Here is a 57671-nt window from a genome sequence, read left to right as displayed (position 1 = left end):
TCCCATTCTTTCGGATAGCCAATCCCCGGCTTCGATTCGACGTTGTTGAACCAGGCGTATTCCATACCTTCGCGGCTGGTCCAGACGTTTTTGCAGGTGATCGAGCAGGTGTGGCAACCGATGCATTTGTCCAGGTTCAGAACCATGCCGATTTGTGAGCGAATCTTCATCTCAGTTCTCCTCGATATCGGTCGGCAGGGGACGTGGCAGGTCATCGCCACTTGAACCGTCGAGCCAGTCGACTTTGGCCATCTTGCGCACCACGACGAATTCATCGCGGTTGCAGCCGACCGTGCCGTAATAGTTGAAACCGTAGGCCTGCTGGGCGTAGCCGCCGATCATGTGGGTCGGCTTGAGCACCACCCGGGTGACTGAGTTGTGGTGGCCGCCACGGGTCTTGGTGGTTTCTGAACCTGGCACGTTCACGATCCGTTCCTGGGCGTGGTACATCATCACCATGCCTTCCTTGACCCGCTGGCTGACCACCGCCCGGGCGGTCAGTGCGCCGTTGACGTTGAAGCACTCGATCCAGTCGTTGTCCTCGATGCCGGCGCGTTTCGCGTCGATCTCCGAGAGCCAGACAATCGGCCCGCCGCGGCTGAGGGTCAGCATCAGCAGATTGTCGCTGTAGGTACTGTGAATGCCCCATTTCTGGTGCGGAGTAATCCAGTTCAGGACGATTTCGGTCTCGCCGTTACTGCGCTTGCCTTTCACCCCTTCGATGGTCCGGGTGTTGACCGGCGGCCGATAACTCATCAGTTGCTCGCCGAACGCCTGCATCCACGGGTGATCCTGGTAGAACTGCTGGCGACCGGTGATGGTGCGCCATGGGATGGCTTCGTGAACGTTGGTGTAGCCGGCGTTGTAGCTGACGTGATCGTCTTCGAGACCCGACCAGGTCGGGCTGGAGATGATCTTGCGCGGCTGTGCCTGAATGTCGCGGAAACGAATCGCCTCGTGGGCCTTGGACAACGCCAGGTGACTGTGATCGATGCCGGTAAATTCCGACAACGCGGCCCAGGCCTTGACGGCGACATGGCCGTTGGTTTCCGGCGCCAGAGACAGAATCACTTCCGCAGCATCGATTGCCGTGTCGATTTTCGGGCGACCATGACTGATCCCGGCAGCCCCTTCGCGGTGATTGAGTTCACCGAGGAACTTCACTTCGTCTTCGGTGTTCCAGCTGATGCCCTTGCCGCCGTTGCCATGTTTTTCCAGCAATGGACCCAGCGAGGAGAACTGTTTGTAGATGTTCGGGTAATCACGCTCGACCACATGCAGGTTCGGCGCGTTCTTGCCTGGCACCGGGGCCACGCCGGCGCTTTTCCAGTCGGTACCGCCAAAGGGTTGGGCCAGTTCGCCGACGCTGTCGTGCATCAGCGGGATGGTCACCAGGTCTTTTTCAACGCCCAGGTGCCCTTCGGACATGCTGGAAAACGCCTTGGCGATACCTTTATAGATCTCCCAATCGGAACGCGATTCCCACGCCGGGTCGATGGCGGCCGATAACGGGTGAATGAACGGGTGCATGTCCGAGGTGTTCATGTCGTCTTTTTCGTACCAGGTCGCGGTCGGCAAGACGATGTCGGAATAGACGCAGGTCGAGGACATGCGGAAGTCCAGCGTGGTAACCAGGTCAAGCTTGCCGATGGCACCCTCGTCCACCCATTCGGCTTCTTCGGGTTTGCAATCTCCGACCTGGCCGATGTCTTCGTTCATCACGCCGTTTTTGGTGCCGAGCAGGTACTTGAGCATGTACTCGTGGCCCTTGCCCGAGGAGCCCAGCAAGTTCGAACGCCAGATAAACATGTTGCGCGGGAAGTTCACCGGGCTGTCCGGCTGCTCGCAGGAGAAGCGCAGCGAACCGTCCTGCAGCGACTTGACCACGTAGTCTTTCGGGTCCATGCCGGCTGCGGCGGCATCGCGGCAAATGTGCAGCGGGTTGGTATTGAGTTGCGGTGCGCTGGGCAACCAGCCGGCACGTTCGGCGCGGATGTTGTAGTCCAGCGCATGCTCGGGAAATTGTGATTTATCAGCCAGCGGCGAGAGCACGTCGTGCATGCTCATTTTTTCGTGGCGCCATTGCGAACTGTGGGCGTAGAAGAAGCTGGTACCGTTCATTTGGCGAGGCGGACGGTTCCAGTCCAGGCCGAATGCCAGGGGCAGCCAGCCGCATTGCGGACGGAGTTTTTCCTGGCCGACGTAGTGCGCCCAACCGCCACCGGTCTGACCGACACATCCGCAGAGCATGAGCATGTTGATCAGCCCGCGGTAGTTCATGTCCATGTGGTACCAGTGGTTCATTGCCGCGCCGACGATGATCATCGAGCGGCCCTTGGTCTTGTCGGCGTTGTCGGCGAACTCACGGGCGATCTGGATTGCTTTCTCACGGCTGACGCCAGTGATCTGCTCCTGCCAGGCTGGGGTTCCCGGCACCGAAGCATCGTTGTAATCCTTGGCGACGTTAGCGCCACCGAGACCGCGGTCGATAGCCAGGTTGGCTGCCGACAGATCAAACACGGTGGCAACTTTAGCGACGCTACCGTCTGCCAGCACCACGTTATGCACTGGCACACGGCGGTATTGCACGGCATCGCCAGCAACGTGCTGGAAGTGCTCGTGGGACTCACCGGCAAAATACGGGAACGCCACTTCGGCGACGTCATCACCAATCAGGCTCAGCTTGAGATCGATCTCACGGCCTTCGCCGCCTTCACGAGGGAGGATGTTCCACTTGCCCTTCTCGCCCCAGCGATAACCGATGGAACCTTGAGGGGATACCAGTTCACCGTTGACATCCAGAGCGATGGTTTTCCATTGCGGGTTGTTTTCCTGACCGAGGTTGTCGGTCAGGTCACTGGCGCGCAAGAAGCGGTCCGGCTGGTAACCGGCACCCGGTGCCTTGTCGGGCATTTGCTTGAGCAGCACCAGCACCGGCAAATCGGTGAAGCGCTTGGCGTAGTCAGTGAAATAAGCGCTCGGTTTGTCCAGGTGGAATTCTTTGAAGATCACATGATTGAACGCCTGGGCCAGCGCTGCGTCAGTGCCTTGTTTAGGGTTCAGCCACAGATCGGTGAGCTTGGCCACTTCCGAATAGTCGGGGGTGATGGCGACAGTCTTGGTGCCCTTGTAACGGACTTCGGTGAAGAAGTGTGCGTCCGGAGTGCGCGTCTGCGGGACGTTGGAGCCCCAGGCGATGATGTAGTTGGAGTTGTACCAGTCGGCCGACTCTGGCACGTCGGTCTGCTCACCCCAGACCATCGGCGAAGCCGGTGGCAAGTCGCAGTACCAGTCGTAGAAACTCAGGCAAGCGCCGCCGATCAGCGACAGGTAACGCGAACCGGCCGCATAGCTGACCATCGACATGGCCGGGATCGGCGAGAAGCCGACGATGCGGTCGGGGCCATATTGTTTGATGGTGTAGACATTGGCCGCGGCAATGATCTCGTTGACTTCCTCCCAGTTGGAGCGAATGAAGCCCCCCATACCCCGCTTGCTTTTATAGGACTCGGCCTTGACCTTGTCCTCGACAATGCTGGCCCAGGCTTCCACCGGTGCCAGGGTCTGCCGCGCATCGCGCCACAGCTTGAGCAACGGCTTGCGGATTTTCGGGTACTTGAGCCGGTTGGCGCTGTAGATGTACCAGCTGTAACTGGCGCCACGCGGGCAACCACGGGGTTCATGGTTAGGCAGATCGTTGCGGGTACGCGGGTAGTCGGTCTGCTGGGTTTCCCAAGTGATCAAACCGTTCTTGACGTAGATTTTCCACGAGCAAGACCCGGTGCAGTTCACCCCGTGGGTGGAACGCACGATCTTGTCGTACTGCCAGCGTGAACGGTAGACGTTCTCCCAGTCGCGAGACTCTTTGCGGGTCTCGCCGTGACCGTCGGAAAACTCGTTTTGCTTGCGATTGAAAAACCGCAGTTGATCCAGTAAATGACTCACGGTGTGTCCTCTCAGGCTTGCTGCGGGGTTCTGTGCCCCGCCCACGCAGGTTGGATTCGGATCGTCTCAGCAGGGTGTCGCGGCGCCTTTGCGGGCGTACCACCACCAGGTCACCACGATGCAGCTCAGGTAAAAGCCGACGAACATGTAGAAGGCCATCTCCGGGCCGCCGGTCTGGGCCATCGAAGTGCCGAAGGATTTTGGAATGAAGAACGCACCGAAGGCGCCGATGGCCGAACTGAAACCGAGGACGGCAGCCGACTCTTTGCCGGCATCCTTGAGCGCTTGTTCGCGCACGGCGGGCGGTTTTCCGGCGGAGGCTTTTTCATGCAGGGTGCGGAAGATCACCGGGATCATCCGGAAGGTGGAGCCATTGCCGATACCGGTGGTGATGAACAGCAGCATGAACATGCCAAGGAAGCCGTAGAAGTTACCGCCCGAACCGTTCTGAGGGAGGAAGTGCAATACGCCGAAGACCATCACGATCATCAGCATGAAGTTCCACAGGGTCACTTTCGCGCCACCGAGCTTGTCCGCCAGCCAGCCGCCCAACGGGCGTACCAGTGCGCCGACCAATGGGCCGAGGAAGGCGAATTTCAAGGCGATGACGTCAGGAAAGGAGGTCTTGATCAGCAGTGGAAACGCCGCGGAAAAACCGATGAACGAACCGAAAGTCGCCAGGTACAACCAGCACATCAGCCAGTTGTGCTTGCGTTTGAAGATAACGGCCTGCTCGCTGAACGAGGCTCTGGCACTGGACAAGTCATTCATGCCAAACCAGGCAATCAGCGTCACCGCGACAATGAACGGCACCCAGATGAGCCCGGCGTTTTGCAGCCACAACTGGCCGCCGTCCGGCAGGGCTTGCGGCTTGCCGCCCAGGAAACCGAAGACACCGAAAGTAATCACCAGCGGCACACAGAACTGCATCACCGAAACACCCAGGTTGCCCAACCCGGCGTTGAGGCCAAGGGCTGTGCCCTGCTGAGACTTGGGATAGAAGAAGCTGATGTTGGACATGCTCGATGCAAAGTTGCCGCCACCAAAACCGCAGAGCAAGGCGATCAATACGAACACGCTGTAAGAGGTGCTTGGGTTCTGCACGGCGAAACCCATCCAGATCGAGGGCAACAACAGCGATGCGGTACTCAGGGCGGTCCAGCGCCGGCCACCGAAAATCGGCACCATGAACGAGTAGAAGACGCGCAAGGTCGCACCAGACAATCCCGGCAACGCCGCCAGCCAAAACAACTGGTCGGTGGTGAAGCTGAAGCCGATGGCGTTCAAACGCACAATTACCGTGCTCCAGACCATCCACACCGCAAAGGCCAGCAGCAGCGCAGGAATGGAAATCCACAGGTTGCGGGTGGCGGTCTGTTTGCCGCTACTCCCCCAGAATGCGGGGTCCTCGGGGCGCCAGTCATGAATGACCGGGCCTTTGTCAGGCTTTTGCAGAACGGACATGTTCTTCTCCTTGGGCAATGCTGGAAAACGGGGAAGTGGTCACCGGCAGCTCTTTACCGAACACCGGGGTCTTGCGTATTTCGCTGAAGTACATCCAGGTGAGAGAGACCCAGACCACGCCGTACATCAACATGAAGCAGGAAGAGCGCACCCCGGTGAGGTCCACCAGGGCGCCGAACAGAATCGGCAGCACGAAACCGCCCAGGCCGCCCGCCAGGCCAACGATGCCGGACACGGCCCCCATGTTTTTCGGGTAGTCATTGGCGATGTATTTGAAAACCGAGGCTTTGCCGAACGCGAAGGCGATGCCCATGACGAATAGCAGCACGGTAAACAGCGCGGGATTCAGGCCGATGTGAAAATCCATCGGACCGTTGAGGGTCTGCACTTGCAGTTGGGTCTGTGGGTACGAGAGCAGGAACAGGCAGATCCAGCTGACCCACAACACCCACCAGGTCACGCTTTGCGCGCCCCAGCGATCCGACATCCAGCCGCCGACGGCACGCAGCACCCCGCCAGGCAGGGAAAAACAGGCCGCCAGCAGCGCTGCACTTTGCAGGCTGAAACCGTATTCCTGTACGTAGTACTTGGTCATCCACAAGGCCAGGGCGACGTAGCCGCCGAAGACGATCGAGTAGTACTGGCAGTAGCGCCACACCGCCGGATCTTTCAGCGAATGCAATTGTTCACGCAAGCTGGCGCCGGCGGCACTACGGTGGTCCTTGTTTTCGGTGCTGACGAACCAGAACAACAGCGCGGTAATGAACAGGATCGCGCTGAAAACCTTTGGCACTAATTGCCAACTGCCGGCAGCGATCAGTGCCGGGGCGAGAAACTTGGTCACTGCGGCCCCTGCATTGCCGGCACCAAAGATGCCCATGGCGAAGCCCTGGTTCTCCTTGTCGAACCATTTGGCGACGTAGGCAATGCCCACTGAAAACGAGCCACCGGCCAGGCCGACAAACAAGCCCAATACCAGGAATTGCCAGTAGGCGGTGGCATGACTGATCAGGTACAGCGGTGCGACGCAGGACAGCATCAGCAGGAAGAACACGCTGCGCCCACCAAAGCGGTCAGTCAGCAGGCCCAGCGGTAAACGCACCAGCGAGCCGGTCAGCACCGGGGTTGCGGCCAAGAGGCCGAACTGGGTTTCGTTGAGCTGGAGCAGTTCCTTGATCGGCACCCCGAGCACCGCAAACATCATCCAGACCATGAAACACACAGTGAAGGCCAACGTGCTCATGCCCAGCACCAAGCCTTGTCGTACACGCGGTCGGGTCACAATGCTCTCCAGTCAGTTAGCCGTGGCCGCAGACTAGAGAGACCAACCCCGCAAAAACTTGATCCACATCAACGAAGCCCATGAGGGCAAGGGGCTATCCTTGCCCGGCCTACCTCCAAGGAGGTAGTTCAAGAAGACCTTTAAACCCTTTATTTATCAGCCTCTTAAGGTTTTCCAGTAACGCCATTGCCGACAGGGAGACGTCGACAACTCTTTAGAGGTAGCGCGCCCTGGATTGGCTGCAAAACCGCACTCCGGGACACCGTATGCTCAGTTTCCGTGTCTTTCCCCAGGATCAGCGCCGATGATGCGCTGGTTGCGCAGCTCCCTGCCCGCTCGCGCCGGGTTGGCGGTGATCCTCATCGCCATACTCGCCCTTGCCAGTTCATTGAGCGCCGGATTGATCGCCTGGTTCAGTCAGGGCGATGCCGCAGCGATCAACACCGCAGGCTCGGTGCGCATGGAGACTTACCACCTGAGCTGGAAACTGGCCGCCGGCGCAACCGGCGAAGAAATCGCCAGCATCACTGACAGCCTGCAAACTCGCCTCAACAGCCAGTCACTCAAAGCGGTACTGGAAGATGGCCCGCCCACCGCTCTGCAAATCAGCTATGGGCAAATCCAGCAGCACTGGAACGAGGATTTGCGCCCGGCACTCGAACGTGGCGATGCGGCCTCTTTTCAGGCTATGACCCAGCCTTTCGTTGAACAACTGAACCAGTTTGTCAGCCTGTTGCAGCGCCAAAGCGAACAAAAGCAAGGCTGGCAACAGGCGATTCAGGGCCTGGCCTTGTTCACCACCATGATCATCCTGCTGGTTGGGTTATATGAACTGCAGTACGGCGTTGTCACGCCCTTGAAAGAACTGGTGGACGCCACCCAGCGCTTTCGTCGTGGCGATTTCAAGGTGCGGGTCAACCATCAGTCCCAGGACGAACTGGGCCAGTTGGCCACGAGTTTCAACGCCATGGCGGAAACGATCGAAGAATCGCATCGCACGCTTGAGAGCCAGGTCCAGCAAAAAACCCTCAACCTGCAGCAAGCCAATGCCGCCCTGGAATTGCTCTATCAAAGCAGCCGAAGCCTGGCCACGCGCCTGGCCAACGCCGAAGGCCTGGATGAGTTGATCCGGCGCTTCCAGCAACGCCTGCCCGGTTTGCGTCTGTCGCTGTGTCTACAAGGACACTTGCAGGCACCCGCCCAGCAATTACTCGCCCTGCATGGGGCAAACAGTCGGGATGTCTGCGCCAGCAGCGATTGCGCCACGTGCCAGAAGCACCACAAAACCAACCCGCAGACTTTCAGCATCAGCAACCAGGGCAGCGAACTGGGGGAGCTCAAGGCGCATTTTGTCGACGGGCATCCGGCGCAAGCCTGGGAAACCCAGTTGATCCAGGCCCTGGCCAACCTGATTGGCACCTCGCTTTCACTCAAACGCCAACGGGAACAGGATCATCGCCTGCTGTTGCTCGAAGAGCGCACGATCATCGCCCGCGAACTGCACGATTCACTGGCCCAGGCCCTGTCCTACATGAAACTGCAAGTCAGCCGCATGCAGACCCTGATGCGCCGTGGCGAACCGGTCGAAACCCTGGAAACCGTCACCGCCGAATTGCGCGAGGGGCTGAACAATGCCTACCGCCAGTTACGCGAACTGCTGACCACCTTTCGTTTGCAGATTCACGATGCGGGACTGGTGCAGGAGCTCAAGGACACCGCCGAGGAGTTCTCCCGTCGCGGAGAATTCCAGGTGCACCTGCACGTCGATGCGCTGGCCTTTCAGCTCTCCGCCAGCGAGCAAATCCATATTTTGCAGATCACCCGCGAGGCACTCTCCAACTGCCTGCGCCACGCCCACGCGCAAAACGCCTGGTTACAACTGCGCCAGGACGGCGAAACCGTCAGGCTCATCGTCGAAGACGACGGGCGTGGCTTCAGCGGCAACGTCGACCAGCGCGAACACCACGGCCTGAACATCATGGATGAACGAGCTCGCAGCTTGCGCGGCCAACTGCAGATATTTTCCAGGGAGCCGCAAGGCACCCGCGTCCAACTGGAATTCCAGCCGGAGTTTCTCGGGCAGCAAACAGAAGGTAGCGTCACATGAACCCGTCACAACAACACACCATCCTGCTGGTAGATGACCATCCGATGATGCGTCACGGCATCCGCCAGATGCTCGAACTTGAAGATGATTTCAAGATCGTCGGCGAAGCCGGCAACGGCGAAGAAGCACTCAGCCTCATTGAGCCGTTGCAACCGGATCTGGTTTTGCTCGATAACAACATGCCGCAGATGAATGGCATTGAAACCCTGCGCCGATTGCGCGCGATGCATTACACCGGCAAGGTGCTGCTGTTCACTGTCTCCGATGCTGAAGACGATATTCGCGATGCACTGCGCCTGGATGCCGACGGCTATCTGCTCAAGGACATGGAGCCCGAACTGTTGATTCAGTACATCCGTGATGCCCTGAACGGCGCGTTGGTGGTCAGCCCGGGGCTGACCCAAGTCATGGCCCAGGCGCTGCGTGCTCCTGCGCGTCAGGCCGTGGTGGAACTGACCGAACGTGAGCGACAGGTGCTGAAAATCATCGCCAGCGGCTTCAGCAACAAAGTCATCGGGCACAAGCTGGGCATCACCGAAGGGACGGTCAAGGTTCACGTCAAGAACCTGCTGCATAAACTCGGCTTGCGTTCGCGGGTCGAGGCGGCGGTGTGGGCCATGGAGCATCTGCGCAACGCCGGCTGACGGGTATTCCTCTTTGGAGGTAGGCCTGCAGAGGCATAGGTCATCCGGGGCCCCGCCCTCTACTATGACCGTCAGCGGAGGTACGCCATGCTGACCCACCCTTCCATCACTTTAACGTTGCGCCGTCATCATCTGTTCAGCCAATTGCCGGAGAAAGTCTTCGAGGAAGTCTGCAGCCTGGCCATGCTCAAGCGCCTGAGTTGTCACTGCACACTCATGCACCAGGGGGATCCTGCCACGCGTTTTTTCCTGCTGGTCGGCGGTCAGATCAAGTTGTACCGGCTCACCGGCGAAGGTCAGGAAAACCTCGTGGAGATCATCCAGCCCGGCCAGACTTTTGCCGAAGCCTTGCTGTTCAGCCAGACCCGACTCTATCCAGTAAGCGCCACCGCGCTGAAAGACAGCGTGCTGGTCAGTATCGAGGGCAACCATTACCGCAACGCCCTGGAGGACCAGCCGAAGGTTTGCCTGGCGATTCTGGCCAGCATGAGCGTTCACTTGCACCTGCGTTTGCGGGACATAGACACTTTGACGCTGGTGAGCGCAAGCCGTCGGGTCATCAATTTCCTGCTCCAGGAACGCCATCCCGTCACCGGTCAGATCGTCTTGCAAGTATCCAAACGCCTGGTGGCCTCGAAACTGGGGATTCAGCCGGAAACCTTTTCGCGGATTTTGCATCGGTTGGTCGAGTGCGGCCTGATCGCCATGGAACGGCGCAATATCTGCATCCTCGCTGAAGAGGATCTGGCCACGTACCAACAGTAGCCGGGCCAGTCTCGGATTTGACCATGGTCAAGGCGCAATAATGCCAGCCTTGCACACTGGCAGAGTCCATCAGTGGAGAACCCTCATGCCCGATTCAACCCTGCCTTTGGTCTACTCCTGCTCCGGTTGTTCCAATGTCGCCCAACTGGCCAACACCCTGGCCGTGCGGCTGGATCGCACCGGGCTCGCTGAAATGTCCTGCATTGTCGGTGTCGGCGGGTATGTGCCAGCACTGGTCAACAAGGCGCGCTCGGGACGGCGGATCCTCGCGCTGGACGGCTGCCCGTTGCAATGCGTCGAAGGCTGCCTGAACCAGCACGGCCTGCACGCGGATGTGCACCTAATTCTGAGCCAACATGGATTGCGCAAGCGTTATGGCGAAGACTGCACTGAGGAGCAGAGTGATGAGTTGTTTGAAGAGATCAAGCAGTTGATTGGCGACGGCGATCTTCAGGAAGAGAATCGCCTGATCGAAGCCACCGAGACGGCTTGAGAAGGCGAGCAGGTTCTAGTGTCGAACACCGAACCTGTGGCGAGGGAGCTTGCTCCCGCTGGACCGCGAAGCGGTCCTAAGACCTGTATCCGCGGTATGTCAGTTAGAACGCATCAGCCGGTTTTACGACTGCTTCGTCCGAACGCAGCCCGACCCGATCGCGGGCAAGCCACGCTCCCAGAAGGTAGCGGCTGATCACCCACTCTCTACGACGCGCAACGCTTCGCTTGTCGCTTGCCCCAGCGCTTTTATGGTCGGGGCCAGGCGCTCTGCACTGCCAGTGACTAACGCTCGAAGCAAAGCAGGTCCGGTCCGGCTGACCTTGTCATGGAGCGCTGCCAAGCTGACCGGAAAGTCATCCATCAACCTCGCAGCGGCATGCAGTGAAGGGCATAAGCCCAATGAGACAAGGGACATCAGCTCAACGATGCTCGAAAACAAAAGCTCACGCGGGTATTGGCGTTGACGAACCACCACGCCGTGTGGACGTTAATTGCGCTTCACATCCAAGGCACATTCCATCGCGCCGCTCTGCAAGATACGTTGCACTTTAGGGGTCACGCTAACGTTATGGCTGACGGGGAGTACGGCAACGCCTGCGCCGATGAAGACCGGAATAGTAGTAATGTACAGCTGTTGTAACTCACCTGCCTCGGCAAAGTAGGCTGCTGTTTTACCACCTCCCGCCAACCAGACATCTTTCCCTTTGGCGGCTTGCCTCGCTTTTGTTGCGATAGCTCCAGCATCGCCTTGGAGAAGAGTCATGTCCAAGCCGGGTGGCACCGGCAAATTCCGACTTGTTACGATAAAGGCGGGTACATTTGTGAATGCATACCGCTTTATAAATGACCGAAGGGACTGTCATTCTTCATTCGGAATTTTTTTTGAAGCCAGCTCAACCGGCACTGCAAACCTAGTCTTGACTGAGACAATGCGTCAAGAACTTAAAGAATGTTCAGAAATTACTTACGGAAATTTCGAAGACCGATCCTGAGACAGCAAAATACTTACCCCAAGGATCTGTAAGCCCACTCCTACAACCATTGCGACTAATATTTCAAGCAACTCGCCAGCACTACGCGGAGATATAAAGTCGCAACATCTTGAAACCAATATTGGTTTGACGCGAGCTCCACCACCTGCAAAACCTTATAGGTGTTGCGCAATAAAAGGCGGCCTGAAAGTGTTGGCAGCCAAGCGTCGCATCAATCAGTTGAACCCCGACATCGTCGTCCACACCGTTGCCACGACGCTGAACCCGGACAACGTCCTGTCGCTGCTGGCGGAATACGACATCATCGTCGACGCCACTGATAACTTCGACGCCAAATACCTCATCAGTGACGCCTGTATCGAGTATGAAAAACCGATGGTCTATGCCTCGATCAGTCAGTTCGAGGGACAGGTGTCGGTATTTAACTATTACAACCGGGACACCCAACAACGGGGGCCGTGCTTCCGGGATCTGTTCGAAACACCGCCGCCACCGCACTTGACAAAAAACTGTTCGGAAGCGGGCGTTCTTGGCGTCATACCTGGCTTGCTCGGTTGCTTTCAAGCCAATGAAGTACTCAAGCTCATCCTCCGTGCCGGGGAGCCCTTGAGCGGACATTTGTTGTCTATCGATTGCCTGGACAACTCTTTCCACCTGTTGAACATCAACAAAAAAACACGGGACCGGCCTCCTGCGAAAACGCTTAGCGCTACGACCACGTTTGCGTGGCGCGACAGCGACTGGCTGTCACCCGACATACTGCATGACTGGATAGCGACACAAGCGCCATTTCAATTGGTCGATGTGCGCGACGTCAGCGAGCATCAGCAAGGTTCGCTGGGCGGCAGACTGATTCCGCTCAAAGATATCATCAAGCGTCAGGAAGAGCTCGATACCACCCGCCGTATCGTTTTCTATTGCAAATCCGGGGTCAGGAGCAAGGCGGCCCTGCTGGCAGTTCGCAGCGTCAGCCAGGAAGCGGAACTCTATAGCCTTGAGGGTGGCATCGAGCGATATCTGGCGATTTACCCTGATGAACTTTACCCCGTCGTTTCTTGAACACCCCTGATTGCGCAGTCACCCTATCCGGATCAAAGGTACGTCAATGAGTGCAAATTTTTCAGGCATTACGTGGGGCTTTCCCGGCATCGACCGACGTCTGCTGAAAGTGCAATTCAGCTTTTTACTGATGGTTCTGGGGGGACGGTGCAATCAACTGGCGGTGGCCTGGTGGGCCTTGCAGGAAACAGGCTCTGCGCTCTATTTCGCCAACATGATTGCCTGTTCCATCGCGGCGGAAGTGTTAGCCAAACCTCTGCTGGGATGGCTGGGGGACAAGTACAACAAAATCCTGATCATCAAGCTGGCCTCATGGATCAGCCTGCTGACAGCACTGTTGATGGTGGTGCTGTCCGCCACGGGGTCGTTCAACCCCTGGACGGTGGGCGCGCTGATGATGATCAGCAGTGCAATCGTCGGCGTACGCGCCCCTCTCCAGGCGTCGATCATTCCTTTGTTTGCAGACGACGATAAAGTCTCCCTGGCCTTTCGGACCAAAAGCGTGATGTCGTCCTTTTCAATTCTGCTGGGGCCGGTACTGGCCAGCGGGTTGATTTACGGGTTCGGTATCACATTCGCCTTTGCCGCCGATTTTTTTGCGATTCTCATCGCCGGGGCGTTGATCGCGACCATCCCGAGCCACATCGGTGCCACTGGTCAAGGCGAAAAAGCCCCGAGTGCCAGCGGCTTCAGCATGATCTATTCCGGCTTCAAAGTGGTTTACGGAGTGAAAGTCGAATTTTACCTGGCCATCATTGCAATGCTGATCAACTTTGCCCTGTTTCCGTTCTTCACCATCCTGATCCCACTGTACGTAAAGGACGTCATCCAGTACCCGGTCACTTACATCGGTCTTCTGGATTCGTGCTTCGGGCTGGGCATTCTGGCAGGCAGTTACAAGATCATCGGCTGGTTATCCGACCGGGTCCCCCGTGACATGTGTGTGTCCGCAGGTTTTGCATTACTGGGGTGCAACCTGGTGGTGGTCGGGACCGTTTCATCGTCGTTCATCGTGCCCGCGGCCTTTTTCTGCGGCGGCGTCGGCCTGATGTTGATCAACATCCCCACCTCCGCTGTGAGGTTGCTGGCAACGCCCAAGCTCCATCGCAACCGGATTTTTGCCACGGTTTCATTTCTGTCTGCGGCGGCCAGCCCCTTGGGCAGTTTCGCGATGAACACCCTGATCGCCTATCTGGGGGTCGCACTGACCATCACCCTGCTGGGCGTCATGGTGCTGCTGTTGTCTCTGCTGGTCTTCCTGGTACCCGATTTCAAAACTTTCATGCACTCCCCGGATACACAGCTCAACGATGCGTACCTGGACAAATACCCTGAAGCGTTTGCGCATTGACGTGCCTCGCCGTACCCCCGCCTCTTACAAACGGAGTTGCCTTTCACCATGCCGGACTTCAAGGATCGACCTGAATCTGCTCGACATGAACCGATCTTCTGCGGCCAATATTATGACGACATGGGCTGTACCGGTTTTCTGGGGGATCCGTCCAAGGATCGAATCTCGGTTCTGATGCTGGGGCTTTCGGACGGTGTGGCTCTGGCGCCGATCGCAGCCAGCACCAGAGTAGCCAGTCTGTTGGCCGTTGACATGGACGAGACCGCACGCGTGCGCAGCCTCGACAACCGGAACCGACTTGCAGCGCATATCGACTTTGACAGTGTGGTCGCCGATGCCGCGCACTTTCTGGTCGTCACCCCCGACCGGTACGACGTCATTATTGTCGACCTCTACACCCAGAGCGGTTATGCCCCGATCGTGTTTGATCACGGGTTCCACCAACTATTGAAGAGCCGCCTCAATCCCCTCGGTCACGTGGTGTTCAACGGTTTTGGCGTTCCCATGAACCTGGACCCGTTCAACGGCCCTACGCCCCAGGCTTGGCTCGCCCACTGCCTGAACGACAGCTGGGGCGACATTCATTATCGGCCCACCTCCATCAACCACACCGTGCACCGCACCTGCCCTGGAGTCTTTATGCGCCGGTGACCGGCTCTTTATGGACATCATGAGCCTTCGCCTGCGCTACCTGACACCCACGGTTATCCTTCACGCGCCGCTTGTGCCCCCGGCGCTGGACTTCGTCGGGATTGATCTGGAGGTGCAAAAACGCTGGATGGACTCGTTACCGGCCTTGTCTGCGCTGCTTCCGGCCTCGCTGAAGCTGAGCAAGCCCAACGATCTTCGTGTGTTACTGGATGACCCGGACGCTTGCCAAGCGCTGCAGGAGCGATTATTGAAGGACAAGTCGTCGCTGCGTACCACCCTGGCGTTGCTGATCGCAGGCGAAGTCAACTTCTCGGACCGCGATATGTCATGGCTCCCCGACTGGGTCGTCGCAACACTGGAGAACAGCGTCGAGATCCACCCACGAGACTGGCTGGAGGGTTTACTCCCTTACGCCTATGGCGTCATTATCCACAGAACCCGGGGAGATGTGTCCAAAGTGGAAGGTTTTCGACGGGCGCTAGCCCGGTTGTCACCGAGTGTTTCCCTCACGCCCAGCGATAATGAACCCACAGGCGCTTACGCTGCCACACGCAAACCATAGATCACCTTCAGGCTTTCAGGCGTACCCGTGAACTGGCGGGCGTCACCGTCCCGGTCATTGGCCAGGGCACCTTGCGCATGGGCGAAGGTCGCTCGGCCAACAAGCGGGAAGTCGCGGCCCTGCGCCAAGACATCGAACTGGGCATAACGTTGATCGATACCGCTGAGCCAGAGATGTCACGGAAAACGGGAATTGCATCGTTCGGTAGGTGGCGCTCGTGGAGCGCATACCTCCTCCAAAGGGCTTCGCGTTTACAAGGTTATTGCGGGATATGCGGTCGGTGAGCTGGCGCAGCCTGTGATCTTTTGGCGGTTTCGGAGATGCCGAAGAGCAAGATCAAAAGATCGCAGCCTGCGGCAGCTCCACAGGAGATCTGTGTACATCCGCAGGAGACAGGCAGGCTGTCAGGCTGTCAGGCTGTCAGGCCGCCTTCGCAGGATTCTCACACCGCTGCCAACCCCTTCCCTGCCCGCTCCAGATTGCGCCACAACCAAACAGGCAACACATCCGGATCAAGACTGTCGATCAGGTTCTTCAACGCCAGCCCCAGCTCGGTATCACCCTCGATAACCAGGCGCCTGCGAAAGAACAGCGTGTCCGGATCTTCCTGACGGCTCGCCAACAGTAAAAACTCCCGCCAATTACCACTGATCATCACATGCGCCACGGCATGCTCGGCAATCCGCAACCCTTTACCATTGAGCGTCAGGTACCAGGACAACCCCAGATCCGGAATTCGCAGGCACAACCAACGCCCCCGCAGCACGTCGAATTCCCCCTCGCGCAATGGCTCGGCGAGGCAGCGATTCAGTGCCTGTTGCAACGCCAGACGCTGCACGGCAAAAGGCACCCGGCGCACCAGCGGCAGTAAGTGGTCGGCCCCTTTCAACAGCCACTTTTTTCGGTTCAACACAGGCCAACCTCCTCGACGCGCAACATACCAGCCTGGCCATGCCAGTAACCATTGCAGCCTTCGACGAACAGCGGCGGTGTCTCGCCCAGACGAACCCGTTGATAGGCGTCGATCACCTCGGCCATGCCCTGAGCACGCGGGCTCAGACGCAGCAGATCGGCACCGCAGGCCAGCAGTCCGGAATAATCGGCCAGCAGATTGGTCACCTGCGCCGACATCGTTTGAATACCATTGAGCGTGAACAACGGCTGCCCTTCCTGGCTGGTCAGCGCCAGACCATCGGGGTAGTTGATACAGCAAAACTGGCAGTCGTCCTTGGGCCGGTTTTCCGCGCGGGCCGTAAAACACCGTGCGGAATAAGCCAACGGCAAATGCCCATAGGCGAAGATTTCCACTTCCGGTACTTCGCGGCCGAGTCCGCGGACCTGCTCGATCACATCGCCAATCAACGCTGCCGAACATTCTACTGGCGGCACCCAACGGGTCATTCCGCAGTCCAGCAATTGCGTCAGCGCGTGCCCGTTGTACAAATTGAGCGCCGGACCGCCCGCGAACGGCAATTTGCGCTCGGCCAGGAACTGCACCGCGCCCATGTCGTTGGCCTCCACCAGCAATTGGCCGTTGTCGCAGAGCCGGCGCAGGCTGGAGAGTTCGGACGCGGCTTCGATCAGTGTCAGGCTGGAGATCACCAACTGCGCCTGGCTGCAGGCCTGCAACTCGCGCCCCAGCCCGAGCCATTGATCCAGTGAAAAGGCCCGGCGTTTCGAGCACACGGTTTCTCCCAGATAAATCACATCCAGAGGCAAGGCCGACATCTCGGCGTAAAAGTTGCTGAGTTGCGCTTTGTCCCAATAAAACAGGACCGGTCCCAGGCTGAGCTTCATGTTCCGTCCCTCATTGCCATGATCGATGATAAGCACCCAGGGTGGTCTGGCTGCCTTCGGACAAGCCGGCCAGCACCTGACGCCATTCCTCCTTGACCCGAAAACTGCCCGGTGAACCACGATGGGCATCCAGTGCCGTCCGCCAGACGCGAGTGACTTGTTCGACATAGGCCGGACTGCGTTGACGGCCCTCGATTTTTACCGCTTCGACGCCGATGGCCGTCAGCTCCGGAAGCAAGTCGAGGGTGTCGAGGCTGGTGGGTTCCTCCAGCGCATGAAAGCGTTTGCCGTCGACCAGGAAGCGGCCCTTGCACAAGGTCGGGTAACCGGCCGGTTCGTCAGGGGTGTAGCGGTCAATCAGCACTTCGCTGAGTCGTGCGCTCAAGCCTTGAGCGTCCTCGCTCCAGCGCACCGCCTTGGCCGGCGAACAGACACCGCACAGGTTCGGCGACTCGCCGGTAATGTAGGAGGACAGGTGGCAACGCCCTTCAGCCATGATGCACAAGCTGCCGAAGCCAAACACCTCGATGGGGACCGGGCTGCTGGCGGCAACCTGGCGTACTTGCGCCAACGACAACACCCGCGGCAACACGGCGCGTCGAATGCCGTAGCGCTGGGCATAAAACTCCAGCGCCGCGGCATGGGTTGCCGAGCCCTGGACCGACAGGTGCAACGCCAGTTGTGGGTGACGCAGACTGGCATAGTTGAGCACCCCGGGGTCGGCGGCGATCAGCGCATCCACGCCGAAATCGGCAGCCCGATCGACTGCCCGCTGCCAGCGTTCCCAGCCCTTGGGTTGCGGGTAAGTGTTGACCGCGACGTAGAGTTTGCGTTGATGCTGACGGATGTGGGCGACCGCAGCGTCGAACTGCTTGTCGTCCATGTTCAGGCCCGCGAAATGCCGGGCGTTGGTGTCATCGCGAAAGCCGACATAGACGGCATCGGCGCCTTGGCGCACCGCCGCTTTAAGCGCAGGCAGGTTCCCTGCCGGGCAGACCAGTTGCATGGGTAATCCTCATGAAAAAACGCAGTCCGGGGCCTAATCAGTCATGGTTGGAATGCGCTTGTGGCGAGCGAGCTTGTTCCGGGCGGCGTTCCGACGCTGGACTGCGCAGCAGGCCTAAATAACAGGGCCGCTTCGCGACCCAGCGGGAGCAAGCTCCCTCGCCACACAGTCTAGCCAGACCGGCAGGCACGGCCTTGACGGCAATCAATTGCCATCAATGCATCAGCTCGGCGAAAGACAGAAACATCACGTTGTCGTGCTTGAGCACTTGCTGCTCGCACTCGATCACCACCAGCCCGTCGGCCCAGCAGGCCGCGGTCAACATCGCCGAGCTTTGCTGAGGGTGCAGCTCCACGCTCAACTGGCCGTCAGCACCAGGCGTCAGCCTTGCCCGCAGGTACTGCCGGCGCTTGTTGCGTTGCAACCAGTCGAATCCGGCCGGGACGGCTAATGGCACCGGCAGCACGTCAGTCACGCCCTGGGCCCTGAGCAGGAACGGACGCACCACCACCAACGCGGTAATCAGCGCCGCCGAAGGATTGCCCGGCATGCCGATCCAGGGTTTACCGGCGACTTCACCAAAAGCCAGTGGTTTACCCGGCTGAATGGCCAGCCGCCAGAAATCCACGCTGCCCAGTTCCTCGATCGCCTGTTTGAGATGGTCCTCCTCGCCTACCGACACGCCACCGGAACTCAGCAGCATGTCGCATTCCGAAGAAGCCAGGCTCAAGGCATGCCGACTGGCCGCCAACTCATCGGCCATGACGCCATAGTCGTGAACCTCGACGCCCCAACCGCGCAACAGCGCAGCCAGGCAATAGCGATTGCTGTTGTAAATCTGCCCCCGCGCCAATGCATCGCCCGGCTCACGCAGTTCATTGCCGCTGCTGAGCAAGCACACCTGCAACGGTCGATAGACCTCGACCCGCGCTACACCTGCGCCGGCCAGCAACCCCAGTTCTTGTGCGCGCAGGCGCTTGCCGGCCTTGAGTAACAGATCGTCTCGACGAACCTCTTCGCCCTTCTTACGCACGTGATCGCCCGCAATCACGGGCGGGAACCAGACACGCTCGCCCTCGATACGGCAGCGCTCCTGTGGCACCACCGTATCGGCCCCCGCAGGCAATGGCGCACCGGTAAATATCTGCACCGCTTGCTGTGCGATCAAGGGTAAGCAGGCCTGATCCCCCGCGGCAATTCGCCCGCCAATCGGCAGACAACCACCCTCCGATGGCAGGTCGGCCGCCCTGAGGGCATAACCGTCCATGGCACTGTTGTCCCAGGCCGGCAGGTTCACCCGGGAATGAAGGTCCGTCGCCAGAACTCGCCCCAAGGCTTGATCCAGGCCGATCATTTGCACCAGGGGTGGTGGCGGTGCCTGATCCAGCAGACGATCAATGGCCTCGTCGACGGGTATCAGGTTGCCGAGATCGCACACCCGACCGGTCATGAGCGTGCCTCGCAGGCGGCGATGACCCGCTGCGTTTGCGGCTTCAAATGTGGGGCGAAGTTGCACGGGCCGGTGCGACTGTCCAGTTGTTCCAACAGGATCATGTTCCAGGCTGTTCGGCAGGCCCCCGGCGAACCCGGAACGCAACACACCAGCACGCCGTTGCTCATCCCGGCCAATGCCCGTGACTGCAAACTGGACATGCCGATTTCCGCCAGGGAGACCTGACGGAACAGTTCGCCAAAACCTTCCACATGTTTGTCCAGCAAGGGCAAGACGGCTTGCGGCGTGTTGTCGCGAGCGGTGAAGCCGGTGCCGCCTGTCATCAGTACAACCTGCACCTTGGGGTCGGCGATCCAGAGGGATACCTTTGCGCGGATCTGATAAATATCATCCTTGACCAGATCACGATCGACCAGCACATGCCCGGCCGTTTGCAGCAAATCAGTCAGGGTCTGTCCCGAGGTGTCGGTCTCGAAGGTGCGCGTATCGCTAATGGTCAACACGGCAATGTTCAGGGGTTCAAACGTGCGTTGCGCCAAATGGGCCATATCCAAGCCTTCCCGTAGATGAGGGTTTGACCAAGCCTGAACCGCAATCGCGGCCTGGCCTATTCCTCCAAGGAGGTACCTCGACAGGGCAAATAGAGGCTCAAGGCGCCAGGCGGCTGCGATGCCACACCCTGTCCCGCAGGCGGTAATCGAGACGGTCATGCAAGCGGTCGGCACGTCCCTGCCAGAACTCCAGGCGTTCCGGGTGCAAGCAGTAGCCGCCCCAATGCTCGGGTCGCGGCACGGTCTGGCCAACGAAACGTTTGATGGTGTCGGCCAACAGCGATTCCAGCGCTGCCCGACTGACCAGCGGCCGGCTCTGCGGTGAAGCCCAGGCGCCCAGACGACTGGCCACCGAGCGCGACTCGAAGTACTCATCCGAGAGCTGTGGATCGAGCCTGGACACCTGCCCTTCAATACGCACCTGACGCTCCAGCCCCGGCCAGAAAAACGTCATGGCGGCATTCGGGTTAGCGGCCAGTTGCAGGCCCTTGTCGCTCTGATAATTGCCGAAAAACGTAAAGCCGTCGTCGCTCAAGCCTTTGAGCAGCAGAACCCGGCAATGCGGTCGCCCGTCACTGTCGACCGTCGCCAACATCATGCTGTTGGCCTCCACAGGCGCGCACTCGGTGTCGCGTGCCTGTTGCAACCACTGTCGAAACATGGCCAGGGGATCGTCCAGCGCAGCCTCATCCTGCAGGCCATTAAGGGTGTAGTTACGGCGCATCTGAGCCAGGGAAAGGGGCATGACGGTGATCTCCGGAGGGTTTTGCGCAGTGTGCGAGCCACTGCGCCAAGCCACCTTGACCGCCATCAACATGCTGCGCCTCCCAGGCTTACTTGAGGCGAAGACGTCGGGCCAGTTTGTGCAGATTGCTGGGATCGACTTCCAGCAACCGCGCGGCGCTGGCCCAGTTTTCCCCGGAAAGGCTCAGGGCGTGGAGAATTTTTTGCCGCTGACAATCGTCGACAGCGTCGCTCAGGGCCTGGAATGGCACATCAGACGTCTCTTCCCGCGGCGGTTCGACGCTCGCCCCTGCAGCGCCCATCGTACTGTCGAGATCGAGGACTTGCGGCTCCAGCGTCATGATCAGCGCGCGACTGGTGCCGCGACTGAGTTGCTTCAACGCGGCGCGACTGATCACATGTTCCAGCTCGCGCACATTGCCCGGCCAGGTATACGCCAGCAAGGCCCGCTCGGCCGCAGGCGACAAGCGCAAGCCACGCAGGCCGAGCCGCGCCCGATTGAGTTCCAGAAAGTGCCCGGCCAGCATCAACACATCGTGACCGCGTTCGCGCAGGGACGGAATCGGCACGGGGTATACCGAGAGCCGGTGATACAGGTCAGCACGAAACAGGCCGTCGCGGATACTGTCTGGCAGATGCCGGTTGGTCGCGGCGATGATTCGCACATCGACATGCAACGGCTTGTCCGCCCCCAGTCGCTGGATCTCGCCGTTTTGCAAAGTTCGCAGCAACTTCGCTTGAACGCTTAACGGCAATTCACCCACTTCATCGAGAAACAGCGTGCCGCCGTTGGCCGCATCGAAACGGCCCGCGCGGTCACTGGTGGCGCCGGAAAATGCGCCTTTGACATGGCCGAACAACTCACTCTCTGCCAAAGACTCCGGCAAGGCGGCACAGTTGACCTGTACCAGCGGCTTGTGGCTGCGACGCGAAAGACGGTGCAGCCGTCGGGCGAACAGCTCCTTGCCGACGCCCGTTTCGCCCAACAGCAATACCGGTAGATCAGCGTCGGCCAGTACATCCAGCTCATTGAGCAACTGGCGCAATACCTCACTTTGCCCGAGGATTTCGCCTTCATCCGCAGGCATCCGCAGGTCTTGAAGATCGCTGCGGGACAAGCGCAAGCTGCGGTTTTCCTGTTCAAGCCGGGTGACGCGCACCGCGGCTTCGATCTGCAAGGTACAACGCTTGAGCTCCTCCCGCGCACGGCTGTCGAAGGTTCCGGCATGCAGCGCATCGAGGGTGATCGCGCCCCAGATGCGACCCTCTACATACAGACTGACGCCCATGCAGTCATGCACCGGCAACGGCTCGCCGACATGGTTGTCGAGCAGGCCGTCATAGGGGTCCGGCAGTCGACTGTCCGGCTCGAACCAGGTCGGCTCGCGCGACGCCATGATCGCTGCCAGCCGAGGATGCTGAGCAATGACAAACCGGCGCCCCAACGCCTCATGCACCAGCCCCACCGTCGCGACAGGCCTGAGACTGTCGTCGTCCAGACGCAGCAATCCCACGGCGCCACTGTTGAAGTATTCGCGCAGGGTCTGCACCAGTCGTTGCAAGCGTACGGCATTGGGCAACTCGACAATCAGGTCGGCTGCCAGGCTTTCTCGCAGCATGGTAGTAATTACCCTCTATGGTTGGATTCACCCTAAAGCGTCAGGGTGTCTATGACCATAACTAAAAATTAATCCATATGTATCAGTCATTTAAATATGGCATGCCGGATGCAATGAGCCTGGGGAACCGTTAAAACCCAAACAAGGAACTCCGATGAGCCAGACCCTACTGGAACAAAGCCTCGGCCAACTGGCCTGCGATATACCCGGTGCCACCCGGATTTTTCACACCTTCAAACTGGACTTCTGCTGTGGCGGCCACAAAAGCCTACGTGAAGCAGCGCAGGGCAAAGACCTCGACCCAATGCTGATTGCCGATGCCCTGCACACTCTGCAAGACGCCGGTGAAACCCAGCACGACTGGCGCAACGAGCCGTCGGAACTGTTGATCGCCCACCTCCTCACGCGCTATCACGCCCGCCACCGCGAGCAACTGCCGGAACTGATCCGTCTGGCCCGCCGGGTCGAGCACGTCCACGGCGCGCGCAGCAGCTGCCCTAACGGCTTGGCCGATCTCCTGACCGACATGCAACAAGAACTCGAAGGCCACATGCTCAAGGAAGAACAAGTGCTCTTCCCGATGCTGCAAAAGGGCATCGGTCCTCAAGCGGCTCCGCCGATCCAGGTACTGCGCTTCGAACATGATCAACATGGCGAAGCGCTGGAGAAGATGCTCGCCCTGACCAATCACATAATCCCGCCCGCCGATGCCTGCAATACCTGGCGTGCGCTCTATCGCGGGCTGCTGGAGTTCAAAGACGACTTGATGCAACACATCCACCTGGAAAACAACGTGTTGTTCATTAACGCCCTGAACCCCCGCCATTGATCGCTTGTCGGCCACATCCAACCCGCGCCATCCAACCGGTTGACGCGGGTTTTGTTTGTGAAGGACGTCTTGCGATCAGCCGTGCCAATAGAACATGGCCTTGGCCAGGATCACGATCAACACCATGTGCCCGAGGATGCTGCGGCGAATCCAGCTTGCGCGGGTCGCAGTCAGGCGCGCGTGGGTCAGCCAATAGGCCAGCAGCAAGTAATGACCAATGATGCTCAGGGCCAACAGGATTTTCAGGCTCAGCAACGTACCAAAACTGCTCGCCAGCGGCTGACTCAATGCGCCCCGGTACTGCCACGCCAAACCGATGCCGGCGCCATATAACAGCAACACCACGCCGTGCAGCACCTTGCGCGAGCGCACTGCAATCGTCTGGTCCGCGGCCAATTGCGCGGCCTCCATCAAATGCTGGCGGGCGTGATGCCAGATCACCACCTCGAAAAACAGCGTGCCGATAAAGGCCATCGCCGCCAACAGGTGTGTGACCAGCAGATAGGGATACATCAGCGTCCGCCTCCTTCAGTTCGCTGGCTCATCCCGGATGACCGTCAACCCGGGTGCGCAGCAGCATCGGCCCATAACGCCAGGCGTACAACGCAAACGCCAGCGTCCAGCACAGACCGGCCAGCCACAACGCCGGCAATGGGGAAAACAGGATCAACACCACTCGGCTCAGACACGCCAGGTTGAGCAAGATGAACGCCAGGGTCATGCCCGACGGTGGCTCCAGTGCACGGCCGGTGTGCCCGAGGCTGACCCGCGCGATCATCGCCAGCACCAGGCCGCCCATGGCCCCAATGGTCAAACAATGCACCGCCAGGCTCGGGTTAGCCGGCACGCCAAAATGCCAGAACGCCATCCCGAGACACGCCACCGCCAGCCAGCCATAGGCCAAGTGCAACGACCACAGCAACGGCACGCGCCAGAGTGCCCGGTCATGCCAGCGCACCAGACGCACCAAATGCCCTGCCGCCAGCACCGCGAACAGCAGGCCCACCCAGACATTGGGAGCGAGCGCAGGTCCTGCGGCATACAACAACGCCACCAACGGCGAACCGACCAACAGCAGTCGATCCAGCCAGGGCCAGGCGGCAACACCTTCCACCCGACCAAGGCCACGCTGGGTGAAGAACGGAATCACCCGCCCGCCGATCAACCCCATCATCGCCGCCACCAGCCAGATGCCGGTCAGCACGCCCTGGCGCTGCCAGCCTTCATGCCCCTCGACCAAGCCATACAGGGACAACCCATCGGCCACGGCCAACAACAGCAGAACCACCACAATCGGGTAGTTACGTTTCTGCCGCACCTTCCACAAGGTGAAGCCCATGAGGACCGCCACCGCCAACGGGAACGCCAGCTCCAGCACCGCGAGCAACGGCCACGGTGCGTTGGCCAGCCAGGCCACTCGCGCCAATAACCACAGCAGCGCCAGCGCAGCCAACGGTTTGCCGCTGAGGCCGGGGCGACCGGTCCAGGTCTGCACGGCCGTCAGCAGAAAGCCCGCGATAATCGCCAGCGCAAACCCGAACAACAGCTCATGCCGATGCCAGCCCAGCCAACCGCCTGCCGGCTGCCAGCCGGAAATCCCACCACTGAAGGCGGCCAGCCAAAGCGGTATGGCCAGCACCGCCAACAGGCAGCCCGCGAGGAAAAATGGCCGAAAGGCCAGCCGTAACAGCGGTGGGATCGCCAACGCTTTACGGCGCTCAAGCACTTGCATAAAGCCACTCCTCTGCCTTGTTGCGGACTCGACGCTAACACGCAAGCGTCGAGGTAAAGCCGTGGATCAATGATCGGGTATTCGCGATCAAACGCATTTGTCGCAGATCAAGTGTGCAAGGGACGTGCCCCGAAGCCGAGCGCGTGCCCTTTGTGGCGAGGGAGCTTGCTCCCGCTCGGGTGCACAGCAGCCGTAAACCGGCTGACGCGTTGTATCTGAAGGTTTGCGATGGCCGATGTGTGGGAGCGCTTCGCACTCCAGCGGGAGCAAGCTCCCTCGCCACAGGGTGATCGGCTCAGGGTACAAATGACCATTTAAGGGTTATTTAAACCATTAGCCTCATGGTCTTTTTTACCCCATCTCCTGACAGCCCCAATAAACAAGGGCCTCCGAGCCTGGCCCGCGTCTTGCTCTACATGGGCAACCTTATAGAAATCCTGGATCCCTCTCGATTACCCGGAGTCGTCATGAAAAAAATCATCCAGCCACTGGCCTGGTTTGTGGTGTTGACCTCAGTCCTGGCCCTGGCCAGCAGTCTCTCTCTGGGCCTCGTCTGACGGGATAACCGCTCCTTCCTCAATATTCAGGATGAATTTCCATGGTGCTTCATCGCGTCCATCACCAGATTCTGCGCAGTCATCACTTGTTCGAGCCGTTGAATGAAGAACAGCTGGATGAATTGATGAGTACCAGCCACTTGCAGAGCATCGACAAAGGCGAGCCGTTGTTCCGTCAGGGTGAGCCGGCAGATTCGTTCTATTTCATAATTGCCGGGGCGGTGAAAATCTACCGGTTGACACCCGATGGGCAGGAGAAAGTGTTTGAAGTCATCGGTGATCGACAGACCTTCGCCGAGGCGATGATGTTGATGGACACACCCAACTATGTGGCCTCGGCCGAGGCGGTCTGCCCCACTCAGCTCTACCGGTTATCCAACAGCACTTACATGCGCCTGCTTCAGAGCAATAGCCGGTTGACCTTTGCGTTGCTCGGCAAGCTCTGCGTTCGCTTGCATCAACGGGTCAATGAAATCGAAACCTTGTCCCTGAAAAACGCCACACACCGGGTCGTGCGTTACCTGCTGACGCAACTGGTGCGCCAGCAAACCGTAAACAGCCATTTCGAGCTGCCGATGGCCAAGCAACTGATTGCCGGGCATCTGTCGATCCAGCCGGAAACCTTTTCACGGATCATCCGGCGCCTGATCGATGAAAACATCATCACTCAGGACGGCCGCCAGATCGCCATTCTTGATCGTCTGCGCCTGGAGCAGTTTGAGTGAGCACCTTGCCCGTCTGCCTGTATTGCCAACACCCTAACCCGCCAAAACAATCCGAATGCCTCCAATGCGGCATGCCCCTGCCGGCGATGGCCGAACGTGCTCAGGAACGTCGACTGCACCGGTTCAGGTGGTTCTGTATCGGCCTGACAATCTTTTGCATAGCGATGTTTTTCGGGTTGCCGCGCGGCATCAGTTGATGCCGCGTGAGTCAGACCCGGGCTCAAGGTTGAGTCAGTTGGCGATACAACTGCGGCAAGCGCAGCGGTAATTGCTCAGGCTGACGGATCACGGTGTAGCCATTGGCGCCAAACATGTACGGCAGGTAATCCCCGGCCTCACGATCAATGGTGATACAGAACGGCGTCAATCCTTGACGCCGTGCCTCCAGCACCGCCTCGCGGGTGTCTTCAACACCGTAACGGCCCTCGTACAAATCCAGATCATTCGGTTTGCCATCTGTCAGCAGCAACAACAGTTTGCTGCGCCGCTTACTGCTGCCCAGCAGGCGCGTGGCCTGGCGAATCGCGGCACCCATGCGCGTGTAATACCCCGGCTTGAGCCCTTGAATACGACCGCGGGTGTTGTCGTCATAACGCTGGGTGAAGGACTTGAGTTCCTGCATGCGCACTTGCTGACGACGCAGTGAGGAAAAACCGTACAGGGCGAAATCATCCCCCAGCCCCGACAGGGTTTCGCCAAACAGCAACAGCGTGTCGCGGATGACATCAATCACACGATGCTCATCGTTCAGGTGCGCGTCGGTGGACATCGACACATCGGCCAGCAACAGGCACGCCAGGTCGCGGCGCGTCTGGCGTTGCTCCATGAACAGACCGCGCTCGGCACACTGGCCATGCTCGCGTTCAACGTGAAAATCCAGCCAGGCCTGCATGTCCAGTTCCGAGCCCTGAAGTTGCTGGCGTAACCACTGACGGTCATTGCGCAAGTGCTCGAATTGGCGTCGCAGGCGCTGCGCCGAAACCTTCAACCGTGGCGGCAGCGGCTGCGCTTCACAGTCACGGGGCACCATCATTTGCAGATTGACGAAGGCACCCTGCATCTGCTGTTTTCGATAGTCCCACTCTGGCAACTTGATGCCCTCGCCCAAGGGAATATCGTCGACATCGGCCGGTGGCAAATCCAGGTGCAGCTTCAGCCCACCGCCCTTGCGCAGCCGGGTGCGCGACAGGGTCAATTCGTCCAGATCATCAGCGACCCTGGCGGCGTCCGGGTCTTCGCTGTCGTCTGACCAGCGATCCAGGTCCACGTGTTCGGTCCAACTGAACAGGTTCTCCAGGCGTACCACCAATAGCCCGCCGTCACGGGTGCTGTCGTCAATGCGTTTGGCGCGTTTGCGCCCGCTTTTCTGCTCGCCGGGAGACGTCGTCAAAGACTCTTCGGATTCATCGCCCAGATCGGCAGCCTGCGGGCTCGCGAGGTGCTGCGGCGGGTACAACCAAAGCGGCAGTGGCCACGCCGCCCGTTCGCTACGGGGAAAATGCTCGACACTGCCCGGCTCGCGTAGCGCCTGGCGTAACGCCCGTTCCAGTGCTGCTTCATTGCTGTTCAACGATGCCGGATCCGGGCGCAATTGCAGATGGGCCTCGACCAATCGCTGGTAGCGCGCGCGTAGCGCTGGATAGCGCCGCAACAGCAATTGCGTCCAGCGCTGGTTGTCCCGCCCCCAATGCCGCATCTGACCGGCCTGCGCTGCCAGCAACGCGAGCCAACGATAGAGTTCCTCATTCAGTGTGACTTCAGGGAAGACCGCCAGGCTTGACGGCAGCCGCAGGGTATTCTCGTCACACCACGCCAATGGCACTTGCTTGCAGGTACCAGCGATCTGCTGCAACACGTTGCGCCGCAGCAGCAGATCGCGGTCGCTGGCCGCCTCCAGCCCGATGCCATTGGCACCGCCCATGGCGCGGAACAACAGCGCCAGCGGGCGTTGCTGGTTGATCAGTTCGACGCGCGCTTCGGGGAAATCCGGGCTGGCGCGCCGAGTGATGAAACGGTGCCAGGCACTGCCTACCCACTCTTCCAGTTCGACGGTAAAGGCCATGCTGTTTGCCCTTCTTGGACACCAAAAAAACGGCCCGCTGTATCAGCCGGGCCGACCTTTTCTAGCCGTTAACCCGGCTCATGAAGGCACCACCGCCGCCGGGGCGCGCAAGGCGGCGCGACCCCGCTGCTTGAAGCTGAACAAATAGCAGAGCAGCCCGGCAAGGAAACCGACCCCGGCCCCCAGACGCGCCCAGAACAGCACCTGCAAATGTTCGACCGTGGCCATGAACGGCAAGGCAATTCCGTCGGCCTGCCAGCGTTGCAGGTAGATCTGTACAACACCGGCAGCGGTGAGCAACAGCGTGATCATCACCATTGACAGCGTCATCAACCAGAATCCCCAGATCTCCAGAGTCTGCGAACGCTCGTCGCCAGCTTCACCCAGCCCGCGCAAGCGTGGCATGGCGTAGCTGATCAAAGTCATCACGATCATCGCGTAAGCACCGTAGAACGACAGGTGGGCGTGAGCGTTGGTCAACTGCGTGCCATGGGTGTAGTAGTTGACCGGTGCCAGGGTATGCAGAAAACCCCAGACACCGGCGCCGAAAAAGGCGGTCACCGTGGTGCCCTTGGCCCACAGCGTCGCGGCGCGGTTCGGGTGTTGCCGACGCCGGCTCTTCACCATACTGAAGGCGAATATCACCATCGCCAGGAAGGGCAGCGGCTCCAGTGCGGAGAAGATTGAACCAACCCATAACCAGACCTCCGGCCCACCGATCCAGAAGTAGTGGTGACCGGTGCCGATGATCCCGGTAATCAGCGCCATGGCGATAATCACATACAACCATTTCTCCACCACTTCCCGGTCTACCCCGGTGATCTTGATCAGCACGAAAGCCAGCATCGAGCCCATGATCAACTCCCATACACCTTCCACCCAAAGATGCACCACCCACCACCAGTAGAACTTGTCGCGGACCAGGTTTCCGGGGTTATAGAAGGAGAACAGGAAGAACACTGCAAGCAGGATCAGACCGGTCATCATGACCACGCTGACGGTGGTCTTGCGACCTTTGAGCAGGGTCATACCGATGTTGTAGAGAAAGCCCAGGCACACCAGCACAATCCCCATCTTGGTGATGGTCGGCTGCTCTAGATAAACGCGGCCCATGGTCGGTAGCAGCTCGTTGTGGGTCAGCCTGGCCAGCCCCGCATAAGGCACCAGCAGATACCCCAGGATCGTCAACACACCGGTGGCGGCGAATACCCAGAACAGGATGAGTGCCAGTTTCGGACTGTGCAGTTCACGGTCGGCCTCTTCCGGAATCAGGTAGTAAGCAGCGCCCATGAAGCCGAACAGCAACCAAATGATCAGCAGGTTGGTGTGCACCATCCGCGACACGTTGAAGGGAATGGCCGGGAACAGAAAGTCCCCCACCACGTATTGCAGGCCCATGATCAAACCGAACACCACCTGACCGAGAAACAGCATCAGGGCAAATACGAAGTACGGTTTGGCCACAGCTTGCGAGGCAAATTTCAGATGTGGATTAGTCACGCTCATCTCTCAGCCCTCCTTGTTTGGCGGCCAGCCATTGGTGTTGATTTTCGAGCTCCACTTGAGGAACTCGGCGATGTCATCCACCTCCTGGTCACTCAAGTTGAACTGCGGCATCGCTCGCCGACCCGGTACGCGCAGCGGCTGCATTTTCATCCAGGCATGCAGAAAAGGTTTGAAGCCCGCCTCCCCGCCACGACGCTGAAACACGTTGCCCAGTTCAGGCGCAAAGTAGGCGCCCTCACCCAGCAATGTGTGGCAGCCGACGCAGTTGTTTTGCTCCCAGACCAACTTGCCGCGCACCACTGATTCGCTTAGCTGCGCTTCATTGCTACGGGCGGGAAAGGTCTGTTCCGAGTGATAGGTCAAGGCCAGGAATATCAGGAAGAAGAAGACGCTTCCCCCGAAGTAGATATTCCTGGCCATGCCTTTGGTGAAGGTCTCTGACATGGTCGCTTCCTCTTTGCTTGACCCGTCCATTCTAGGAAGCGCAGGGTTGAAACCGGCTTGATGGCGATCAAGAAAATCAGATGGTTTTGGTCGGGTATTATCCAGAGAGAACTGACAACAGACTCAGCCCCACAAGTGCCGCCAATACCAGCGCCCAGCTCAACATCAAGCGGCGCCATAGTCTCGGCGCGCGGCGCAGCTCCATGAAGCCATCGGTGATCAGGCACGCCTTGCCGACCGCCACCCCCAAGATGGCAATGGACAGCTGCCAGGTCACGCCCACCTGTGCCAGCACCACCGTGCACACGCTTAACGTGGCCAGCGCGGCCCAGCAGACCAGCAATAACCTGGAAGCGGACATAAAACCTCCCGTCAATTCAGCACGTAGACCAGCGGAAACAGCACGACCCAGATCAGGTCGACCATGTGCCAATACAGCACGCCGGATTCAAACCCGCTGCGGTTGTCTTCGTTGTACAAGCCACGACGACAACGCTCGGCCAGCCATCCGAGAATGACCATGCCGAGCAATACATGGAGAAAATGAAAACCGGTGAGGATCCAGTAGAGGGTGAAAAAAGTGTTGTGCTCCATGCCCAGCCCCGAGGCCAGCAAGTGCTGGTATTCGGTAAGTTTCAACACCACGTAGACGCTGCCGGCAAGCAACGCTGCCAGCAAAAGCACAGCGCCGTGGCGGGACCGAGAGCGCCTGACTTGCTCCTGAGCCAGCGCGGCGAACAGCCCGGCGGTGAGCAGGCTCAGGGTCATCGCCAGGCCGGTAGAGGTATTGAGCAACAGGCGGCTTTCGCCGAACAGCTGCGGCTTGAGTGCCTGGGTCACGGCGAACGCCAGAATCAGAATGGCGAACACTGACAGCTCGGCCAGAATGAAAAACCACATCGCCAGATCGCCCGACAAGTGACCCGGCGAAACGCTTCCGGGCTCAGCCGAAGTGGACATCAACCACGTCCATCAGCGCCGCAACCGTCAGCGGATCATCGCTCAACGGCTCGGCCAGGCAGGCCATGCACGCCTCACGCGGACTCATGCCGGAGCGGATCATTCGCGCCGTGAAAATCAGCAGCCGCGTCGAGGCGACCTCTTCCAGATCATGCTGATCGAGCCGGCGCAGCGCCTGCCCCAGCCTGACCACTTGCGCCGCCAGCGCGCTGTCCACCTGAGCCTCCCGGGCGACAATGCGTTCTTCATCGGCCAGCGGTGGATAGCCAAAACGCATGGCCACGAAACGTTGTCGGGTGCTGGGTTTCATACCTTTGAGCAGGTTTTGGTAACCGGGGTTGTAAGACACCACCAGCATGAATGATGGTGGTGCCTTCAGCACTTCGCCGGTGCGTTCCAGGAACAGTTCCCGGCGATCATCGGCCAGTGGATGCAGTACCACCACCGTGTCCTGACGGGCCTCGACCACTTCGTCGAGGTAGCAGATACCCCCTTCTCGCACCGCGCGGGTCAACGGTCCATCCTGCCACCACGTGCCCTGGGCGCCGATCAGATGCCGGCCGATGAGGTCGGCGGCACTCAGGTCGTCGTGGCAAGCCACGGTGTACAGCGCCAGCTTCAACCGATGGGCCATGTGCTGGACGAAACGGGTCTTGCCGCACCCGGTCGGGCCTTTGATCAGCACCGGCATGCCGTGACGCCAGGCTTGCTCGAACAGCACCTCCTCATTATTCAGCGGTTGATAGAAGGGGTCGACCTTGTGTTCGCAAGACGGGATACGGTCCATGGGCTGTCTGTTCCAAAAGCGGATTCAAGCAACACGCTACGGGCGCCTGCGACAACCTGGCAAGTGACATGGCCGGCAAACTTGATCGCGGTCAAGCGAGCAGTCGACTTTCCAGTCCTGACCGTAGACACCCCGAGCACCTTGGGACAGTTGAAAAACAATCACGTTGGCCACCGCTGACGCGTCCCCGGAGCTGGGGACTTCAAACGGTGCGTGAAAACCGGCCTTTTTGATCACCGTCCAGATAGGCGTCAAACGCCATCGCCGCGCTGCGCATCATCAAATGCCCGTGGAGCAACAACACCAACGCATCTTCGTGAATCTGCAGCAATCCAACGCGAACATGTTCGTCCAGTTGCATCAGCGCATCGGCAAAGTACTCGGTAAAGCAGATGGCATGACGCGCTTCAAACTTGCCGAAGTCGATCCGGCCATGACACATCAGATCGCTGATCACTTCACGGCGAAGCTGATCGTCGGCGCTCAAGCGGTAACCTCGATGGACCGGTAACAAGCCTTGATCCAGTCGCGCGTAATACTGCGAAAGCTCCTTGACGTTCTGGCTGTAGCTATCGCCGACCTTACCGATCGAAGACACCCCGAGACCGATCAAATCGCAGTCGGCGTGGGTGGAATACCCCTGGAAATTGCGCTGCAACGTACCATTGGCCCGGGCCAACGCCAGCTCATCGTCCGGCAAGGCGAAATGGTCCATGCCGATATAGACATAACCGGCCTCGGTCAGACGGCGGATAGTCAGTTCAAGCAACTCTAGCTTGCGCTCAGGTGGCGGCATATCGGCCGGACGAATCAGTCGTTGCGCGCGCACCAGCTCCGGCAAATGGGCGTAGCTGTAGGCTGCAATCCGGTCCGGGCGCAACGCGATGATCTTGCCGAGAGTGACATCGAAACTGTTCACGGTTTGCAATGGCAGGCCGTAGATAAGATCGACGCTGATCGACTTGAATTGCGCCTGGCGCGCAGCAGCGACCAGCGCGTAAATTTGCCCCTCACTTTGCTGACGATTGACCGCGGCCTGCACGTCGGGATCGAAGTCCTGTACGCCGAAGCTCAGGCGATTGAACCCCAACCGGCGCAGCGACTGGATCTGTTCAGTGCTGATGGTGCGAGGGTCGACTTCAATGGAAAACTCATGGTCATCGCTATCATCCATGTCAAATGCCTGGTGCAGGCAGTCCATCAGCTCAGCCAGCTGTTCGCTGGTCAAATAGGTCGGCGTGCCACCCCCCAGGTGCAGTTGTGTGAGTTTGCGGGTGCGGTCGAACAAGGCGGCTTGCATCACGATTTCGCGCTTGAGGTACGTCAGGTACTCGACGGCGCGGTGGGTTTTGCGGGTAATGATTTTATTGCAGGCGCAGTAATAACAAAGGCTCTTGCAGAACGGGATGTGGATGTACACCGACAGCGATTTTGGCGTTGCCGCCTGGTTGCTGTCCGAGGCGGCACGCTGATAGTCATCGACGGCGAACGCCTGATGAAACTGCGGCGCAGTCGGGTAAGAGGTATAGCGCGGCCCCGGGCGGTCATACTTTTCGACCAGGGCGCGATTGAAATCAAACGAAGTTGTCATGATCAATCCACTCGCAATGGAGTTCATGCCCCGCACTGCCCGAATCCCTTTCAAACAGGTTGCAGATGGCATCGACGTGCGGCCGACCGGCCGGAAGAATACTGATGAAACGATCAGACAACTCAATCAACCCGTCGCGGGTCAATTGCTCCAGCACAGGCCATACGGCGGAAAAATACTGACGAAAAATCAGTCCATAGCGCGTCTCGATTGCCTGGATATCCAGCTCCAGATCACACGCCAGGCGCTCCACCACCATGTGCCTGGCCTGATTCCCCGTCTCAGAGCGCCAGCCACGGCTTGTTGGCAATTGATCCATGTCCAGTTGCTGCTGATACAGCTCCAGCTTGTCGGTGTTTTGCGCATACAAATCGTCGATCTGACTGATAGCGCCCAAACCGAACCCGATATGATCGCAATACCCGTGACGGGTAAATCCCTCACTATTGCGACGTAATCGGCCGCGCTCCTGAGCAATCGCCAAATCGTCATCGGGCCGGACAAACTGCCCCAGGCCAATGTAGTGATAACCGGCGCCGATCAACTGTTCAAAGCAGATCCGGCGCATGGCGCCTTTATCTTCCTCGCTGCAAAACGCCCTGATTTTATCTGCGGCCTTTAGCCGATAGCGTTGAGGTGGCCGGGCATAATCAAACACCAGCAGCCGGTCCGGCTCCAGTTCGATGATGGTTGCCAGTTTCAGCGCAAAACTTACTGGCGTCTGCCAGGTATGGCCATAACCCAGATCGACATTGATGGATCGATAACCGAAGGTACGAGCGGCATCGATAAGCGAATGGATCGGTGCCGGGTTCTGGTAGCAGGCCTCCGACATCGCACTGTCGGCACCGATGTCCGGAACGCCGATGCTGACATGGTTGAACCCTAAGTCACGCAGCACGCCCATGGTCGACCAATCGGTATGGTGAAGGTCCACTTCTATGCTGTAGTCAGCGCACTCATGTCCAAGAAAGTTGAATCGGCCACGAAGGTGATTCATCAGCCGCCTCAGGTGGGCGATGGCAGGTGTTCCGCCCCCCAAATGAAACTGCTCGACCCGCTGCCCAGTCCCCAGATGACAACCGACGAGGTCGATCTCATGTTGCAGACGCTGAAGATAGTGTTCGACACCACTGTGCTCGCATGAAATATCGCGAGGGGAACACAAGGAAGGCTTCAGGTTAGAAGGCAGTTGTACGTTCAGGGACAGCGGACGGCACTTCTGTCGGCTGACGCGCAATGCACGAAGCAAATCCAGAGAGCCGATGCCACCATGAAATTTTTCAGTGTCGATTTGGCAGTTGGGGTCGAGCACGCCTTGATCGTACCGGACGTTCAGCTCGCCGGGGTTGTGGAATAAATTGAGCATGACGGGTCTCCGAGACTGGCTGCAGACCAGCAGTGTCGGAGTCTGGCGAGCAATGCTCCTTGATTTGCATCAAGCGCGAGCAAAGTGCTTGTCGCGCAACAGGCTCCAGGCAAGCACAGTCACCACGTCAGATAAAACATCCACTTGGCCAACAGTACGATGACGACCATGTGGCAGAACAGGCTGCCATGGATGAAATGCAGGTATCGAGCACTCATCCGGCCACTTTTGAACAAAAACATGGCGACCAGGAAATGCAGCAGTACGCTGACGGCCACCACGATCTTCACCATCAGCAATGTGCCGAATGATGAGCTCATCGGCGTTGCAAGGGCCGGCAAATAACGCAGCCAGACCATCCCCATCCCGGCGCCGAACAATACCAGCAGAACCCATGGAATCAAGGTGCGGGCACGTCGACCGACCCCCTGCTCGACCAGCAACATGACCTTGACAGGCAGCTGCTTGCGGATACTTTCAAGGAACAGGACTTCGAAGAACACCGTGCCGATAAAAATCAGCGCGGCAAACAGATGCAACGTCAGAAACAGCGGATAGAGCATGGGATTCTCGCTTTCAATACAGCTGAACACGATTCACTCACAGAGAGGGAAACGTCAATCCCATCGTTGCGCCGCCTCGCGATCACTGTTGCGAGCCTCGACCCAATGGGAACTCTCGGCCACCTGTTCTTTCTTCCAGAATGGCGCGCGGGTTTTCAGGTAATCCATCACGCAGGCCGGCGACTTCCCGTCCGACGTTGGAGTCACGCACATACCCTACACAGCTCACCACCGCGCCGACATCAAGGCTCAAAGCATGCAGCGTGTTGATTTCGGTACCGGGGTCGAAGCTGCCTGTCTGGACTCGAATCATCGATTCACCCTCCCGTTACGGTTGGGAAAAAACCCACTTCATCACCGTCTATCAACGGCTCATCGAGCCCACACATGTCCTGGTTGCGGGAACACATGAGGTTCTGTTCGGCCAGCACCCGCCAAACACCGGAACGATGTATCAGGTGCTGACGCAACTGATCGACAGAAGTGAAATCACCTTCAATCGTTTCATTGTCAAGGCCCAGCGTTTCGCGGTACCGCGAGAAATACAAAACATTCAGCTTCATTGTTCCAACGCCCGATACCAACCGCTTTTACCACCCCGTTTATCCAACAGCCGCACCGATTCGATACTCATGCCCCGGTCCACGGCCTTGCACAGGTCATACAGGGCCAAGGCCGCCACACTGGCGGCGGTCAGTGCCTCCATCTCGACACCGGTCTGTCCGGACAACTTGCACCGAGAAACAATGCGTACGTGTTGGTCACCTTCAAAACTCAACTCAACGTTAACACTGCTCAAAAGCAGCGGATGACAGAGCGGAATCAACTCGCTCGTGCGTTTGGCCGCCTGAATGCCAGCGATCCGCGCTACCGCAAATACATCACCTTTAGGGTGAGCACCACTGGCAATCAGTTGTCGGGTCTCGGCAAGCATATGAACCCATGCCTCAGCCACTGCTTCTCGGGACGTCACGCTTTTATCCGTAACATCGACCATTCGTGCGCGTCCCAGTGAGTCGAGGTGAGTCAGCGTCAATTCAGTCATAAGCAATAAGCCTTGCCCTTCCAACTGTCGGTGTCAGCGCAGAATACAGAGCAGGCCGACTCATACGGTTGACGTCAATCAAGTAATCCAGACAAGGCTATTCCTACAACCTTGCGTAAATCTGGATGTCGAGCACGGCGCATGCTTACAGAATCTTGACTACCAACATTTCGAACAGACGCAGGTAAAGCGTCACCGACCAGGCAATCCTCCTGGCGGTGTAGTCCGTCATCCCGAGCGCGCTTGAACTGGGCTGTGGCGAGGGCTGGCTGTTGCGGACGCTCGCTGAACGGGCTATCAAGGCGGTTGGTGTGGATGGCGATGCGACGCTGGTCAAGGCAGCACGAGGGCCATCGTACAGTCTCCGTCTTGTATGGATGGAGGTGATTTGTACGGTTTCCAGTGAGGCGGATACCAAGAAAAAGTGATCTGACAAGCGCCGACAATTATTCGTGATCATGGCAATTTCATTTCGCTGGCTGAGCGTGCCAAGTTCCTCGTCTGAGGGCAAGCGTACTGACTGCACTTGCCGGATGCCTTTAGCGCACCAGCATTTTAGATAGCGACAAAGTTAAGAATGCCCCCGAGAAACTCACCAAATCCGTACCGCCTCGCCGAAGCATCAGCTCGCGGTTAGCAGCCACTCGCCCTGAACTCGTTAGAGAAATAGATAACTACCTGAGGCGTTCTGTACTTCGTCTGACTACACGCCAGAATTGCTACAGCATGGTGGGGGCCGTGCAATCAATCCCGTGCCTCCTTTTCTGGGCGGATCACAGACGACTGAGGCATGGATCGTTATGGTCCAAGGATCGAGGGAAGTGCGCTCAGAGTGAACGTCCGGACGAGGTTGTTTTTTAGGCATCACGGATGGTGGAGGCACCGGAGGGGGCAACGCTTGATCCACATGCACAAATGCAAAGAGAATCACCCCTAGAGCCACAACGGAGAGGACGCCCAAGCCATACCTTGCCACGTTGAAAAACACGCGCTCAACTTGGCCAATGGGCTCTTTCACCATCTTGTTGAATTCGTCAGTCGATAGGTAACGATACAGCTTCGGTTGCCACTCCTCGCGCAACTTTTTCTGGATGCTAATAAATTTCCAACCTGAAAAAACGCTAATGACCGTATACGCAACGGCGACCACCATGACGATGCTGATCAGGTACGCGTTAACCTGCACACTGATTCGTGCGGCAATCAAACCCAGGCCGACGGTCAGCGCGGTCGCAATCGCGGTCACGCTTTGGCGCGTTGCATCGGTGGCTTTAGAGGTTTCTTCAGTCACGGCCTTGCAGTCCAGAGCCAGCACGCGCTGTTCGGCGCGAAGGATGGTCCCGTACGCCCCAGTTCGTCAGATACAGCTCTCAAGCTATGTGTTTCTGGGTAAAATGGCATAATATGCCAATGGTCGAAAGAACCTGTTTGCCCAGAGCTGGAGCTAATTATGGCGACGCGAAACGTTGTGCTCACCCCTCACCAGGAACAGGTTATCCATGACCTGGTTCAGTCCGGCCGTTATCAAAATGCCAGCGAAGTGATGCGAGAAGGTTTGCGTCTATTGGAACAGCGCGTCGCCGAAGACACCGCCAAAATTGAGGCCCTGCGTCAGGCGACCTCGATCGGCATCATGGACCTTGAGCACGGGCACTTTACTCAGTTGAACGAAGGGGATCTGGAGCACTACCTCGAGGGCTTGAGCCTGGAGGCAACCCTCCCCGCGCGCGAGAAACACTGAGCATGCCGCAGTATCGGATTTCCAACGCGGCGCGCGCCGACATTGTCGACATCCTCAGGTTCTCCCAGACGCAGTTCGGCGATCAAGCACGCCAGCGCTACCAGGCGCTGATTCTCGCGGCACTGCAAGCGATTGCCGGCACGCCTTATCGCATTGGCAGCCACGACCGCGATGAGCTTGCACCGGGCCTTCGCAGCTATCACCTCATCTATTCACGCCAGCAGGCTAAACACCCTCATGGGACCGTCAAAAGCCCACGCCATATCGTGTTCTATCGTGTGGCAAACGACGACGTGATCGAGGTCGTTCGACTCCTTCATGACGCCATGGAAGTGCAACTGCACCTGCCCAACGACTGATCACCGACCTGGCCCAACGGCTTAACTGGCCATGAACAGCGAAGGTAAGCCCCCCCTCTACATCGCAACCTGAGCACCCTCGCTACGATCAACATTTGGGGCGAAAAACGGTCTACCAGCAGTTCCGAGATTGGCGTAACCAAGGAACGTTCGATCTGATGCTCAAGCGACTGCATATCAGGCTGAACGAGCAGGGATTGATCGACTTGGAGACCTAGATGATCGACTCCACCGCTGTACGCGCTACCCGAGTCTGATCTGGCGCCGGAAAAAAGGGGCCTGATGGCCCCTCAGATCATGCGCTAGGCGGCAGTCGCGGAGGCCTGACCACCAAGATCCATATGCTATGCGATGCTAATGGCGTACCACTGCGCTTCCTGCTTTCGGACGGACAGGCCAGTGACATCTCATATGCCCAGCCGCTGCTCGATGAAGTCCATACCCCCAGTTTGCGCGGCCGTTCTAGCAAACGCTGTCGCTGGTTTTTTCCGAAGCTTTGCGACACTACTGCAATCGTTACCGGATGCAACCGGTGATTCCCCCTACGATCCATGAAGCGCAAACCCAAGCACGGCTTGCCTCGCTCGTTTTCGACCGAAATATCGGCAGCGCAACATCATCGAACGTATGTTCGGCTGGATGAAGGAGAATCGTCGCATCGTTACACACTTCGGCAAGCTCGCGAAAAATGACGCGACGATGGTCTCGTTAGCCTGTGCTATGCGATGCTTTCGACATTATTTTTCGGACAGCGCCTAGTCGACGGATGCCTAACAGCTTACAGCGCAAATATTGCACCAATGCTTGACAGGCGTTAATTAAGTGCTATTAAGAATAACAAGGAAATACTCATGCATGGAGATATAAATCATGGGGTTATCAACTCAAATTGCGGAATCATTTTATGATTCCAAATTCAGTTTTACACCAGGAACAATGTCAGGAGTAGTATGCGTCTTTACGACAGCCTTGGAAAAGGACAACCCTTTTTTCATTAAGTCAATTACATTCAATTACGGCGCTCATATTGAACAAGAGCTCATGATAGAGCTCCATAAAAAATTTGGTGAAGGCCTTAACACCCTGCCGGCCAACTCAAAAATTATTTTCTATCAATACTGGAGCCCGTGCCGCACTTGCACCGACGCCACAATACCAGACTTTCTCCGCAGGTTTGGACTTATCGAAAAAAACATAAGGGTCAAATTCAGATTTATAGATTATTACTCAAAAGCCAACGTTCCTAACAGCACAAAGCAGGAGCTTTGGGAGACCAACGCAGAAGCACAGCAAGCATATGATATTGCCTGCATTAGCTCTGGACATGCGAAAGTTAAAACAAATCCAACAACCCCCAATCAGACGATCGAAAGCATGTACTTAGTCATTGCCCCTGTAGGTAACAATAAAACCAGCTTTCTTATGACTGTCCATCAATGATCGCAGCGTTCATTGACCGTAACCCAACGGTTGATCTCCTGACCTTCTCGCATTAGGCACCATTGACCTTAAGCGGCAAGTCGACACCACCCCCCGCCTCTTCGGAAAAATGTTCAGCCATTCACCACGTATGGACCGTGCGACGTTGGCCGCTATGGCGACACAAAACAGTGGGAAAGCGAGCCGGCCTGGAATGAACGGCGTGCTCAGTTCCGGCCACACCAACCGCAAGTGATCGATGATCATTATCAACATCGCCAGCCATTTGATCAGATCAAGGCTGGCGCTGCGGCCTTTCAACGAAGGAACCAGATCTGGGTGAGTCTCAGTCATAAGCCTTATGTGTTCAAACCGATCCAGCCGTGAATACCCACGCACAGACCGACACCAATGATCAACACGCTGGACAAATGAGGCGCCCGCCGTGCAACGGTGCCCAGCCACGGCCAGCGGTTGGAGGCCTGCCGTGCGCCAATGGCCGTGGCTGCTCCCACGGTAACCAGAGTGATCGCCAAGCCAATGCTGAAGCACAAGACAAGCATGCCTCCCAACGCGACTTCTTTAACTTGAAGACACAACAACAGAACGGTGATGGCAGCCGGACAAGGAATCAGCCCAGATGTGCAACGGCGCTCTGGAGGCACTTTCCAGATACACCAGTCTGGCATTGCGCTCAAGGCGTCGTTGATCGCGGGGATCGATACCCTTCCCGACTAGCGCCCTGGCGATATCGCGCAGAACGCGAGCATCGCGTAGACCAATTTCAGGATAGGTACCGAAAGAAATACGGGGCTGCTTGCCCGCCCAAGAAAAGCGGAAGTGCCAGCTCTTGGTACCGTTCGTATTCACGAAAAGCGCTAGCCCATCAAAGTCAGGAAGGGTGTAATTTTTGGTGCGAGGCTTAGCGTGTCGGACCGCCGTGTTGGTAAGGACCATCGTACTAGCTCCATTTCATATGAATGAAGAAGTGTTGTACGGTTTTCAGAACGCCAAGCATCTCTAAAAACTGATTTACCAAGCGTCGAATTGATGTACTAAAAAATGTACTAAAAAATCGTGGCTATTGATGTATAAAAATAGACTTTACTGGAACGAAAAAAGAGGCCTTAGCCTCTTTTTTTGGTTTCTACATACCTCAATGGAAGTCTATAGAAAAATAATTGGAGCGGGAAACGAGACTCGCATCTAGCGTCCTACCCATTGAAATCTAAGGGGTTTCTTTTCTTGCCGAAGCAGGAAAAGACTTAATTCTGGACTTGTTTTTGGGGCGCTTCAAGAGCAAAAAAGGAGAAATACCAAGGCAAGCCACTGGGTTCTGCTTCAAGCCATCTGAATATTGCGGGGCACGCATCTTCTGGCTGCCCAAGCGCTTCGGGCACTTCTCTATCGAGATCCTGGAAGACAAGGCGCTGGAGGCATTTGTAGAGACTGCGTATGCCTGAGAGATCCTGCGGTGAACGTCCGATTTCGGCCAATCCGGTGCGCCCAGATCGACCTCGTATCTACCGCCACATCACCTACAGCTGTCGATCACGTGTAGGACGGTGATTGCGGCGTATCAGGATTGAGCTGCTGACGTCTGAATTGCCCAGGTGGCTGGCCATGTATCTGGCGAAAGCGTCGGGAGAAATAAGCTTCGTCAGCGAAACCGCACAACCTCGCCACCTCCCCCACCGGCCGGGTTCCATTGAGCAGATAATTGCGTGCCGCGTGCATCCTGCGCTCGAGCACCAGCTCAGTGAAGGTCTTGCCGATTTCCTTGCGCAACCAGTGCGTCAGATACGTCGGTGACAGGTACGTCGCAGCAGCCACCTTGATCAGGTTGAGATCGGGGTCGGCAATATTCTTGCGCAAGTATTCGGACATCCTGCTCAGCGCATCGCGCCGACTGACTTCGGCGGCATTCTCTTCGGCCAATCGTTTGAGCGGCTCGGCATACAAGGCACAAACGCTCCCCACCAGTTGCAGCAACAACCCCTTGAGCATCTCGCGGGTGCCGAACTGACGGTTCTCATCGAGCACGCGCATCTGTTCGATCAGGGCACAGACTTTATTGAAATCCTCATCGCCCAGAATGAAATCCAGATGCTCCTGAAAGCGGAACGGCGATAACTCCGGGGCCAGGAGTATCGAGACTTCCTCCAGATCCATAGGATCGCACTGCAAGTGCGGGAGCAGGAAGGTCTGGGAAAAATTGATCACCATGAAATTGCTGTCGACCGGATGCGGAATCACGTGCACGCGATGCGGCAGGATGAAGGCCAGCGTATTGCGCGGAAACGGACGTTCGACGTTGCCGATGTGCTGCACGGTATCGCCACCGAGGTTGACCTGGATCTGGAAATACTCATGGCGATGCGGGCTGGTTTCGGCGCGCCGGCCCTTTTTGTCGCGGATGTAAAAGTCCGTCAATTCGCTGCGTTGCTGCATGACGTAAGTGGGTACTCGACTCGGTGACGACATCGCCTGAGGATCCTCGACAGGTACATGGACAGGTTGTCGTCGCGCCGCGACGCAGGCGGCGACCGCGGTGATTGTGAAGGCAGACACCGCTGGCTTCAACACGTCATAGGATGACAACGAAATACAGAGAATTAATTGTATCCGTGTGTGATGTGTCGTCTGTCCAAAAAACTACGAGCACACAAAAATATTTAATCTTTTAAAAACATCTACTTATGAAGCGAATAAAGCATAACGAGGGAAATGAGCCGATTTGATTTCTCTTGGACACCTGCATTAATCGCCTTTTACAGGAGAAAAAACGATCTAACGCCTCCGTTGATTTTGAGAGGTTGTACGACCACTGTAACAACCAATGCAGCCCGACCCTTCCAAAAACAATCAAAAGGTGCGCTCGTGATGAATCTGTTTTTCCCCCTCGCCAACCCTCCCCCGATCGAGCCAGTCCGAAGGCGTATTTGAGCGCCTGACAGCGGCTGTCCGCGCCTCTCATTCAAGTAGCGATTGCTCTGCCCCGACACTGGGGGCATCGGCTTCGGCTGCGCGCGAACATCTCGATTCCTCTAACAATAAAAAGGTCTACCCATGTCGAACTCGCAAACCTCCCCGTCCACCGCGCCGTCGGTGAGCGCCGGCGCCAGGGACGCCCTGTTGCCTCAGCGACTGCCGACGCGTCGGCGCTGGTTCATGCTGTCGTTGCTGCTGATTGCGACCATCATCAACTACATCGACCGCGTAAACATCTCGATTGCCGCACCGTTCATGGCCAAGGATCTGGACCTGGACAAGATCGAAATGGGCCTGATTTTTTCCGCGTTTGCCTGGACCTACGCACTCGCCTTGGTCCCCGCCGGGTTCATCGCCGATCGCTTCGGTTCCCGGTTCACTTACGGGGTGTCGCTGATCAGTTGGTCGACGGTTACCGTGTGCCAAGGCTTTGCCACAGGATTCGCTTCGCTGTTCGGGCTGCGACTGGCCGTCGGTGCCATGGAAGCTCCAGCGTTTCCGGCCAACAGCCGAGCGGTCACGGTGTGGTTCCCGGCCCGCGAACGGGGCCTGGCCAGCAGCATTTACGTGTGCGGCCAATATCTGGGCACGGCACTGTTTACCGGCGTGCTGTTATGGCTGGCCACGACTTATGACTGGCGCCATGTTTTCTACAGCACCGGGATACTCGGCATTGTGTTCGGTGTGATCTGGCTCTACGTGTACCGCGATCCGCTGAGCTGCAAGAACGTCAGCCAGGAAGAGCTGAAGTACATCGAAGCCGGGGGTGGACTGGTCAGGAGCAGTCAGGAACGCACCCGGTTCAACTGGCGGCAGATCGCAGAGCTGTTCAGCTATCGGCAGATCTGGGCGATTTGCATCGGCAAGTTCGCCAGCACCTCGGCGTTGTATTTCTTCCTGACCTGGTTCCCGACATACCTGATCGAAGAACGCAAGCTGACCATGATCAAGGCCGGGATCTTCGCCGTGCTGCCCTTCGTGGGCGCAACGGTTGGCATTCTGCTGGCCGGCATCGTCTCTGACTTGCTGATACGCCGTGGTTACTCAATGTCCTTCGCTCGCAAGTTGCCATTGGTAGTCGGATCGATGCTGGGTATGTCGATCGTGCTGGTGAATTTCACCGACTCGAACGTGATCTGTATTGCCGTGCTGACCATTGCCTTCTTCGCCCAGGGAATCGCTTCGTCGTCGTGGGCGGCCGTATCAGAAGTCGCGCCCAAGGAATTGATCGGACTGACCGGCGGGGTCACCAGCCTGGCCGCCAACATCGGCGGGATCGTCACCCCAATCGTGATTGGCGGCATCGTCCACGCGACAGGCTCGTTTGCCTACGCCTTTTGGTTCATTGGGGGCGTGGCGCTGATGGGCACCTTGTCCTATTCGTTACTGCTCGGTCGCTTGTATCGCATCGAACTCAAGGCGCGCTGAGCCAAGACACCGTTTTTCTCCAACACGAAGCGGCTTTCGTCCAACTTTGCAAAAGATTGCCGCCGTACGCTGACGCTTCAAACAGGACGACTACAAAAATGACGATGACCGAGTACGTGTTTACCCCGGATCTGCCCGTGACCTTGCCGGTTGCCGGCAGCCAGCAGCGCTTTCCCGTTGGCCGGGTATTTTGCGTCGGCCGCAACTACCCTTGGCCAGACACCCAGGGCCAGTCCCGCCAGCCACCAGTGTTCTTCATGAAACCGGCGAGCAACGTGGTGGATGCGGCGGGTGAAGTGACTTTTCCACCGTTGACCGAAGAATTTGTCCACGAAATCGAATTGGTCGTGGCCATCGGTGAAGGCGGCGCCAATATTCCGGAGAGTCAGGCGCAGGCCTATGTCTGGGGCTATGCCGTCGGTCTTGATCTGACCCGTCGTGATGTCCAGCGTGCGGCCAAAAGCAATGGTTTGCCGTGGGAAGGTGCCAAGGTATTCGACGGCGCCGCGCCGATGACCGCCATCGTGCCGGTGACTCGTGCCGGACACCCGGACGGTGATTTGTGGCTGAACGTCAACGGCGAAGAGCGCCAACGCGACAGCCTCGACAGCCAGATCTGGTCGGTCAGTGAAATCATCAGCCGCATCTCGCAATCGGTAGCGCTCCGGGCCGGTGACTTGATCATGACCGGCAGCCCGGCGGGCGTCGATGTGCTGCAACCGGGCGACATCATCAATGCCGGGATCGACGGCATCGGCCAACTGGAAATGCGCGTCGGTCAGCGACCTTGAACCCGACATACACGCTCGTGAATTGAAAAAAGGAGATAACAACATGTCCAGTCCTTTGAAAGTGGCCTTGGTCACCGGCGCCGGCAGCGGAATCGGCCGCGCCGTGGCGCTGGCTCTGATGGCAGACGGATTTACCCTGGTATTGGCCGGACGTCGGCCTGAGCCGTTGCAGGCCTTGGTCGAATTGGCGCTCAGCGAAGGACACGAAGCGTTGGCGGTGCCCACTGATGTACGCGACCCGGCCAGTGTCGATGCGCTGTTTGCCACCATCACCGAGGTATACGGACGCCTAGACGTGGTGTTCAACAACGCCGGGGTCAACGCCCCTGCAGTGCCGCTTGATGAGCTGACGTTCGAGCAGTGGCGAAACGTGATCGACACCAACCTCAACGGCGTTTTCCTCTGCGCCCGTGGTGCCTTCGCACTGATGCGCCGGCAACAGCCACAGGGCGGACGCATCATCAATAACGGCTCGATCTCGGCGCATACCCCACGCCCCTTCAGCAGCGCCTACACCGCCAGCAAACATGCGGTGCTGGGGCTGACCAAATCCCTGGCCCTGGATGGGCGCGAATTCAACATCGCCTGCAGCCAGATCGACATTGGCAACGCCCTGACCGAAATGTCGGTGCGCATGACCAAAGGTGTGCGCCAGGCCAACGGCACCATCGCCGTGGAGCCGATGGTGGACGTCAAGCATGTGGCCGATGCCGTGCGCTACATCGCCGGCCTGCCGCTGGAGGCGAACGTCCTGAACATGACCGTCATGGCCAGTGCCATGCCGTTTGCCGGTCGCGGTTAAACCGGCCTTTTTATTCCGTTACGCGAGGTTTACATGAAGCCAGAAGTCTTGCAGCTCAGCCCGATCCTGATCCCTGAAATCAACGCCCTGCTCGATGAGTTGTTTACCGTCAGACGTTACTTCCAGCAAGCCGACAAGCAGGCTTATTTGCAGGCACACGGCGCGAACATTCGCGGGGTGATTACAGGCGGGCATACCGGTATCAGTCAGGCGCTGATGGCGCAATTACCCAAACTGGAAGTGGTGGCGGTCAATGGCGTGGGCACCGATGCGGTGGATCTGGCTTACGCCCGGGATCGCGGGATCCGCGTGACCGCGACCATCGGCGCGCTGACCGAGGATGTCGCCGACCTGGCCATCGGCTTGTTGATTGCCGTGTGCCGGGGCCTGTGCACCAGTGATCGTTATGTGCGTTCGGGGCAATGGCCCCATAGCCCGACGCCGTTGGCTCCGTTGCCGTTGGCGCGTCAGGTGTCGGGCATGCACATCGGGATTGTCGGCATGGGCCGGGTCGGCCGTGCAGTGGCGACTCGAGCCGCGGCGTTCGGCTGCCCGATCAGCTACACCGATCTGCAGCCGATGAGCGATGTGAACCACACTTTCTTCGCCGATCTGAAGCAGTTGGCCAGCAACAGTGATGCGCTGATTCTCGCGGCCGCTGCCGACAAGGCTGAAGCCATCATCAATGCCGAGGTGCTGCAGGCGCTGGGCAAGGACGGGTATCTGATCAACGTGGCGCGCGGCAAGCTGGTCAACGAGGTTGATCTGGTGGCGGCGCTTGCCGCTGGTGAGATCGCGGGTGCGGCGCTGGATGTGTTTGTCGATGAACCGAACGTCCCCGAGGCACTGTTTGGTAACGAGAACGTGGTTCTGCAGCCCCATCGCGCGAGTGCGACGCTGCAGACCCGCACGCGAATGGGAGAGATGGTGGTGGCGAGCCTGGTGGACAGTTTCGCCGGGAGAATACCGCACGGTTCCGTGACTGACTGAACGTTGGCCACCGAGGGGACGTTGCGTCCCCTCGGCGGCTCAGTGTCAGGTAAACAGATCGACGCCCAACTGGCGAAAAAGGGATTCAGCTGCGCATAGCCGAACCGGGCCAAGGTCTCGTAAACACTGCGCCTGAGCCATGAAGTTACTTTCCAACCTGAGAAAAGCCATGATTGATGTTGCCCAAGAACAGTCATAGGATGACTGACCACTATCATAAAAATAAGGGACCACCTGTGAGAACCCCCTTCCTCTTGGCCGCTGCCGTTGTCTACGGTCTCAGCCTGCAAGCCAATGCCGCCACCTTTGCCTATATCTCGAGCCCGGGAGACGGAATGATTTCCCAGTATCGCCTTGACCAGAACAACGGCGCGCTGAGCCTGATTGAACAGGTCAACGCCGGTGATCAGGTCAACCCCATGGCCATCACCCCTGACGGCAAAGTGCTGTTTGCCGCCTTGCGGGTCAAGCCGTTTCAGGTGCTGGGCTACCGCATAGATCCCAAGAGCGGACATCTGACGCCGCTGTCCAAAGCGCCACTGGCAGAAAGCATGGCTTACCTGTCTACCGATAGAAAAGGACACTATCTGCTCGGTGCATCCTACGGTGCCGATACCGTCAGCGTTCAGGCCATCGACAAGGCCTATCAGCCTTCTGCCAGCATCCTGAGCTACAAAACAGGTCCGCATGCACATTCGGTTCGAACCGACCCAAGCAACCGTTTTGCCTACGCGGGCAATCTTGGCGCGGACCAGGTCCTGCAATATCGCCTTGATGCCAAAACCGGCGCGCTCACCCCCATCGGCAGCGGCTACATCAGTGTCCCGGACAATACCGGGCCTCGGCACCTGGCCTTTTCCCCGAACGGCAAATACCTGTATGTGGTCGGTGAAATGAGCGGCACGGTCACAGCGTTTTCAATCAATGACAGCACCGGTGCCTTGAGTCAGATTGCCGTTGCCAATGGCATTCCCGAGCGTTTGAAGCTGGCTCGCGGCGAAGTGCGTGATGCCCGTAACAACGACCTGAAGGATGACCCCACACCACGTATCTGGGCGGCGGACCTGCGGATCTCACCCGACGGCAAGCTACTGTTGATGACCGAGCGCACCAGCAGTTCGGTATCGGCGTTCGCGGTTGACCCTTCAACAGGCGGCTTGAGCTTTCTTGAGAACTATCCGGTGGAAGAGAAGCAGCCACGCAATATCGCTTTTTCACCCAACGGGCACTGGTTGCTGGTAACGGGTGAGAAAAGCGAAAAAGTCGGCACTTACGCGGTCAGCAACAACGGCGCCTTGAAACGTGTAGGTGAAGCGGCGTCGGGAAAAGGTGCGTTATGGATTGAGGTATTGCAAACGTCGGTGGAATAATCTTCGGGCGGAAAAAAGACGCGACGCATGGAGGTCTGGAGTTGGCTCATTCCGACCTCCATGGCTTGGCGGTCATCCATAAAACGCAGCGCAAGGTGTTTGCCGTGAATCCCCGTGGGTTTCTCCGGGCACGTTCTTGCAAACGCTGGTTTGGTAGCTCTCCGTCGGAGATCCGTTTGGGGGCAAAAAAACCGTTAGGTGTAGCCCATCGCATCCGGCTATTTTTGACATAAAAGCCTGATTGTTAATGGTTTTTTCCGTTTTATAAATAGCTCCCTCACATCTTGGGCGGAGTATTCGCTCGTGGACCAACCACCATTTTTGAATGACCTCACCATGTCGCTAGCCTGCCCCTCGCAACACTGCGATATCTCGTTTAGGCGCGACTCCAAACAGTCGGCTGTATTCGCGGCTGAACTGCGAAGGGCTCTCATAACCGACTTTGAACGCCGCACTCGATACATCCTGATGCTCATTGAGCATCAAGCGCCTCGCCTCGTTTAGCCGTAGCCATTTTTGGTACTGCAACGGGCTCATCGCGGTGAGCTGGCGGAAATGGTGGTGAAAGGTCGGCGTGCTCATCTGTACCCGGGCGGCAAGTTCGTCGACACGAAGGGCCGAGGTGTAATTCAACTTCAGCCAATCGATGGCTTTGGCGATTCGATAGCCCTGGCCATCGACAGAAGTGATTTGTCGCAACCTGCCCGCCTGATCACTTTTCAAGAGACGGTAGTGAATTTCACGCTGGATCAAAGGGGCGAGAACAGGAATAGCTTCCGGCTCATCGAGCAGCGCCAACAAGCGCTCGAACGGCGCCAGCATGGCTGCGGTCACTGAACCGATGCCTACCCCTTTCGCGATGGAGCGTTCACGGGTGGGCGGTAGGTCACTCTGCGCTATCAGCTCTGCCAGCATGCGCAAATCGAGCTTGAACGTCAGCCCCAGGCACGGTTGTTCCGGGCTCGCCGCGAGCACCTCCGAGTTGGCCGGCAAATCCAGTGAGGTGACCAGAAAACGCGAGGTGTCATACGGATAACCCTCACCGCCTACCCACAGCTGTTTCTCGCCTTGGGCGACAAGAATGATGCTCGGTTCGACCATGCAAACAACGGGCGGCGACGGGTGTTCGCGCCTAAAGAAGCCGAGGCCCGCAATCGAGGTTCCGTAGTCACCGGGTTTCAAGACCTGCGAGCCAATGACCTGGGCGAGCGCCTCCTGGGGCGATGTGGCGGTTTCGTGTTGGGTCATCATGTTCCTCTCGTACCTCTTCGCTGAACTCTAACTCGCCCGCACGCAACCGTCCTGCAATAGAACGCAGACTCATAGAATCAGGCAAGTAATCCAGCGGATTGCACTACAGAGCCTCTGGGCAGAGCGGGAGAATGTTCATCCGACATACCCTCGAGGACTCTCCCATGCTTGTACAAGCCTATGGTGCTCATGCGGGCGACAAACCCCTTGAGCCTTTGCAGATCAGTCGCCGTTCCCCCGCCGCCCATGACGTTCAGATCGATATCGCCTTCTGCGGTATCTGCCATTCGGACTTGCATCAGGTGCGTGCCGAATGGGCAGGCACTCAGTTTCCTTGCGTACCGGGGCACGAAATTGTCGGCCGTGTATCGGCGGTGGGTGCGCATGTTTCGGATTTCACTGTTGGAGACCTGGTCGGTGTTGGTTGCATCGTCGACAGCTGCAAACACTGTGACGATTGTGAAACCGGTCTGGAAAACTACTGCGATGGCATGATCGGCACCTACAACTTCCCGACCCCGGACGCACCCGGCTGGACGCTCGGCGGCTACTCGCAAAACATTGTGGTGCATGAACGTTATGTTCTGCGCATCCGCCACCCGGAGGAGCAACTGGCCGCCGTCGCGCCGCTGCTGTGCGCGGGCATCACCACGTATTCTCCGTTGCGTCACTGGAACGCCGGGCCGGGCAAGAAAATCGGCGTGGTCGGCATCGGTGGGCTGGGCCACATGGGCATCAAGCTGGCCCATGCGATGGGTGCCCATGTCGTGGCATTCACCACTTCTGAATCCAAGCGCGAAGCGGCGACACAACTGGGTGCCGATGAAGTTGTGGTGTCGCGCAACGCTGAGGAGATGGCCGCGCATGCCAAGAGCTTCGACTTCATCCTCAATACCGTCGCAGCGCCCCAAGACCTGGATGCTTTTCTGGTGTTGCTCAAACGTGACGGTGCGCTGACGTTGGTCGGTGCGCCCGCCTCGCCGCATCCATCGCCCGACGTGTTCAATCTGATCATGAAGCGCCGAACGATTGCCGGCTCGATGATCGGCGGGATCCCCGAAACGCAGGAGATGCTGGATTTCTGCGCCGAGCACGGCATCGTCGCCGACATCGAACTGGTTCGAGCCTATCAGATCAACGAGTCCTACGAGCGGATGCTCAAGGGCGACGTCAAATATCGCTTCGTGATCGACAACGCCACATTGGCTGGCCAAGCGAAAGACGCCAGCGAATAACCACTCAATCGAAAGGACTATCCAGTGAAAGGCATTTTGCTTGCCCTCGGGCTGCTTGTTACCTCTTTTTCTTCAATGGGAGTCGATAGGTCGAACGGCGCGGAGAATTTCTACAAGAGCGATAAGGTGACCGTAGAAAAGGTCACCTTTAAAAATCAATACGGTATGAAGGTGGCAGGCAACCTGTTTACCTCGAAAGACCTCGATCCCAAATCCAGGAACGCCGCCATCATCGTCGGCCATCCCATGGGGGCGGTGAAGGAGCAGAGCGCAAACCTGTACGCCACTAAAATGGCCGAGCAGGGATTTGTCACACTGTCGCTGGATTTATCCTTCTGGGGCGAAAGCGAGGGCACGCCTCGTCAGGCAGTCTCGCCGGATATCTACGCCGAAGACTTCAGTGCCGCGGTGGACTTTCTCGGCACTCGATCGATTGTCGATCGTGAGCGTATCGGCGTTATCGGCATCTGTGGCAGTGGCAGCTTCGCCATCAGTGCGGCCAAGATTGATCCGCGTCTCAGGGCCATCGCCACCGTCAGTATGTACGACATGGGCGCGGCCAATCGTAACGGCCTCAAGCACGGCGTAACGGTTGAACAACGCCAGCAGATCGTTCGCGAAGCGGCGCAACAGCGCGACGTGGAGTTCCAGGGAGGGCAGACCCGCTATACGAGCGGCTCACCACTGAAACTGACCGGCAACGCTGTGGGTGACGAGTTTTACGACTTCTACCGCACTCCACGAGGTGAGGTTACGCCTGCCGGTGCGTCGGCGCAGACAACCACCATGCCGACGCTGACCAGCAACGTGAAATTCATGAACTTCTATCCGTTCAACGACATCGAGACGATCTCCCCTCGCCCGTTGCTATTCATTACTGGCGCCGAGGCCCACTCACGCGAATTCAGCGAGGATGCGTACAAACGCGCTGCCGAGCCTAAAGAGCTGCTCATCATTCCGGATGCCGGGCATGTGGATCTCTACGACCGGGTCAACCTCATTCCATTCGCCAAGTTGACCTCGTTCTTCAAAAGCAACCTGAAGTAACTGGCCGGTGCCCCTGGTCGGGCACCGGCTCTCTCTCGCGGCCTCGTTTACGGGGCCGCAACGCTTCGCGCATGACAGGATTCAATCAATGACCAGCTACTCCCTCCACGCCCCCCGGAAAGCTGAACAATCGTGGGGCGCCGTATTTGCCATGTCGCTTGCAGCCTTCGTGCTGGTGGCGTCGGAATTCATGCCCGTCAGCCTGCTGACGCCAATTGCCGCCGATCTGCATATCACCGAGGGGCAAGCGGGCCTGGGCATTTCTGTCTCAGGGCTGTTTGCGCTGTTCGCCAGCCTCCTGATCGCTTCGGTGGCGGCGCGGGTCGACCGCAAACCTCTGCTGTTGTCACTGACTGTGCTGATGATCATTTCGGGAACAGTGGTCGCTTTCGCGCCGAATTACTGGGTATTCATGATCGGCCGCGCGTTGATCGGGGTAGCGATAGGCGGCTTCTGGTCGCTGTCGGCGGCGACCGCCATGCGCCTGGTGCCTGAAGACCAGATCACTCGCGCCATGGCAATCGTCAACGGCGGCAACGCTCTGGCAACAGTGATTGCAGCGCCGTTGGGCAGTTTCCTTGGCGCGTTGATCGGCTGGCGCGGTGCATTTTTGTGCGTCATCCCGGTCGCGGTAATCGCCTCTGTCTGGCTTCTGTTTAGCCTTCCGGCGATGAAGTCGCAAAGTGGTTCAGGCACTGGGAATGTCTTCAGGCTGATGAAAAGCCTACCGGTCGCGTTAGGCATGGTGGCGGTCAGTGTCTTTTTCATGGGTCAGTTCATGCTGTTTACCTACCTGCGCCCGTTCCTTGAAACGATCACGCACGTCAGTGTTTCCATGCTGTCGCTGATGTTGCTCGTCCTGGGTCTGGCGGGCCTCGCGGGAACCTTCCTGATTGAAGCCTTCTTGAAAAATGGCCTGCATCGCACCCTCATCGTCATACCGATTTTGATGGCAATGATCGCACTGGCGCTCGTTTCATTCGGCAGCTCGGCGGCGGCCACCACTGTCTTGTTGGGTCTCTGGGGGCTGGTTGCAACGGCGGCCCCGGTGGGATGGTGGACATGGCTGACCAGAACATTGCCAGAGGCTGCTGAAGCGGGAGGCGGCTTAATGGTGGCGATCATTCAACTGGCCATTGCCTCGGGTGCAACCGTTGGCGGGCTGGTGTTTGACTCGAGCGGCTATCGAGCGACCTTCGAGTTGAGCGCCGCGTTGTTGGGCGTGGCGGCTGCTCTTGCCCTCCTGGCTGCACGCGCAGCCACGCGGGAGCCGGTTGCATCGGTGAACATCGCATGAAAAAACCACAAGACACGCCAAGGCGTTTCTTGTGGTTCCGGTGGAGCAATCGTTCACAGGCTGGACGGTAAAATCAGCGTGCGCTGTCGATGATTTGGCCACCGTCCGGCGTCAGGCTGTATCCCGTCAGAAATTGCCCATCCTTGCTGGCGAGGAACAGCACCACCGGAGCAATGTCTTCCTCCGGCGACCCATAACGGCCAAGTACGTTAGTGGGCGCAGGCACATCGGCCGCAGTACCCCAAGTGTCTGCGACCGGCATGACGTTATTCACCGTTATGTTGTCTGCGCCCCACTCCCTCGCCGCTGTACGAGTCAGGGCACGCACCGCCTCCTTCGCCATATTGTAGGGGGCATAGCCCTGTATTCCGAGGACGCCGGCCAGTGACGCAAGTTGATAACCCTGCCCTCGCCGCTGGCTTTGAGGTGGGAATAGCACGCCTGCATCGTTCGCAGATAGGCAATCGGCCCCATCTCAAAATTACGCTGCAACTGCTCGGCCGATAGCTCGACCACCGATGAAAAAACCACCGAGGGGTCGAATGCATTGTTTACCAGAATGTCGATCTGGCCATAGGCAGCGATCACCTTATCGACGGTGGCAGTGATTTGATCAGGATCAGCGATATCGCAGACAATTCCGAGAGCTATGCCGCCTGCGACCTGGATATCGGCAACCACCTGGTCGACATTTTCTGCCGTGCGTGAAACGACCGCCACCTTCGCGCCTTGCACCGCAAAAAGCTTGGCGGTGGCTCGGCCGATGCCACGGCCGGCGCCGGTGACAATGGCCACTTTTCCACTGAGTCGAGTCATATAAATCTCCTTTATTCAAGAGGCGTTTGGATTACCGCCGTCGGCGGTGCGTAAGGCGACGGAAGATCGCGAACAGCGTTTTGTGTCATGAAGGAGGCCGCCAGGAGGATCAGTGCTACGACTGCCGGGAGAGAACCCTTGGGCTTGCGAACACCCAGGTGTGCCAGGGCGGAGAGCAGCAGGTGATAAAACATGCCTGCATAGGCAAGATCACTGAGCGCCACGTTAAAGCGCCACAGAATCGCAGCAGGACCCAGTACCTTGACCATGATCATGAAGGGCACCAGGTGGGAGGCTGAATAACCCAACTCCGCCTGTGCATTTCGAACATAGTCTGCTTTGGCGATGTACAGGGAGGCAGAAGCGAAATAGAGCAGCGACAGTAGCGCCGTGCTGATCCAATAAACGTAGTTTTCGATCATGAGGTTTTCCTAAGCAGGCAATTTTTGCGTCGACTCAGGTCAAAGATGTCGCCTAACATGAAAACCCACAAGCAGGATGAAAAAGTGGTGCTTAGTATGGAAAACCAGACTAATTATGACGCTCAGATCAACATGCACGAGGAAATGCGCCGCGCATTTGCGCTGCTCTCAGGCAAGTGGAAACTGGAAATCATGTGGTTGTTGAACCAGCGAATCTATCGTTTCGGAGAACTGCGCAAGGCGATTAGCGGCATCACGCAACACATGCTGACGGCGCAACTCCGAGAGCTTGAAAACGATGGCCTGATCTCGCGAACAGTCTTCGCGGAAGTACCACCGCGCGTCGAATATGAGATGACAGCCAAGGCGCGTGCACTCGGACCGACGATGGAGGCACTCGCCACCTGGTGGAGCGAGTACGGGGAAAGCGTCCCCGTGAAACCAAATCCACGAGGCCGAAAAGCCCCGCAAAGGTGATGGGGTGGTTTAAACCTGAGCGATTCATTGCAGCCGAGGTGATGTGCCGGGATGCTCTCTTCGTCATGGCCCCGTTTATCAGGGCCATGATTTCGTATTGTCTTCGGCCAGCCTTGAGAGGGCGTAACGCTCGCCCAAGCGAACGTTTGCCCGCTCAATCAGACAGGACGTACATGCGTCGAGAATTCCTGTGAGGCTTCAGACTTGATCTTGAACCAGAGGGCGTACATCGCTGGCAGGAACACCAAGGTCAGCACGGTGCCGGCAAACGTACCGCCAATCAGTGTGTAGGCCAACGTTCCCCAGAACACCGAATGGGTCAGCGGAATGAACGCCAACATCGCCGCCAACGCCGTGAGAATCACGGGCCTCGCGCGCTGCACAGTGGCTTCGACCACGGCGTTGTAAGGCGACAGGCCGGCTTGCTCATTGGAGTGAATCTGGCCGATGAGGATCAGCGTGTTGCGCATCAGAATCCCTGACAATGCAATCAGTCCCACCAAGGCGTTGATCCCGAACGGCTGCTGGAACAGCAGCAGAATTGGCACCACACCAATCAGGCCCAAAGGCGCGGTGGCGAACACCATCATCATTGCCGACATCGAGCGCACCTGAATGATGATGGTCAGCAACATCAGCGCAATCATGATCGGGAACAACGGCAGCAATGCCTTGTTCGCTTTACCCGACTCCTCGATCGAGCCGGCAAACTCAATGCGGTAGCCCGCCGGCAGTTTTTCGATGATGGGCTGCAACTGCGTTATCAAGGCGTTGGAGACATCGGGAGGCTGAAGACCTTCAGCCACGTCACCGCGCACGGTAATGGTCGGCGTCCGATCACGACGCCGCAGAATGGGCTCCTCCATGCGCACATCCACCGCCCCTACCTGGGACAGCGACACGCGCTGGCCTTGGGCGCCGGTCAGCGTGAAGGCGGCAATTTTCGATGGATCCAGACGCGTCTCCCCAGCGGAGCGAGCGACCACCTGAACCGAACGAATGTCCTCACGCACCTCGGTGACAGGCACCCCCGTGAGCAGAAATTGCAGCTGTTGCGCGACATCGGTCGAGGTCAAGCCGAATGCTTGCAGACGATCCTGATCCAGCGTGAGATGAAGTGCCGGCGCGCGCTCGCCCAAGTCGGTGTTGACGGTCCTCATCATGGGGCTGGCGGTCATGACCTCACGCACCTGCGCGGCGATATCCCGCAACACTGCGGGGTCGGCGCCCATCACCCGAAAGGCCACCGGATACGGTGAGTAAGGACCAAATACCAACTGCGTCACCCGCACCCGGGCTTCAGGCGCCAAACCATCGGCTGCGGCTTGCCTGAGGCGGAGCTTGAGCGCCTCGCGCTCTTGCTGACTCGCGGTCAGGACGACGATTTTTGCGAAGGATGGATCGGGTAGCTCAGGGGCCATCGCCAAATAGAAGCGCGGCGCGCCCTGGCCAATGTAAGCGGTGAGGATCTTGGCTTCCGGCTGCTGAGCCAACCACGCCTCGACCTTGGCCGCCGCCACATCAGTCTGTTCGATAGAGGTGCCGTAAGGCATCTGCACCTCAACCAGCACCTCAGGTCGGTCGGACGTTGGAAAGAACTGCTTCTTGACCACGCCCATGCCCAGAATCGCAACAACAAACAAGCCCACGACGGATGTCGCTACCAGGCCTTTGCGGCGGATCACACTGCCCAGCAGGCGCCTGAAACGCTGGTAGTTCGGTGCACCGTAAATCGCCGTATGCCCGCCTTCAGGCACCTTGATCTGCGGCAGCAGTTTGACGCCCAGGTAAGGGGTAAACACCACGGCCACTACCCAGGAAGTAATCAGCGCAATGCCAACGATCCAGAACATGTTCGCGGTGTACTCACCAGCGGTCGACTTGGCAAATCCGTTGGGCATAAAGCCGATCGCCGTCACCAACGTCCCCGACAACATCGGCGCGGCCGTGTGGCTCCAGGCATAAGCGGAGGCCTTGATTCGGTCGTAGCCCTCCTCCATCTTCACCACCATCATTTCAATGGCAATGATTGCATCGTCCACCAGCAGTCCCAGCGCCAGAATCAACGAGCCCAGGGTAATTCGATCGAAGTCTTTGCCCGTGGCCGCCATGACAATGAACACGGCCGCCAGGGTCAGCGGCACCGCCGCGGCAACCACAACGCCGACACGCCAGCCCATGCTGAGAAAACACACCAGCAGCACCACGCCCAAGGCAGCAAAAAACTTCACCATGAACTCGTTGACGGAGGCGCCAATATTCACCGCCTGATCCGTGACCTTGGTCAGGCTCATGCCCAAAGGCATCTGCTCATTGATCGCTGTTGCCTCAGCGTCCAGCGACTTCCCCAAATCCAGGCCGTTCCAGCCATCGCGCATGACCACGCCGAGCAACAATGCGGGCTCGCCGTTGTTGCGTACCAGGAATGTCGCGGGGTCCTCATAACCGCGCTTGACCTCAGCCACATCGGACAACTTGAGGGTTCTGCCCTGCACTGTCAGCGGGGTATTGCGAATCTTCTGCAGGTCATCAAACGCGCCATCCAGGCGGATGAAAACCTGGGGCCCCTTCGCTTCTA

The 57671-nt window shown here is 58.2% G+C and carries 53 protein-coding genes and 10 pseudogenes (2 of these 63 only partly in view); 27 read left to right on the top strand and 36 right to left on the bottom strand.

All coding sequences use genetic code 11. The annotated features are described in order from the left end of the window. From narH to HK44_RS14055, 4 genes are all read right to left on the bottom strand, one after another. Positions 1–170, bottom strand: the 5' end (the start) of a protein-coding gene (gene narH, locus HK44_RS14070) for a nitrate reductase subunit beta (protein ID WP_010460230.1). The gene continues 1369 nt to the left of window position 1, outside the view; only the first 170 of its 1539 coding nucleotides appear in the window; its start codon is at positions 168–170; the stop codon falls past the left edge of the window. Between the two features lies 1 nt (position 171). Beyond that, positions 172–3945, bottom strand: a complete 3774-nt coding sequence (locus tag HK44_RS14065; protein WP_019690877.1) for a nitrate reductase subunit alpha — start codon at positions 3943–3945, stop codon at positions 172–174. A 66-nt stretch (positions 3946–4011) separates the two neighbouring features. Further along, positions 4012–5409: a NarK family nitrate/nitrite MFS transporter gene (locus tag HK44_RS14060; RefSeq protein WP_019690878.1), complete on the bottom strand. Its 1398-nt coding sequence runs from the start codon at positions 5407–5409 to the stop codon at positions 4012–4014. Then, entirely contained in the window at positions 5387–6691 is a 1305-nt protein-coding gene (locus tag HK44_RS14055; RefSeq protein WP_019690879.1) for an MFS transporter, read from the bottom strand. The genes HK44_RS14060 and HK44_RS14055 overlap by 23 nt, the downstream gene beginning before the upstream one ends. Before the next feature lie 304 nt (positions 6692–6995). Here HK44_RS14055 and HK44_RS14050 point away from each other — a divergent pair, with 304 nt between their 5' ends. The 4 genes from HK44_RS14050 to HK44_RS14035 all read left to right on the top strand — a co-directional run bounded on the left by HK44_RS14050 (position 6996) and on the right by HK44_RS14035 (position 10700). Continuing rightward, positions 6996–8798, top strand: coding sequence for a HAMP domain-containing protein (locus HK44_RS14050; protein ID WP_019690880.1), 1803 nt, complete (start codon positions 6996–6998; stop codon positions 8796–8798). After that, entirely contained in the window at positions 8795–9442 is a 648-nt protein-coding gene (narL, locus tag HK44_RS14045) for a two-component system response regulator NarL (protein WP_019690881.1), read from the top strand. Before HK44_RS14050 ends, narL begins: the two co-directional genes overlap by 4 nt. Positions 9443–9529: 87 nt before the next feature. Continuing rightward, positions 9530–10207 carry a Crp/Fnr family transcriptional regulator gene (locus HK44_RS14040; protein WP_019690882.1) on the top strand — a complete coding sequence of 226 codons (678 nt, stop codon included), beginning with the start codon at positions 9530–9532 and terminating at the stop codon, positions 10205–10207. An 85-nt stretch (positions 10208–10292) separates the two neighbouring features. Next, positions 10293–10700, top strand: coding sequence for a putative zinc-binding protein (locus HK44_RS14035; protein ID WP_019690883.1), 408 nt, complete (start codon positions 10293–10295; stop codon positions 10698–10700). A gap of 237 nt (positions 10701–10937) precedes the next feature. Here HK44_RS14035 and HK44_RS14030 read toward each other — a convergent pair. Next, positions 10938–11177: pseudogene (locus HK44_RS14030) on the bottom strand (IS4 family transposase); the annotation flags it as partial. A 12-nt stretch (positions 11178–11189) separates the two neighbouring features. Beyond that, on the bottom strand, positions 11190–11465 hold the full coding sequence (locus HK44_RS14025; RefSeq protein ID WP_141651715.1) for a hypothetical protein: 276 nt from the start codon (positions 11463–11465) through the stop codon (positions 11190–11192). A gap of 418 nt (positions 11466–11883) precedes the next feature. Here HK44_RS14025 and HK44_RS14020 point away from each other — a divergent pair, with 418 nt between their 5' ends. From HK44_RS14020 to HK44_RS30540, 5 genes and pseudogenes are all read left to right on the top strand, one after another. Beyond that, positions 11884–12753, top strand: a complete 870-nt coding sequence (locus tag HK44_RS14020; protein WP_019690885.1) for a ThiF family adenylyltransferase — start codon at positions 11884–11886, stop codon at positions 12751–12753. Between the two features lie 46 nt (positions 12754–12799). Continuing rightward, entirely contained in the window at positions 12800–14104 is a 1305-nt protein-coding gene (locus tag HK44_RS14015) for an MFS transporter (RefSeq protein WP_019690886.1), read from the top strand. A 48-nt stretch (positions 14105–14152) separates the two neighbouring features. After that, positions 14153–14755 (top strand): spermidine synthase, encoded by a 603-nt coding sequence (locus tag HK44_RS14010; protein ID WP_019690887.1) that lies wholly within the window; start codon positions 14153–14155, stop codon positions 14753–14755. Between the two features lie 10 nt (positions 14756–14765). Then, the gene (locus HK44_RS14005) at positions 14766–15317 is read left to right on the top strand and encodes a hypothetical protein (protein WP_019690888.1); all 552 of its coding nucleotides are present in this window, start codon (positions 14766–14768) and stop codon (positions 15315–15317) included. Further along, positions 15314–15484, top strand: a pseudogene (locus HK44_RS30540) (hypothetical protein); the annotation flags it as partial. The gene HK44_RS14005 and the pseudogene HK44_RS30540, both read left to right, overlap by 4 nt. Positions 15485–15759: 275 nt before the next feature. Here HK44_RS30540 and ubiT read toward each other — a convergent pair. From ubiT to norR, 7 genes are all read right to left on the bottom strand, one after another. Further along, complete coding sequence (gene ubiT / locus HK44_RS14000) at positions 15760–16230, bottom strand: ubiquinone anaerobic biosynthesis accessory factor UbiT (RefSeq protein WP_019690889.1); 471 nt, start codon at positions 16228–16230, stop codon at positions 15760–15762. Then, positions 16224–17114: a U32 family peptidase gene (locus tag HK44_RS13995; RefSeq protein ID WP_019690890.1), complete on the bottom strand. Its 891-nt coding sequence runs from the start codon at positions 17112–17114 to the stop codon at positions 16224–16226. Before HK44_RS13995 ends, ubiT begins: the two co-directional genes overlap by 7 nt. Before the next feature lie 10 nt (positions 17115–17124). Further along, the gene (gene ubiU, locus HK44_RS13990) at positions 17125–18120 is read right to left on the bottom strand and encodes a ubiquinone anaerobic biosynthesis protein UbiU (protein ID WP_019690891.1); all 996 of its coding nucleotides are present in this window, start codon (positions 18118–18120) and stop codon (positions 17125–17127) included. Positions 18121–18334: 214 nt separating this feature from the next. Further along, positions 18335–19570 (bottom strand): molybdopterin molybdotransferase MoeA, encoded by a 1236-nt coding sequence (locus HK44_RS13985; RefSeq protein WP_019690892.1) that lies wholly within the window; start codon positions 19568–19570, stop codon positions 18335–18337. Next, a complete protein-coding gene (moaB, locus tag HK44_RS13980; RefSeq protein WP_019690893.1) occupies positions 19567–20121 on the bottom strand; it encodes a molybdenum cofactor biosynthesis protein B in 555 nt (184 codons plus the stop codon). Before moaB ends, HK44_RS13985 begins: the two co-directional genes overlap by 4 nt. A gap of 100 nt (positions 20122–20221) precedes the next feature. Next, a complete protein-coding gene (gene pdxH, locus HK44_RS13975; RefSeq protein ID WP_024264939.1) occupies positions 20222–20869 on the bottom strand; it encodes a pyridoxamine 5'-phosphate oxidase in 648 nt (215 codons plus the stop codon). An 88-nt stretch (positions 20870–20957) separates the two neighbouring features. After that, complete coding sequence (gene norR, locus HK44_RS13970) at positions 20958–22487, bottom strand: nitric oxide reductase transcriptional regulator NorR (protein WP_019690895.1); 1530 nt, start codon at positions 22485–22487, stop codon at positions 20958–20960. A gap of 154 nt (positions 22488–22641) precedes the next feature. On the opposite strand from norR, the gene ytfE reads away from it, so the two are divergent. Next, entirely contained in the window at positions 22642–23316 is a 675-nt protein-coding gene (gene ytfE, locus HK44_RS13965; RefSeq protein ID WP_019690896.1) for an iron-sulfur cluster repair protein YtfE, read from the top strand. A gap of 75 nt (positions 23317–23391) precedes the next feature. Here the strand turns inward: ytfE and HK44_RS13960 are convergent, their stop codons facing one another. Together HK44_RS13960 and HK44_RS13955 are read right to left on the bottom strand one after the other, a co-directional pair. Next, positions 23392–23829: a membrane protein gene (locus HK44_RS13960; protein WP_019690897.1), complete on the bottom strand. Its 438-nt coding sequence runs from the start codon at positions 23827–23829 to the stop codon at positions 23392–23394. Positions 23830–23857: 28 nt separating this feature from the next. Next, positions 23858–25048, bottom strand: coding sequence for an NnrS family protein (locus tag HK44_RS13955; RefSeq protein WP_019690898.1), 1191 nt, complete (start codon positions 25046–25048; stop codon positions 23858–23860). A gap of 598 nt (positions 25049–25646) precedes the next feature. Here HK44_RS13955 and HK44_RS13950 point away from each other — a divergent pair. Both HK44_RS13950 and HK44_RS29765 read left to right on the top strand, forming a co-directional pair. Then, positions 25647–26330, top strand: a complete 684-nt coding sequence (locus HK44_RS13950) for a Crp/Fnr family transcriptional regulator (RefSeq protein ID WP_019690900.1) — start codon at positions 25647–25649, stop codon at positions 26328–26330. Further along, on the top strand, positions 26327–26527 hold the full coding sequence (locus tag HK44_RS29765; protein ID WP_080690624.1) for a protein DnrP: 201 nt from the start codon (positions 26327–26329) through the stop codon (positions 26525–26527). Before HK44_RS13950 ends, HK44_RS29765 begins: the two co-directional genes overlap by 4 nt. A gap of 23 nt (positions 26528–26550) precedes the next feature. Here the strand turns inward: HK44_RS29765 and HK44_RS13945 are convergent, their stop codons facing one another. From HK44_RS13945 to moaC, 12 genes and pseudogenes are all read right to left on the bottom strand, one after another. Then, complete coding sequence (locus HK44_RS13945; protein ID WP_019690901.1) at positions 26551–28392, bottom strand: nitric oxide reductase activation protein NorD; 1842 nt, start codon at positions 28390–28392, stop codon at positions 26551–26553. 78 nt (positions 28393–28470) lie between these two features. Further along, positions 28471–29898 carry a cbb3-type cytochrome c oxidase subunit I gene (locus tag HK44_RS13940; RefSeq protein WP_019690902.1) on the bottom strand — a complete coding sequence of 476 codons (1428 nt, stop codon included), beginning with the start codon at positions 29896–29898 and terminating at the stop codon, positions 28471–28473. Positions 29899–29901: 3 nt separating this feature from the next. Next, a complete protein-coding gene (locus HK44_RS13935; RefSeq protein ID WP_019690903.1) occupies positions 29902–30342 on the bottom strand; it encodes a c-type cytochrome in 441 nt (146 codons plus the stop codon). A 97-nt stretch (positions 30343–30439) separates the two neighbouring features. Next, positions 30440–30703 carry a cytochrome C oxidase subunit IV family protein gene (locus HK44_RS13930; RefSeq protein ID WP_019690904.1) on the bottom strand — a complete coding sequence of 88 codons (264 nt, stop codon included), beginning with the start codon at positions 30701–30703 and terminating at the stop codon, positions 30440–30442. A gap of 11 nt (positions 30704–30714) precedes the next feature. Continuing rightward, entirely contained in the window at positions 30715–31302 is a 588-nt protein-coding gene (locus HK44_RS13925) for a cytochrome c oxidase subunit 3 (RefSeq protein ID WP_019690905.1), read from the bottom strand. Next, positions 31286–32089: a CbbQ/NirQ/NorQ/GpvN family protein gene (locus tag HK44_RS13920; RefSeq protein ID WP_019690906.1), complete on the bottom strand. Its 804-nt coding sequence runs from the start codon at positions 32087–32089 to the stop codon at positions 31286–31288. Before HK44_RS13920 ends, HK44_RS13925 begins: the two co-directional genes overlap by 17 nt. A 202-nt stretch (positions 32090–32291) precedes the next feature. Next, a complete protein-coding gene (gene hemN, locus HK44_RS13910) occupies positions 32292–33680 on the bottom strand; it encodes an oxygen-independent coproporphyrinogen III oxidase (RefSeq protein ID WP_019690907.1) in 1389 nt (462 codons plus the stop codon). Then, positions 33664–35049 (bottom strand): coproporphyrinogen III oxidase, encoded by a 1386-nt coding sequence (locus HK44_RS13905; protein WP_019690908.1) that lies wholly within the window; start codon positions 35047–35049, stop codon positions 33664–33666. The genes hemN and HK44_RS13905 overlap by 17 nt, the downstream gene beginning before the upstream one ends. A gap of 119 nt (positions 35050–35168) precedes the next feature. Beyond that, positions 35169–35612, bottom strand: a complete 444-nt coding sequence (locus tag HK44_RS13900; protein ID WP_019690909.1) for a CopD family copper resistance protein — start codon at positions 35610–35612, stop codon at positions 35169–35171. Between the two features lie 54 nt (positions 35613–35666). Next, positions 35667–35925: pseudogene (locus HK44_RS13895) on the bottom strand (hypothetical protein). 4 nt (positions 35926–35929) lie between these two features. Beyond that, positions 35930–36175 (bottom strand): MoaD/ThiS family protein, encoded by a 246-nt coding sequence (locus HK44_RS13890; RefSeq protein ID WP_019690911.1) that lies wholly within the window; start codon positions 36173–36175, stop codon positions 35930–35932. Continuing rightward, the gene (gene moaC / locus HK44_RS13885; protein ID WP_019690912.1) at positions 36172–36657 is read right to left on the bottom strand and encodes a cyclic pyranopterin monophosphate synthase MoaC; all 486 of its coding nucleotides are present in this window, start codon (positions 36655–36657) and stop codon (positions 36172–36174) included. Before moaC ends, HK44_RS13890 begins: the two co-directional genes overlap by 4 nt. A gap of 191 nt (positions 36658–36848) precedes the next feature. Between moaC and HK44_RS13880 the strand changes: the two are divergent. Next, positions 36849–37019: pseudogene (locus HK44_RS13880) on the top strand (methionine biosynthesis protein MetW); the annotation flags it as partial. Positions 37020–37360: 341 nt separating this feature from the next. On the opposite strand, the gene HK44_RS13875 reads toward HK44_RS13880, so the two are convergent. Further along, positions 37361–37948, bottom strand: coding sequence for a hypothetical protein (locus HK44_RS13875; protein ID WP_141651714.1), 588 nt, complete (start codon positions 37946–37948; stop codon positions 37361–37363). Positions 37949–38107: 159 nt separating this feature from the next. Between HK44_RS13875 and HK44_RS13870 the strand changes: the two genes are divergently transcribed. The 4 genes and pseudogenes from HK44_RS13870 to HK44_RS13855 all read left to right on the top strand — a co-directional run bounded on the left by HK44_RS13870 (position 38108) and on the right by HK44_RS13855 (position 40197). Beyond that, positions 38108–38398, top strand: a complete 291-nt coding sequence (locus HK44_RS13870) for a type II toxin-antitoxin system ParD family antitoxin (RefSeq protein WP_019690914.1) — start codon at positions 38108–38110, stop codon at positions 38396–38398. Between the two features lie 2 nt (positions 38399–38400). Continuing rightward, on the top strand, positions 38401–38757 hold the full coding sequence (locus tag HK44_RS13865) for a type II toxin-antitoxin system RelE/ParE family toxin (protein ID WP_019690915.1): 357 nt from the start codon (positions 38401–38403) through the stop codon (positions 38755–38757). A gap of 107 nt (positions 38758–38864) precedes the next feature. Next, positions 38865–39516 (top strand): annotated as a pseudogene (locus HK44_RS13860) (IS5 family transposase); the annotation flags it as partial. 111 nt (positions 39517–39627) lie between these two features. Continuing rightward, the gene (locus tag HK44_RS13855) at positions 39628–40197 is read left to right on the top strand and encodes a hypothetical protein (RefSeq protein ID WP_031319470.1); all 570 of its coding nucleotides are present in this window, start codon (positions 39628–39630) and stop codon (positions 40195–40197) included. 117 nt (positions 40198–40314) lie between these two features. Here HK44_RS13855 and HK44_RS13850 read toward each other — a convergent pair. The 3 pseudogenes from HK44_RS13850 to HK44_RS13840 all read right to left on the bottom strand — a co-directional run. Continuing rightward, positions 40315–40530 (bottom strand): annotated as a pseudogene (locus HK44_RS13850) (TraX family protein); the annotation flags it as partial. 5 nt (positions 40531–40535) lie between these two features. After that, positions 40536–40820: pseudogene (locus HK44_RS13845) on the bottom strand (nickel/cobalt efflux protein RcnA); the annotation flags it as partial. A 51-nt stretch (positions 40821–40871) separates the two neighbouring features. Further along, positions 40872–41133: pseudogene (locus HK44_RS13840) on the bottom strand (Arm DNA-binding domain-containing protein); the annotation flags it as partial. A 404-nt stretch (positions 41134–41537) separates the two neighbouring features. Here HK44_RS13840 and HK44_RS29760 point away from each other — a divergent pair. Then, positions 41538–41639: pseudogene (locus HK44_RS29760) on the top strand (VOC family protein); the annotation flags it as partial. 88 nt (positions 41640–41727) lie between these two features. Here HK44_RS29760 and HK44_RS13835 read toward each other — a convergent pair. Then, positions 41728–42660 carry a helix-turn-helix transcriptional regulator gene (locus tag HK44_RS13835; protein WP_024264933.1) on the bottom strand — a complete coding sequence of 311 codons (933 nt, stop codon included), beginning with the start codon at positions 42658–42660 and terminating at the stop codon, positions 41728–41730. Positions 42661–43245: 585 nt separating this feature from the next. Between HK44_RS13835 and HK44_RS13830 the strand changes: the two genes are divergently transcribed. The 5 genes from HK44_RS13830 to HK44_RS13810 all read left to right on the top strand — a co-directional run bounded on the left by HK44_RS13830 (position 43246) and on the right by HK44_RS13810 (position 48548). Next, on the top strand, positions 43246–44595 hold the full coding sequence (locus HK44_RS13830; RefSeq protein ID WP_019690920.1) for an MFS transporter: 1350 nt from the start codon (positions 43246–43248) through the stop codon (positions 44593–44595). A 98-nt stretch (positions 44596–44693) separates the two neighbouring features. After that, a complete protein-coding gene (locus HK44_RS13825) occupies positions 44694–45386 on the top strand; it encodes a fumarylacetoacetate hydrolase family protein (protein ID WP_019690921.1) in 693 nt (230 codons plus the stop codon). A 43-nt stretch (positions 45387–45429) separates the two neighbouring features. Next, positions 45430–46188: an SDR family oxidoreductase gene (locus HK44_RS13820; protein WP_019690922.1), complete on the top strand. Its 759-nt coding sequence runs from the start codon at positions 45430–45432 to the stop codon at positions 46186–46188. A gap of 33 nt (positions 46189–46221) precedes the next feature. Next, positions 46222–47178 carry a 2-hydroxyacid dehydrogenase gene (locus HK44_RS13815; protein WP_019690923.1) on the top strand — a complete coding sequence of 319 codons (957 nt, stop codon included), beginning with the start codon at positions 46222–46224 and terminating at the stop codon, positions 47176–47178. 236 nt (positions 47179–47414) lie between these two features. Continuing rightward, complete coding sequence (locus tag HK44_RS13810; protein WP_024264932.1) at positions 47415–48548, top strand: lactonase family protein; 1134 nt, start codon at positions 47415–47417, stop codon at positions 48546–48548. 342 nt (positions 48549–48890) lie between these two features. Here HK44_RS13810 and HK44_RS13805 read toward each other — a convergent pair whose 3' ends face one another. Next, positions 48891–49799 (bottom strand): AraC family transcriptional regulator, encoded by a 909-nt coding sequence (locus HK44_RS13805; RefSeq protein ID WP_019690925.1) that lies wholly within the window; start codon positions 49797–49799, stop codon positions 48891–48893. Between the two features lie 164 nt (positions 49800–49963). On the opposite strand from HK44_RS13805, the gene HK44_RS13800 reads away from it, so the two are divergent. The 3 genes from HK44_RS13800 to HK44_RS13790 all read left to right on the top strand — a co-directional run bounded on the left by HK44_RS13800 (position 49964) and on the right by HK44_RS13790 (position 53378). Continuing rightward, positions 49964–51034: an NAD(P)-dependent alcohol dehydrogenase gene (locus HK44_RS13800; protein ID WP_019690926.1), complete on the top strand. Its 1071-nt coding sequence runs from the start codon at positions 49964–49966 to the stop codon at positions 51032–51034. Between the two features lie 24 nt (positions 51035–51058). Continuing rightward, positions 51059–52081, top strand: a complete 1023-nt coding sequence (locus HK44_RS13795; protein ID WP_024264931.1) for an alpha/beta hydrolase — start codon at positions 51059–51061, stop codon at positions 52079–52081. 88 nt (positions 52082–52169) lie between these two features. Continuing rightward, positions 52170–53378 (top strand): MFS transporter, encoded by a 1209-nt coding sequence (locus HK44_RS13790; protein ID WP_019690928.1) that lies wholly within the window; start codon positions 52170–52172, stop codon positions 53376–53378. A 73-nt stretch (positions 53379–53451) separates the two neighbouring features. Here the strand turns inward: HK44_RS13790 and HK44_RS13785 are convergent. Next, positions 53452–54194: pseudogene (locus HK44_RS13785) on the bottom strand (SDR family NAD(P)-dependent oxidoreductase). A gap of 11 nt (positions 54195–54205) precedes the next feature. After that, positions 54206–54616, bottom strand: coding sequence for a DoxX family protein (locus HK44_RS13780; protein ID WP_019690929.1), 411 nt, complete (start codon positions 54614–54616; stop codon positions 54206–54208). 57 nt (positions 54617–54673) lie between these two features. On the opposite strand from HK44_RS13780, the gene HK44_RS13775 reads away from it, so the two are divergent. Continuing rightward, entirely contained in the window at positions 54674–55093 is a 420-nt protein-coding gene (locus HK44_RS13775) for a winged helix-turn-helix transcriptional regulator (protein WP_019690930.1), read from the top strand. 158 nt (positions 55094–55251) lie between these two features. On the opposite strand, the gene HK44_RS13770 is transcribed toward HK44_RS13775, so the two are convergent. Continuing rightward, positions 55252–57671, bottom strand: partial view of an efflux RND transporter permease subunit gene (locus HK44_RS13770; protein ID WP_019690931.1) — the 3' portion only. Its footprint extends 667 nt past the window's final position; only the last 2420 of its 3087 coding nucleotides appear in the window; its start codon lies beyond the right edge, outside the window; it ends in the stop codon at positions 55252–55254.

The organism is Pseudomonas fluorescens HK44, from assembly GCF_000217955.3.
GTDB lineage: Bacteria > Pseudomonadota > Gammaproteobacteria > Pseudomonadales > Pseudomonadaceae > Aquipseudomonas > Aquipseudomonas fluorescens_AQ.
The sequence above is the reverse complement of the archived record's forward strand: the minus strand, read 5'-3'. Positions and strand labels throughout refer to the sequence as shown.

Coding starts and splice junctions, on each gene's coding strand:
- narL (WP_019690881.1), top strand. CDS start 8,795: ATGAACCCGTCACAACAACACACCATCCTGCTGGTAGATGACCATCCG.
- HK44_RS13775 (WP_019690930.1), top strand. CDS start 54,674: ATGAAAACCCACAAGCAGGATGAAAAAGTGGTGCTTAGTATGGAAAAC.
- HK44_RS13805 (WP_019690925.1), bottom strand. CDS start 49,799: ATGATGACCCAACACGAAACCGCCACATCGCCCCAGGAGGCGCTCGCC.
- HK44_RS14005 (WP_019690888.1), top strand. CDS start 14,766: ATGGACATCATGAGCCTTCGCCTGCGCTACCTGACACCCACGGTTATC.
- HK44_RS13995 (WP_019690890.1), bottom strand. CDS start 17,114: ATGAAGCTCAGCCTGGGACCGGTCCTGTTTTATTGGGACAAAGCGCAA.
- HK44_RS13790 (WP_019690928.1), top strand. CDS start 52,170: ATGACCAGCTACTCCCTCCACGCCCCCCGGAAAGCTGAACAATCGTGG.
- moaB (WP_019690893.1), bottom strand. CDS start 20,121: ATGGCCCATTTGGCGCAACGCACGTTTGAACCCCTGAACATTGCCGTG.
- pdxH (WP_024264939.1), bottom strand. CDS start 20,869: ATGCCCCTTTCCCTGGCTCAGATGCGCCGTAACTACACCCTTAATGGC.
- HK44_RS13815 (WP_019690923.1), top strand. CDS start 46,222: ATGAAGCCAGAAGTCTTGCAGCTCAGCCCGATCCTGATCCCTGAAATC.
- norR (WP_019690895.1), bottom strand. CDS start 22,487: ATGCTGCGAGAAAGCCTGGCAGCCGACCTGATTGTCGAGTTGCCCAAT.
- HK44_RS13800 (WP_019690926.1), top strand. CDS start 49,964: ATGCTTGTACAAGCCTATGGTGCTCATGCGGGCGACAAACCCCTTGAG.
- HK44_RS13900 (WP_019690909.1), bottom strand. CDS start 35,612: ATGCTCTATCCGCTGTTTCTGACGTTGCATCTGTTTGCCGCGCTGATT.
- HK44_RS14040 (WP_019690882.1), top strand. CDS start 9,530: ATGCTGACCCACCCTTCCATCACTTTAACGTTGCGCCGTCATCATCTG.
- HK44_RS14035 (WP_019690883.1), top strand. CDS start 10,293: ATGCCCGATTCAACCCTGCCTTTGGTCTACTCCTGCTCCGGTTGTTCC.
- HK44_RS14060 (WP_019690878.1), bottom strand. CDS start 5,409: ATGTCCGTTCTGCAAAAGCCTGACAAAGGCCCGGTCATTCATGACTGG.
- HK44_RS13945 (WP_019690901.1), bottom strand. CDS start 28,392: ATGGCCTTTACCGTCGAACTGGAAGAGTGGGTAGGCAGTGCCTGGCAC.
- HK44_RS14025 (WP_141651715.1), bottom strand. CDS start 11,465: ATGACTCTTCTCCAAGGCGATGCTGGAGCTATCGCAACAAAAGCGAGG.
- HK44_RS13950 (WP_019690900.1), top strand. CDS start 25,647: ATGGTGCTTCATCGCGTCCATCACCAGATTCTGCGCAGTCATCACTTG.
- HK44_RS13865 (WP_019690915.1), top strand. CDS start 38,401: ATGCCGCAGTATCGGATTTCCAACGCGGCGCGCGCCGACATTGTCGAC.
- HK44_RS13930 (WP_019690904.1), bottom strand. CDS start 30,703: ATGTCCGCTTCCAGGTTATTGCTGGTCTGCTGGGCCGCGCTGGCCACG.
- HK44_RS13935 (WP_019690903.1), bottom strand. CDS start 30,342: ATGTCAGAGACCTTCACCAAAGGCATGGCCAGGAATATCTACTTCGGG.
- hemN (WP_019690907.1), bottom strand. CDS start 33,680: ATGACAACTTCGTTTGATTTCAATCGCGCCCTGGTCGAAAAGTATGAC.
- HK44_RS14010 (WP_019690887.1), top strand. CDS start 14,153: ATGCCGGACTTCAAGGATCGACCTGAATCTGCTCGACATGAACCGATC.
- HK44_RS13920 (WP_019690906.1), bottom strand. CDS start 32,089: ATGGACCGTATCCCGTCTTGCGAACACAAGGTCGACCCCTTCTATCAA.
- HK44_RS13825 (WP_019690921.1), top strand. CDS start 44,694: ATGACGATGACCGAGTACGTGTTTACCCCGGATCTGCCCGTGACCTTG.
- HK44_RS14015 (WP_019690886.1), top strand. CDS start 12,800: ATGAGTGCAAATTTTTCAGGCATTACGTGGGGCTTTCCCGGCATCGAC.
- HK44_RS13870 (WP_019690914.1), top strand. CDS start 38,108: ATGGCGACGCGAAACGTTGTGCTCACCCCTCACCAGGAACAGGTTATC.
- ubiU (WP_019690891.1), bottom strand. CDS start 18,120: ATGCAACTGGTCTGCCCGGCAGGGAACCTGCCTGCGCTTAAAGCGGCG.
- HK44_RS13855 (WP_031319470.1), top strand. CDS start 39,628: ATGGGGTTATCAACTCAAATTGCGGAATCATTTTATGATTCCAAATTC.
- moaC (WP_019690912.1), bottom strand. CDS start 36,657: ATGACTGAATTGACGCTGACTCACCTCGACTCACTGGGACGCGCACGA.
- HK44_RS13835 (WP_024264933.1), bottom strand. CDS start 42,660: ATGTCGTCACCGAGTCGAGTACCCACTTACGTCATGCAGCAACGCAGC.
- HK44_RS13830 (WP_019690920.1), top strand. CDS start 43,246: ATGTCGAACTCGCAAACCTCCCCGTCCACCGCGCCGTCGGTGAGCGCC.
- HK44_RS13960 (WP_019690897.1), bottom strand. CDS start 23,829: ATGTATCCCTATCTGCTGGTCACACACCTGTTGGCGGCGATGGCCTTT.
- HK44_RS13890 (WP_019690911.1), bottom strand. CDS start 36,175: ATGAAGCTGAATGTTTTGTATTTCTCGCGGTACCGCGAAACGCTGGGC.
- HK44_RS13905 (WP_019690908.1), bottom strand. CDS start 35,049: ATGCTCAATTTATTCCACAACCCCGGCGAGCTGAACGTCCGGTACGAT.
- ytfE (WP_019690896.1), top strand. CDS start 22,642: ATGAGCCAGACCCTACTGGAACAAAGCCTCGGCCAACTGGCCTGCGAT.
- HK44_RS13985 (WP_019690892.1), bottom strand. CDS start 19,570: ATGACCGGTCGGGTGTGCGATCTCGGCAACCTGATACCCGTCGACGAG.
- HK44_RS13955 (WP_019690898.1), bottom strand. CDS start 25,048: ATGCAAGTGCTTGAGCGCCGTAAAGCGTTGGCGATCCCACCGCTGTTA.
- HK44_RS13780 (WP_019690929.1), bottom strand. CDS start 54,616: ATGATCGAAAACTACGTTTATTGGATCAGCACGGCGCTACTGTCGCTG.
- HK44_RS13940 (WP_019690902.1), bottom strand. CDS start 29,898: ATGAGCGTGACTAATCCACATCTGAAATTTGCCTCGCAAGCTGTGGCC.
- HK44_RS13820 (WP_019690922.1), top strand. CDS start 45,430: ATGTCCAGTCCTTTGAAAGTGGCCTTGGTCACCGGCGCCGGCAGCGGA.
- HK44_RS14050 (WP_019690880.1), top strand. CDS start 6,996: ATGATGCGCTGGTTGCGCAGCTCCCTGCCCGCTCGCGCCGGGTTGGCG.
- HK44_RS13925 (WP_019690905.1), bottom strand. CDS start 31,302: ATGTCCACTTCGGCTGAGCCCGGAAGCGTTTCGCCGGGTCACTTGTCG.